This window comes from Alteromonas hispanica (assembly GCF_010500915.1).
Classification (GTDB): domain Bacteria; phylum Pseudomonadota; class Gammaproteobacteria; order Enterobacterales; family Alteromonadaceae; genus Alteromonas; species Alteromonas hispanica.
Genome location: NZ_JAAAWP010000012.1, coordinates 1 through 56,232, shown reverse-complemented (window position 1 = coordinate 56,232; position 56,232 = coordinate 1). Strand labels below are relative to the sequence as shown.

Genomic DNA, 56,232 nt, shown 5'->3' with positions numbered 1-56,232 from the left:
CGCCTATCTTAGAAGAAGTTGCGATCGAGTTTGATGGCAAGTTAACAGTTGGCAAGTTGAATGTCGATGAAAATAACGAAACTCCGCCTAAATACGGTATTCGCGGCATTCCAACACTGTTACTTTTCAAAAATGGTAATGTTGCTGCTACGAAAGTAGGTGCGTTATCAAAAACTCAACTAACAGAGTTTCTTAACGAAAACCTGTAATTGAACAAGAAAAGCCGGTGTAGCTAACCTCTACATCGGTTTTTTGATCACGCCCTGTTGCATTACACTTTAGGATAGTAAGCCCAATTTAATTAACATTTAGTGAGCAAATCGCTGGACGTTGATTAAATATAGTGCTAACTTTTCTCTCAGCGCTCATCCGAGCAGCATTCTGCACATGTCCAAATCCGGGCGATACCAAATCTAAACGAGAACAGAGTGACCAAAAGTCCTGTAAGCGAAGTTCAAGCACAAAGACCCACCAGTATGAATTTAACCGAATTAAAGAATAAACCAATTAGCGAGTTGGTTAACATGGCCGAAAAAATGGGCCTTGAAAATATGGCTCGCGCCAGAAAACAAGACATCATATTCTCCATTTTGAAGACGCATGCGAAAAGCGGCGAAGATATCTTCGGAGATGGAGTTTTAGAGATTTTACAGGACGGTTTCGGCTTCTTACGTTCAGCTGACTCTTCTTATCTTGCAGGTCCGGATGATATTTATGTATCGCCAAGCCAGATACGTCGCTTCAATCTGCGAACTGGTGACACCATTGCAGGAAAAATTCGTCCACCAAAAGACAGTGAACGTTACTTTGCGCTGTTAAAAATACGCGAAGTAAACTTCGACAAGCCTGAAAACTCACGAAACAAAATCTTGTTCGAAAACCTTACTCCTTTGCATGCAGCAGACCGTTTGCGCATGGAACGTGGTAATGGCTCAACAGAAGATATTACAGCGCGAGTACTTGATTTAGCATCGCCTATTGGTCGCGGTCAGCGCGGTCTTATTGTAGCACCGCCTAAAGCAGGTAAAACTCTTCTACTTCAAAATATCGCTCAATCTATTGCTGCCAACCACCCTGAGTGTGAGCTAATGGTATTGCTTATCGATGAGCGTCCAGAAGAAGTAACAGAAATGCATCGTCTTGTACAAGGTGAGGTAGTCGCATCGACGTTCGATGAACCAGCAAGTCGCCACGTTCAAGTTGCAGAGATGGTAATTGAAAAAGCGAAGCGGTTGGTAGAGCACAAGAAAGATGTGGTTATCCTTCTCGACTCAATTACTCGTCTTGCTCGTGCCTATAACACGGTTATTCCATCATCAGGTAAAGTACTCACCGGTGGTGTAGATGCCAATGCGTTGCACAAGCCAAAGCGTTTCTTTGGTGCTGCCCGTAACGTTGAAGAAGGTGGTAGTTTAACTATTATCGCTACAGCGCTTATCGATACCGGCTCTAAAATGGATGAAGTTATCTACGAAGAGTTTAAAGGTACTGGTAACATGGAACTTCACCTTAACCGCAAAATTGCGGAAAAACGTGTATTCCCAGCTATCGACTTTAATCGTTCTGGTACTCGTCGTGAAGAACTTCTTACGAAGCAAGATGAACTTCAGAAAATGTGGATCCTTCGTAAAATCGTTCACGAGATGTCAGAAATTGATGCCATGGAGTTCTTAATCAGTAAGCTTTCTATGACGAAGACCAACAATGAGTTCTTCGATGCAATGCGAAGACAAAAAAGCTAATAAATAGCTATTGTTTTAAAAAAGCGCCGGATACTAGGCGCTTTTTTTGTTTCTAAGCCCCCTTATACCTTCTTTAACTGGCGGCGCTAACTAAGGCATTAGACTTCCGTACAATACTTTTCTTTTTCACTATGCGTTATTTTGATTATCAGCAATAAGGTTAGTGATGTGTTCTGTAATCAGATGCTTTATTCTGATGAAAACAACAAAGGAAAATCATCATGTTTAGGAAAAATTTAGTTGCGTTAACCTTAGCTAGTCTTTTTACGTTTAGCACGGCCATCGGAGTCTCTGCTAGCGCAGCCTCTGTCGATGTAGATACCCTTGCTACGAATGTCGAACCTGATGTCATTAAATGGCGCCATCACTTCCACCAATATCCTGAGCTATCAAACCGAGAATTTAAAACTGCCGAATATATCGAATCTTATTTGACGTCCCTTGGCCTTGAAGTACAAACAGGTATTGCAAAAACTGGGGTAGTAGCCATTCTTGATTCGGGAAAACCAGGTCCTGTCGTTGCACTTCGAGCAGACATGGACGGCTTGCCTGTTAAAGAGCAAAACGACTTGCCATATCGGTCTGAGCAAATGGGTGAATACAACGGCAATGAAGTTCCTGTGATGCATGCCTGTGGCCACGACACTCATATGGCCATGTTGATGGGGGCCGCCAAAATCCTTACCGACATTAAGGGCCAACTTAAGGGTAAAGTGAAATTTATATTCCAGCCTGCAGAAGAGGGCGCGCCTGCCGGAGAAACCGGTGGAGCAGAGGTTATGGTTAAGGAAGGCGTACTTAAAAATCCCGATGTAGATGTGATTTTTGGGCTTCACATCAATGCCAATACCGACGTAGGCAAAGTGCGCTACAAGCCAGGTGGCACTATGGCAGCGGTAGATCCGTTTAAAATAGTGATTCACGGTAAACAAGCTCACGGTGCTTATCCTTGGAAAAGTGTTGACCCTGTAGTCACCGCGGCGCAGATGATCATGTCAATTCAAACTATTGTTAGCCGTGAAATAAAGTTAATAGATGATGCTGCCGTTGTTTCGGTGGGCTCTATTCATGGCGGCAATAGGTCAAATATTATTCCTAACGAAGTTGAATTAGTGGGCACTATCAGAACCCTCAACAAAGCGGCACGTGAGCATATCTATGAAGCGCTGCCTCGCAAAGTGAAAGGTATTGCAGAAAGTATGGGAGCGAAGGCTGAGCTTACTTTGCCTCTTGATTATTCTTATCCAATAACGTTTAACGACCCTGAGTTAACGCAAGCGATGCTACCTACCATGCAGCGAACTGCTGGAGCAGAGAACACCTTGTTGTCTAACCCGGTAACCGGTGCAGAAGATTTCTCTTTCTTTCAAGAAAAAGTGCCTGGACTTTATGTTTGGGTTGGTGGAAAGCCACTTGATGTATCAGAGAAAGATAGCCCTGCTCACCACACTCCAGAGTTTTATGTTGATGACTCTGGAATGAAACTAGGCGTTAAGCTATTAACGAACTTTACTCTCGACTATATGGAGCAGCATTAATATGACGATGGAGACGTTTCTTGCGAAAACCTGATTTTCATTTGAGTTGGTCTTTAGCGCTAAACGTTTTTCTTGTTTGCTTATTAGGTGCAGGTCTTAATTCAATACCTGCACCTTTTGATAGTGCAGGTATTGCCGTATTTGGCTGCGGTGCTGCTGTTTATGCAGCGCTGCGCTTCCCACCCCTGCTTTCTATTCCCATGGCATTGGTCATTAGTGCGCCTATTTGGTTCAGCGACGGAAGTATCGTCGGAAAAGAAAGCCTTACACTGTTACCCATTGTTTTAAGCTTCTTTGGGTATCAAAAGTCGCTAAGACAGATAATTAAAATCGGCGGTGGATTTTGGTCCATTGTTTTTGTGCCAATATTATTTTTAGAACACGCTCTATACGATACTGAAAACCTCAATTTGCTTTTATCGGGTGTTTTAGTGACTTGGATAAGCGGCGTTTTGGGGCTTGTGTCAGGCCACTTTGCTTATCTCACCACTCACGGGTTACGGCGAAAGCTATCTTATGAACCTGAAAAGGTTAAGCTAAATTTTTTATTAAGCTATTTTTTTGCTGGCTGTTTCTTTGTGGCTTCTACGGCCGTTATTTACCTATCGGTAAGCCTGTTTCAGCAGCAACAAGAGCGACAAATCAAAGGATATATGGCACAACGTGTTGCCGTACTACAGCAACAGTTATCAGACTTTATTAGTCAGCATCAGCGGGTTATATCATCTACAGCACAAACTCTGTCGGGTGATAAGCGAGCCGAGCAGCTAGATGCTCGGGCGACGAAGCAATTATCAATAGCAGCATCACTTTACCCAAATTTTATTACATTTCTGGTTACCGATGACAGTGGCAACATTACCCATACCTACCCACCTAATCTAATTGAAAACGTCAGAGCTGGTGTTTTACCAAACGTTGCTTATAGACCTTACTTTTTCAAAGCCATGCAAAGTGGGAAGCCTTATCTATCGAATGTTTTCCAGGGAAGAGGTTTCGGCAACGACCAGATTGTTGCCATGTCTGCGCCTATCAAATCTGAAGATGGTAAGCCAATAGGTATCATTGAAGGCTCACTTTCGTTGAAAAGTTTTTCAATTTTCGATGAACTCAGTTTAAACGGTTTCTCTTTGCTCATAGAAGATCAAAAAGGTGAGGTTGTCTATGCTTCAGAGACACTAAATTTACGACCGCTCAGTAAGGCACCAACCTATCCGTGCGAACCAGAATGCGGTAATGAGATTCAGGATGGGCCTGAGGGCAAAACCTGGTTGCGTTATAAAGGAGATATAGCTCAGGCCAACTGGACCGTAAATTATTACTTCAAGCATGAGTACCTTCTTAGCTCTATGAGCAGCTATCTGCTTAAAGATCTTTTATTGCTGCTGTTGCTATCTCTTCTTGGAACAATAACCGGCTTTTTGGTTGCCAGAATGATAAGCATGCCGTTAAGGCGACTCATTCGCTACATTGCTAATTTTGATCCCTCTACTAACAGGGAAAGCAAAATTCCTCATCAAGCGCTTCATATTCAAGAGCTTACCTCGGTTAATGCCGAGTTTGTAAAGTTAGAGCAAAGGTTATTAAAAGCCTTCGACGATTTAGACAAGACCAGAGCAAAAGAACAGCAACTCAATGTTGAACTTGGCGAACTGAATCAGTCTCTTGAAGCGCGAATTGAGGAAAAAACACATCATTTAGAAAGCGCGCTTAAATCGGCGGAAGCGGCGAACACGGCGAAAACGCAATTTCTGGCCAATATGAGTCACGAAATACGAACGCCAATGAACGGTATTATTGGCTCTTGTGAACTTATGTTTGAACACAATCTGCCCGAGCATATCGCATCAAGAGCAAAAACGATTTCTCGCTCAGCGACTAACCTCTTGCTTATTCTCGACAGTATCCTCGACTGGTCAAAAATAGAATCGGGAAAAATGGGGATCGATAATCGAGACACACAGATACATGAGCTACTTCACTCTGCCCGTGAGTTGTATCTGTATTCTGCCGATATAAAAGATATTGCAGTGGATGTTAATATTGACTCTTCGGTGCCAAGTGCGTTGATTACCGATGCTGGCAAGGTGAGCCAAGTGGTTAATAATTTACTTAGCAATGCCATAAAATTTACCGATGAGGGGACCATTACCATTGGTGCCGAATATCGTGATAACCACCTAATTATTGCTATAAGCGATACGGGAATCGGCATTTCAGAAGACAAACTGAATACTATTTTTGAAAAGTTTGAACAGGCCGACGCTTCTACAACACGCTATTACGGCGGAACCGGGCTTGGCTTGGCAATCAGCAAAGGGCTTGTCGAGCTTATGGGCGGAGAAATACAAGTAAAGAGTGCGCTTAGTGAAGGCTCTACTTTTACATTCTTCATACCTTGTAAAGAGGGAGAAAGTAGTGCGGTTAAAACCATGTCAGAGGTTGCTACGCTGCCGGAAAATATTCATGTGCTGCTAGCTGAAGACAATGATATCAATGCTGAAATAGTCATGGATATGCTGAAAGGTGCAAACGTTCGCTGTATTAGAACCAGAAATGGACTGGACGCTCTTGAAGCGGCAAAAAAATATGCATTTGATGTGATTATTATGGATTGCCAAATGCCGGTGATGGATGGGGTAACCGCCACATCTCTTATTCGAAAACAGGGCAAAAATAAGGATGAAGTTCGCATTATCGCGCTAACGGCTAACGCGTTTGAAGAAGATAGACAGGCGTGCCTCAACGCAGGAATGGATGCCTATTTAAGTAAGCCTATACGCAAGCGAATGCTCTTCAATACAGTGGCTAACCAACTAGCTAAAAGTTGATTTTTTCTATTGCTACGGTGCTTTTATGACGTCGACCTCGGGCAGCGTCTGTGAGCCGCAAAAATGTACAGCAAAGATCAACATGCCCCAGGGAATTGAAGTGGGAATTTATTGCAAGTTGCGCTACAATCGCGGGCTTTCAAATCATGTCTCTTTTACCTAACCCGAGGATCACTAGATGGCGAAAGTCGCGATTGTAATGGGTTCTACTTCAGACTGGCCTACCATGCAGCAGGCCGCAAAAATGCTGAAGTCTTTCAACGTTGAGTTTGACGCCAAAGTTGTGTCGGCCCACAGAACACCCAACCTACTAGTAGAGTTCGCAGAAAGTGCCGCAGACGAAGGCTTTAGTGCCATTATTGCAGGTGCAGGTGGTGCTGCTCATTTACCCGGTATGATAGCGGCACATACGCATCTGCCCGTGTTCGGATGCCCAGTAAAGTCTAAAGCCTTAAGCGGTTTAGATTCGTTATTGTCTATTGTTCAAATGCCTAAAGGCGTGGCTGTAGGTACACTTGCTATAGGTGAAGCGGGCGCTGCTAATGCGGGGCTGCTAGCGGCTCAGGTTGTTGCACTTCAAGATGAGAGTGTTCGCGATGCTATTATTGCATTTAGACAAGCGCAGAGCGATACAGTGCTAGCGTCAAGTAATACGTTGGAGTTAGATGAATGAGAGTAGTTGTTTACGGTGCAGGTCAACTAGCACAAATGATGTACCTAGCGGGTAGCCCTTTAGGTATTGATGTTCAGGCTGTAGACGTAAACAGCGATACAGTAGTTCATCCGGTAAGTAAAACCCCGTTAGATATTCCTCTTGATGAAGCCATAGAGGGTGCCGATGCGTTAACGGTTGAGTTCGAGCATGTGCCCGAGCGTTTACTAGAAGTAGCGGCACAAACAAATAAACTGATGCCGAACATTCAAAGCATTTTAGTTGGCGCTGACAGAGTGCGTGAAAAGCAGTTGCTGCAGTCCATGGACGTAGCTAATTGTGAACATCAAGTGGTTACACACTTAGACCAGCTAGATGCTTGCGTGGATGCACTAGGTAACAAGCTTATCTTAAAGGCAAGTCGCGATGGCTATGATGGCTACGGTCAATGGCGCCTCAGCGATGAATCAGAGTTACCCGACCTGAAAAAATCACTGCAAGGTTTAGACTTAGAAGCGGTGCCTTTAGTGGTTGAAAAAATGGTGAATTTCGACAGAGAGCTTTCGCTTATTGGGGTACGCAATGCGAAAGGAGATATTCGCACCTATCCGCTAGCGGAGAATCTGCACCACCAAGGCCAACTTCATGTATCTGTGGCTCCTGCTACTAATGTAGATTCTGAGCTTCAAGAGCAAGCTCATACAATTTTTACCAAACTGGCAGAGGGTATGGATTATGTAGGCGTGTTAGCCGTTGAGTTGTTTCAGGTTAGCAATACCCTGCTAGTAAACGAATTAGCTCCTCGAGTTCATAACTCAGGTCACTGGAGTCAATCAGGGGCCGTCACCAGCCAGTTCGAAAACCACCTCAGAGCAGTATGTGGGCTTCCTTTAGGTGACACGTCTCCACTAGGTCCTAGCGCCATGGTCAACATTATTGGATGCAGCAGCTTTTCTCGCGAATTGCTCAGTATTGATGGCAGTCATCTGCATTGGTATGGCAAGTCGGTACGAGAAAAGCGCAAGATGGGGCACATTAATGTGACAACACAAAGCTACCAGCAACTTGGTGAAAAGCTTATGGCACTTGGTCAATATCTGCCGTTGGAATATTTTCCTAAATTAGTTGCCGAAGCGACGCGATTAAAAGGTTGACAGTCAACTTTTTATCGCTAGAATACGCATCCGCTGTCTAGGCAGCAGTTTTAAAAAGTGTGCCGACTTAGCTCAGTTGGTAGAGCAACTGACTTGTAATCAGTAGGTCGCCAGTTCGATTCCGGCAGTCGGCACCATTTTTCTTTTGTATTACGTAATTCTTACGTAAACTAGTTCCGTTAACCTTAACGGAGCAATATCTCAATGTCCCCTATTTCTTTTTCGCTGTGTTTTCTACAACGCTCAACCTTGTTGATTTGCATGATGTCGTTCGTCTCCATGACAGCTTTTGCACACGGTGGCAATAGCCATGATGAAACAGTTGAAGACAACGCTCAGATTGTATTAAAAGACGGCTATGCCCGAGCTACATTTCCAATGGCGAAAACTGCCGCAATGTATTTTACTCTTCACAATATGTCTGAAAATGAAGTTCGCTTTGTCAGCGTAAGTGTCGATGAAGAAGTAGCAGATGAGGCGCAAATTCACACCACAGAGATGCAGGGCGACGTTATGCGTATGCGCCACGTAGACAAAGGAGTCAGTGTGGCGGCAAACGGGCATATAGCTTTCGCGCCTGGTGGGTATCACATTATGTTAATGGGTCTTAAAAACGGTTTGCAAGCAGGTAGTGAAGTGAAGCTTACGTTGAGCTTCGATTCTCTCAAAGACCTGCATGTGGTGTTACCAGTAAAAGAAGAGAATAAAGGTATGCAGCATCACGGTCACCATTAGCGATGACACATTATCATTGAAAAAGGTTTTAGGTCATCTATAAATTAGATGATCACAATCAACTTAATACGCGTTATTTATACTAAGCTTTAGCGTATTCTTTACTCATACGGTCAGCGAAATAGCTAACGACTTTTTCAAAAGTGTTAAGGAGCGAAACATGAGCAAGATAGACATTGGAATTTCAGAAAGTGATCGTAGCGAAGTAGCACACGGCCTTAAAAAGCTGTTAGCCGACTCTTATACCCTATATCTTCAAACGCATAACTTTCATTGGAACGTAGAAGGACCCCAGTTTCGGGAATTGCATTTAATGTTTGAAGAGCACTACACCGAACTTGCAGAAGCGGTTGATGAAATTGCAGAGCGAATTCGTACATTAGGCGTTGCTGCTCCAGGAACCTATAAAGCGTTTGCAGAGCTTAGCGCTATTGAGGAAGTTGATGGTGTACCTGAAGCTACAGAAATGGTGCGTTTACTAACCCACGGTCACGAGCAAGTGGTAAAAACTTGTCGAGAGTCGTTAAAGCTTGCCCAAGGTGCCGACGATGAGTCTTCTGCTGCACTCATTGGTGACCGAATGCGTGTGCATGAAAAAACAGCGTGGATGCTTCGCGCAACGCTTCCAAAATAAAGCGATTAGTAGAAGTTTGTTAGCCTTTTAATGAGACTATATATCGGGTTTGCTTGTAGCGAAATATACATAAACTAGTTAAAAGCGAGTATTTCCAGATAAACTGCGACGAATAAAACTAAGGGTACAGCTATGCTGTACCCTTTTTTGTATACTCTGTTCCAACAAACTTTCAAAACCTGACTTTTAAAGCGCCTGCCATAGAGACGAACTTGGTGGACGTGAGAAGTTAGGTTTATGGCTCGTGAACGAGCCCCAACAAGCATTGAGGTACACATGAGAAAGTCTGCAATTGGGTTACTAAGCCTATGTAGTATAAGTTTAGCGGTAAGCCAAAGCGTAAACGCCAATAGCCACAACGACTCACCAACAACAGACGCTATAACAGTAACCACTCTCGCGGAGGGCCTTGAGCATCCTTGGGGAATGGTTTTTCTACCAAGTGGAGACATGTTAGTGACCGAACGCGCTGGCGGTATTCGTCGTTTGACAAAAGACGGCGTGCTATCGGAACGTTTAGAAAATGTGCCTGAGGTGGTTGCGAATAATCAGGGCGGAATGCTTGATATCACTGTTGATCCGGACTTTAGCGAAAATAATACTGTGTACTTCTGCTACAGCAAACCCTCAGACGATGGCCAAGCTGGTAGTAGCAGTAGTGTGGCAAAAGCAACGCTAGCTAATAATAAACTTGAAAACGTTGAGGTTATTTTTAGTGCCTCACCTGTTATAGATAATGGGTTTCACTTTGGCTGTCGACTTGTGTTCGATGCTGATAAGTCGCTTTACATTACTCTTGGCGATCGCTACAAATACATGAAAGAGGCACAAAATACGAACAATCACTTTGGGAGTATTGTGCGCATAAATCGTGACGGAAGCGTGCCTGGAGATAATCCCTTCATCGATGGCGACGCTCCTGAAGTATTTAGTTATGGCCATCGAAATGTTCAAGGGGTAACGGTACATCCGCAAACCGGTGCTGTTTGGGCAATGGAGCACGGGCCGAAAGGTGGCGATGAAATCAATGTTATCAAGAAAGCCGCTAATTACGGTTGGCCAAAAATTACCTACGGCATTGACTACAGCGGTGAAATTATCAGTGATAAAACCCATATGGAGGGCATGGAGCAACCTTGGCTTTATTGGGACCCTTCTATCGCACCAAGCGGGCTGACTTTTTACATTGGTGATATGTTTAAAGAATGGCAAGGCGACATTTTAGTAGGCTCGCTTAAATTCACCCATCTTCGCAGAGTGGAAATAGAAAACGGAAAGCCTGCTAAGCAACACGAATACTTGCGCGAGAATGGCGCGCGTATTAGAGACGTTGATGTTGATAGTAAAGGTGCAATTTACCTTTTAACCGATGCGCCGAACGGTAAAGTACTCAAACTAACTAAGTAACACTAACTAAGTAAGTAACTAAGTAGCTAAGTAACTAAGTAACTAAGAAACCAATGAGTAGCTAACTCCGCCAGCTTATTGAAGCAATAAAAAAGCCGAGACAACTCGCAATGTTATCTCGGCTTTTGTCTTTTTATGAAACGGCGGTTTAAGCTTGAAGCGTTAAATTCGCGTTTCGCGTTACTATTTATCCTCGTGCTGTGCGTCGCTTTTATAGCGCTCGAACCACGCAAGAATATTCCCGACTTTTTGTATTAGCCTAGACGGCCGACTGGCTATGCCATGAGATGCGCCGGGTATTCTTACCATGGCGGCATCGACGCCTTGAAGTTTTAATGCTTGATAATATTGTTCAGACTCGCTGATGGGAGTGCGATAATCCGATTCTCCGGTTAACAACATAGTAGGCGTAGTCACATTGCCCACCAAGGAAAGAGGGCTGCGCTTCCACAATTTATCTGCAATATTCCAGGGCATATCAGCCATCCAATATTGGCTAAAGAACGGGTATGCGTCGGCGGTTAAAGCAAAGCTCATCCAGTTAATTACAGGCTTTGCAACCACTGCAGCGGCGAAACGATCTGTTTTGCCAATAGACCAAGCGGTAAGCACACCGCCGCCTGAACCACCAGTAATAAATAGGTTGTCTGTGTCTACGTAACCCTTATCAATAACGGCATCTACCACATCCATAAGGTCGTTGTAGTCTTCAGAAGGGTAGTTGTGATGTATTAAATTGCCAAAGTCTTCGCCATAAGAGCTACTTCCACGTGGATTAGACCATACCACCACGTACCCCTGAGCAGCCATCAATTGAATTTCCATGGCGAAATGCGGGCCATAAGCCGCATGAGGGCCGCCGTGGATCTCTAAGATTAGTGGGTACTTTTTGGTCTTATCAAAGCCAGGAGGTAGTGCAACCCAGGCGTCAATTTCTCTTTCATCAACACTCGAAACCACGCTTAAATCAATCACTTCAGCGAGATCTTTGTGACCAAGCGCGTCCTCATTAAGATTGGTCAATGCCTTATCATCACCGCGTTTGCGATATAAGGTAAGGTCGCCAGGCATACTCCTTGCGGCGCTTGTGTAAACAATGGTCCCTTCATCACTAACTGCAAATGCGCCTGAGGTGTAAGGTCTGCCAAGAGACTGACCACCCATAGACACATCTAGCGGACTAACATCACCTTTAAGATTTACCGCAGCTAACTTGTTGTGGCCTTCGTCGAGATAAGAAAAAATAAGGCCGCGACTATCTTTTCGCCATTCGAAGTCTCCAACAGCGCGATCCAAAGACTCAGTCAGTCGCGTGATATCGCCACTTTTAAGTTCCATAATCATTAAGTCGCTATTTTGATATGACAACTTGCGATCATTGACATGACTAAAGGCGAGATACTTACCGTCTGGGCTTAAGGAAGGAGAGCCTTCAGGTCCTTCCATACTGGTTACTTGCTCAGTTTCACCTGTGGTTACCTTAACTCTATAGATGTCGCTAAAAAGTGGATGCAACGCGTAATCTTCTCGATTAGGTGTTGCGAAATAAATCCAATCGCCGTCTTTTGAGAACGACAGTGAGCCGCCACTGGGGAATTTACCTGTAGTTAATTGTCGTGGCGTACCACCTTCAACAGGCAGCACGTATATTTGATTATATCCTTCACGCAGGTAGCCTCTGCCATCGCCGCGGTATTGCGTAGTATCAATGTACGTTGCTTGTTCAGCCCACTTAGCCCCTTCAGGCTTTGATGGCATAGCGGTGAATATTGGCGTGTTTTTCTCTTCAGTAAACAGGCTAAAGGCCAGCGTTTCACCGTCAGGCGACCACGTTAAATTCCCGGGGGCCTCGTCGGTATTAGTAAGGCGAACAGACTGCTGAGTATCGAGATAATACAAATGCAGCTGTGTTCTGCCATCGACAGCTTTCGTGTACGCAAGAATGTTGCGATTAGGGGAAAGCGTTGCTTGAGAAACGCTTTCATCTTGAGCAATAAATGGCCGATGTTTTCCTGACTTTATGTCCACTTGCCATAATCTGGCTTGCCTGCCGTCAGTCATAATGTCTAAACTTTGGCGGCTGTAGATAACCGTATTATCGTTGATAAATTGCGGGTTTGAGACAAACTCTAAATTAAAAGTGTCATTGTAGGTTAATGTGTTATGACTCGCATCGGCGCCATCAACAGATGGGTTATCGGCTGCGAATGTGGGCATTATGCTAACGCATAAGGCGGTCATTACAGCGCATGCTGCTGTTGAACGTTTGCGAGCCTCAGAAGGGTGAGCAGACATAGATTATCCTTTTTTGTTATTACTGCATTTTAAGGCGTAAATATCGTATTAGTGAGGCAGTTACACCACACCAATTTGCCAAAATACGTCATTGAGCAAAGTATCATTATCTTCTACACATAACATAGCCTGTTGTTTTCACTCGTGTCATCTGTGTGCGGCAAAGTTACATTGAGATGTGATAAACAACGCAGCTCATCTGTTTTTAAGGCTTATCTTTCCTACTAAAATGTCTTTAAACATCACCCAGTCGCCTATAAAACTGTAAAGGGGATATTGGAAGGTTGCGGGTTTGTTTTTCTCAAAGAAAAAATGTCCTACCCAAGCAAATCCATAGCCTACAAGCGGAATTAACCAAAGATAAATAAATGCATTACTAAATACGGCTATCGCAATAATGGCAAGCACCAACCAAGAACCAATAAAGTGGAGGGTTCTGCACGTTGCATCTCTATGTTCCGCAAGATAAAACGGATAAAATTCATCAAACGATTTAAAACGCTGCTCGGTGGGTATTTCATTGCTCATGGTGTTACGCTCTATCGTGATTAAGTTAAAACGGCATCTCAATTTACACTAAATTAACATGTTGCCATAGTGAACAATGTCGTTTGCACGACAAATGCTCACAGAGGCAAGAGCAGTGCTAACGCTATAAAGTGCAGACAGCCTTGTATTTTGAGAATAACTACCCCATATTCCTCGTCATGAATTTGATAAGAAAAAGGCGCGCATGATGGAAAATATAATTGCTAACACACAGGCAACTATTGTTGATATTACAGTAGAAAATTTTCAGCAAATTATAGTTGAGGCATCACAAGAGAAGCTGGTGCTTATCGATTTTTGGGCCCCGTGGTGCGAGCCGTGTAAGGACCTTCTACCCATATTAGAAAAGCTTGCTGGTGAATACAGTCAGCATATGATACTCGCAAAGGTAGACTGCGAGGCGCAGCAAGAAGTTGCCGCTCAGTTTGGTATTCGTAACTTACCTACCGTTATGGTGGTTCAAAACGGTCAACCTGTAGATGGCTTTGCTGGCGTGCAGGGCGAGCCACAAATTCGTGAAATGTTGCAGAAGTATTTACCTAATCCAGAAGATGAGCTTCTTGCAACAGCAGGTAAAGCTATTCAACAAGGCGATTATGCAGCGGCATTACCAGCGGCTAAAGAGGCTGTTGATCTAAACGCTGATAACGTGAATGCGAAGTACATGCTGATTGATTGTTTTATAGAAACCGGCTCTATCGATGTTGCCAAGCAGTTGCTGTCCGAAATAAAACTAGTGGATCAGGACTCTCGCTTTAAAACCTTAAATGGAAAGGTTGAGCTTGCAGAACAGGCAGCTGATACGCCGGAGATACGTCAGCTGCAGGCGACGGTTGAAGCTAATCCAGATGATTTACAAGCAAAGGTAGATTTAGCTGTTCAGCTTCATCAGGCTAATAAATCACAAGATGCTCTTGCGCTGCTATACACGGTATTGAAAAAAGAGTTGAGTTTTGGCAACGCAAGACAACTCATGATGGATATGATGAACGCGCTTCCAGATGGCGATCCGTTAAAATCTGAGTATCGTCGTAAAGTCTATAGCTTGCTTTACTAACCTACGTCTTCTATAGCTATAGCTTGGTGCTGTAGATTGGCTCTGTACGCAGTGTTCTAATTTTAGCCGGCGCTGCGTGTTTTGCTTTCATTTGCAGGTAACATGCGGGTGGTTTTCTCTATTTTAAAGGGCTGTTTATTGGGGAAAAGCCCTCTTGGTGAAGCCAATTAAGAGCCTGAAAATACCGCTCAAAATATTGTCTTTCGTATGTAGGAAACTCAAGGTCTCGTTGTTTAGACGGATGAGTGCGCTCAAGGTGCGCTTTTTTCACCATTCCGCTGTCTAATACATAGGCAGAGCGGCATAATCCCATAGTAATGTTAGTTTTTATGGCTTCCGATAGGCATGTCTGACAATCTGGTGTTGCCAACACCCAGCGCCTACCGTCCATTAGTGCGGCCCAAGGTTTTCCCTCAAAACGCTTTATAAGCGAGTGCATTTCCTCTACAAAAATCTGAGTTGTTTTCAAATTCCAAGCGCCCACAGCAAATACTTCTAACACGTTGCCAGAGATATCGACAGAGTAATTGCCATAAGGGGGAAATTGCATTGTTACTTCACTACCGCTCTGTGCTAAAAATGTATTGTTTCGTATACCTATCTTTAATTTTATAGCACATTTTTTGCGGTTGGAAATCCGATTAGGTATAAAATTTTATACTGTGGATTAAACATTTTACACCTTCAACGCTTTTAGTTTCGTGTTTGTATGCTAGCGACGATGGGTTTTGCTAAGGTAAGTGTGACTAAATAAAGAGAAATTTGTTATGGCGTATCAGCAATTTTATACCGGTTTTCTTGAGGCGAATGAAGGCAAGCAACAGTATACGTGCCACAGTCATTATTTTTGGCCAGACTGCACCAAAGACGCCATGATTGAATACTGGGACGACAGTGCGCGCTATGTCGACGCGAAGTGGGGGTATTTTTTCGAAACATTAGTACCCGAACTACAACGTAAAATAAGCCGCATTATCGACACCAGCTTGCCCGAGCAGATTGTATTTGCATCGAACACACATGAATTACTGTATCGCATTATGAGTTGTTTAGACCTTTCTGACGCTATTACGGTTGTTTCTACCGACAGTGAGTTTCATAGTTTTCAACGTCAAATTACGCGCCTAGCCGAGCACGATAATATCAATATTGTGAGCGTACCTACGCAGCCTTTCGACTCGTTCAATGAACGATTTAAAGCCGCTATATCGGCGCATCAGCCTAATTTAGTGTTTTTTAGTCACGTGTTTTTTAATTCAGGTTACGTGGTAGAAGATCTAGATGGCATTGTAGAGAGCGTAGAAAACGAAGATACCCTTATAGTGATAGATGGTTACCATGGATTTATGGCAAAGACTACCAGCCTTCGAAATATTGAGCAGCGCGCTTTTTACTTATCTGGTAGTTACAAGTATGCACAAGCTGGCGAAGGAGCGTGTTTTGCCCACATTCCAAACGGGTGCACCTTACGCCCGAGATATACAGGCTGGTTTGCTGAATTCGGCACGCTAGATAAGCCTCGTTCAGGAGAAGTTCAATATAGCACCGACGGCATGCGTTTCGCTGGTGCCACCATGGACTTTACCGCATTGTATAGGTTGAGAGCAGTTTTACGATTATTTGATAAGAATAACTTGAGTGTGGAGGCCATAGATAAGCATGTTATGGCTATTCAGCGTCACTTTTTGTCAAAGCTTGATAATTGTGACCATCAGCAGCTCACCAGAAAAGCGCTGGTGGTGAGCGATGAAACGCGGCGCGGCCACTTCCTCACATTTGAACTAGGCAGTGCAGAAGAAACAGCGCAACTAGCTAACGCACTCAAGGCGCATAATATTCTTACCGACTACCGAGGAAGTCGCTTGCGCTTTGGCTTTGGTTTATATCATACCCCTGAATATATTGATTTAAGCGCGCTGGCTAAGCACTCAAGCAAGATTTAACAATTAACTGATACGCAGTTACAAACACGCACTAACAAAAAGGAGAGGCCCTATGTCATGGTTCTTACCCGCGCTGGCCATGGTATTGATTATTGAGGGGCTTGGGCCGCTCTTATTCCCTAACAAATGGCGTAACTATCTCCAGAAATTAAGCCAACAGCCCAGTAATGAGTTGCGTCGAATAGGTGGGGTATTGGTGATAATGGGGGCGTTGCTTTTATTATTTTTTGCATAGGATATTTTTGACGCAGAAAAAGCGGTTTTTTCAAAGGCTGACCGTTTGTTCAGGTTAATCCTTCAAGATAGTGGTTAGCTACATACTAACTCTTTATAAAAGAGAGGGTTAGTTAGTGTAAAACGCGACAAGCACGATTTTGACTATGGTTCCTTAAAGACACTTTGTTCTCTGTGACGTATTTTTGTTCGAAAAACAGATGATCCTTTGCGTAGAATTTTGTAGAATCCCCGCCTAATTTTCTTACACATATGATTCATGGCAAAGAACGTTGTGGTACTCGGCACTCAATGGGGTGACGAGGGTAAAGGCAAGGTCGTAGACCTACTCACAGATCGCGCAAAGTATGTTGTTCGCTACCAAGGCGGGCACAATGCGGGTCACACTCTAGTAATCGACGGTGAAAAAACCGTACTTCACTTAATTCCATCAGGCATCCTACGCGATAATGTTACCTGCATAATTGGTAACGGTGTTGTGCTTAGCCCAGACGCACTTATGAAAGAAATGACCATGCTTGAAGAGCGTGGCGTTCCAGTGCGCGAACGATTGAAGATCAGTGAAGCTTGTCCGCTTATTCTTCCTTATCATATTGCACTAGACGTAGCGCGCGAAAAAGCACGCGGTGCGAAAGCAATTGGTACAACAGGTCGTGGTATCGGCCCTGCGTATGAAGATAAAGTAGCCCGTCGCGGTTTACGTGTTGGCGACTTATTTAATGCGGAAGATTTCGCAGCCAAGCTGAAAGAAGTGCTAGACGTGCATAACTTCACGCTAACTCAGTACTATGGTGAAGAAGCGGTTGATTTCGACGAAACCTTAAAAGCTGCGATGGAAGTTGCAGATATTCTTAAGGCCATGGTAGTTGATGTTACTGACGAGCTGGATAAAGCCGATAAGAACGGTTTGCCCATTATGTTTGAAGGTGCGCAAGGTACGCTGTTAGATATCGATCACGGTACTTATCCTTACGTCACATCATCTAACACTACGGTTGGTGGTGTAGCAACTGGCGCAGGCTTTGGTCCGCTTAAATTAGACTACGTGTTGGGTATTGTTAAAGCGTACACCACTCGTGTTGGCTCGGGTCCTTTCCCGACAGAGCTTGATTGCGAAGTAGGGCAGCACCTAGGCGTTAAAGGTCACGAGTTTGGCGCTACTACCGGTCGCAAGCGTCGCACAGGTTGGTTTGATGCCGTTGCAATGAAACGCGCTGTACAAATTAACTCAATTACTGGTTTCTGCTTAACCAAACTTGATGTACTTGATGGTTTAGAATCACTTCAAATTTGTGTGGGTTATCGCGATGCCGAAGGTACTGTAAAAGACGTGCCGCCTATGGCAGCCGACGGCTACGACAAAATCACACCGGTTTATGAAGAGATGCCCGGTTGGTCAGATACTACGTTTGGTGTCACTGAGTTTGATAGCTTACCTCAAGCAGCGAAGAACTACATTAAGCGCCTTGAAGAGCTAACTGGCGTGCCAATTGATATTGTTTCTACAGGCCCGGACAGGAAAGAGACTATGGTTCTGCGTCACCCATACGACGCATAATCACTCGTTCTGCTTACAAAGTTCTTAAAAAGCCTAGCAATTGCTAGGTTTTTTTTAATCTACAGTTTTTTAGATTTACGCGGATTGGTTTAAATTCGCACCTCAAATATCAGCCGACCTCAACATTAATTAACAATTAAGTTGCGTTCACGCAGAACATGCCTATTAATGTATTATCAGTTATCACTATTTTTCCAAGCTGACAAAGCCAGTGGAGCCTTCATATGCCAAATAGACCAACTCTTCATGCCATCGAACCTGGTATCTGTTACATCGACAATGTTAAGAAGCTAAACGCCGCTTACCGCTCTGGAAAAACGCAATCACTCGACTGGCGCAAAACGCAATTGTTGGCATTAAAGCGTATGCTGGAAGACAATCAAGCGGCGTTACTAGACGCGCTCAAGCAGGACTTAGGAAAATGTGAAACCGAAGCTATGGTGGCAGAGCAGGGCTTTTTATTGTCAGATATAGACCATACGCTTAAGCATCTCGACCAGTGGGTAAAACCTCGTAAGGTGTCTACACCTATGGTGGCCTGGCCAGGGAAAAGCTATAAGCAACCGGAGTCACTGGGTACGGTATTAATTATTGGGGCGTGGAATTACCCATTACAGCTATTACTAGCGCCTTACATTGCAGCGCTAGCCGCGGGCAATTGCGCGGTATTAAAGCCTTCGGAGCTATCTGCTGAAACCTCAGCATTAATAGCAAAGCTTATCCCTCAATATATGGATGTGTCTTGTGTCGAGGTTATCGAGGGTGGAAAAGAAGAGTCTACTGCGCTACTGGCCTGTAAATGGGACCACATTTTTTATACTGGCGGTGAAGCGGTAGGTAAGGTGGTAATGAGTGCTGCCGCTCGTCATTTAACTCCAGTTACCTTAGAGCTTGGCGGTAAAAGTCCATGTTTCGTTGACAAAAATACCAATTTGAAAGTAACTGCCAGACGAATTGTTTGGGGAAAATGGATGAACGCTGGGCAAACCTGCGTTGCGCCCGATTATATTATTGTTGAAAAGGGTTTTGAGCAGCCGCTTATAGAAGCCTTGAGAAAAGAACTTAAAAAACAATACGGCAAATCGGCATTGGCTTCACCGGATTATGGAAACATAATTAACCAAAGACACTTAAGTCGCTTACGCAGTTATTTAGATAACGCGAACGTTGTGTACGGCGGCGATTTTAATGAAGAGCGCCCAGCGATGGAGCCCACTTTGGTGCTAGAACCATCCCTTGATAGCGCCATTATGCAGGAAGAGATTTTTGGCCCTATTTTGCCCGTAATTACCGTGCCTTCACTCGATGACGGTATTAACTTAGTCAACGAAAGGGCAAAGCCACTTGCTCTGTATGCATTCAGTGATAACGACGAGGTACTCGACCGGATTATTAGTTTAACCAGTTCAGGAAGCGTTTGTACCAACGACACTATGCTGTTTATGACAAACCCAGAGCTTCCGTTTGGCGGAGTAGGCAATAGCGGAATGGGCAGTTATCATGGGCGCGCAGGCTTCGATACATTCAGTCATTTAAAAACGGTGATGAAGCGCTCATTTGCACTTGATGTGCCCTTTAGATATGCGCCGTTTTCCAAATTCAAACTCAAACTGCTTAAGAAATTTTTATAATAAGGACTCGCTATGCCACAACCTTTTCACCTAGCTATACCGGTCACGAACCTAAACGATGCTAATGCATTTTATGGCGAGCTTCTCGGCTGTGAAAAGGGGCGTAGCGATACTCAATGGATAGACTGGAATTTCTTCGGACATCAGTTGGTAACTCACTGCGTTAATGAAATGCCTTCACCGCCGGCATACAACGGCGTTGATGATCACGCAGTCCCCGTTCCTCATTTTGGTGTGGTGCTAAAAATGGAAGATTGGAACGCACTAGCCGAAAAAGCTAAAGCAGCGAACATCGACTTTATTATCTCGCCTTATGTTCGTTTCAAAGGTCAGCCAGGTGAGCAGGCCACTATGTTCTTCAAAGACCCATTTGGTAATGCATTAGAATTCAAAGCATTTGCAGATATAAACCAGCTGTTTGCTTCTTAATGATTGTGAGCAAAGTCACTATCTATTTCACTGCCTTAATTAGAGCATGAAGGTAGGCAGTTACCTGTTACACTGGGCAATCCGGTTTATTTTTTGAGTGTATTTTGAAAAAAGTTCTTATTTTAGTCGATGTCCAAAATGTGTATTACACCTGTCGTCAGGCTTACAAGCGTAACTTTAACTACAATCGCTTTTGGCAGCGAATTAACGCCAACGGTGAAATTGTAAAAGCATTTGCCTATGCCATAGACAGAGGTGATATCAAGCAGCGCGAATTTCAAAATATACTGAAAGCCATTGGTTTTGACATAAAGCTCAAACCTTTTATACAGCGAGCGGACGGCTCGGCCAAAGGTGATTGGGATGTGGGTATTACGGTAGATGCGCTGCAGCACGCCGACAGCGTAGACGAGGTGGTTTTAGTGTCTGGCGACGGAGACTTTGACATACTCGTTGAGGCGCTGAAAGCCAAGGGCAAAGCCGTACAGGTATACGGCGTACCGGCACTTACTGCACAAAGTTTGCAAAAGGCGGCATCGGAATATATTTCCATCGATACCGCACTGCTGCTCTAAAACCTTACATTTGCCAGTGTTTGGGGCTTGCTGGCAAAGCGCTTCGCCTGGCTTTTACTCGGCGGGTAACACTATGCTTTTACCACGACCACTTGCTTCTGAGGCCGCATCAATCCCTTTAGCAGTGCGCTTTATAAGATGAACATCGCCAAATCTTCTGTTATCAATCACATACCCCATGCCTTTAAGTTTTTGCACTGTGTTAGCGTTAAATCCATCATGCATTCGTATTGTGTCTTTAGGGAATAACTGATGATGAAAGCGCGGGGTGTTAACTGCATCGTCAGCACTCATGTCGTAAAGCAGAGCATTTAAAAGCGACTGTGCTACCGACGATATAATGGTAGTTCCGCCTGGTGAACCCGTTGCAAGTACCACACTATTGTCTTTTGTTACTAGGGTGGGTGTCATAGACGACAACATGCGCTTATACGGCTCAATGGCGTTGGCTTCGCCACCCACGGCACCGAAGAAGTTTGGTACACCTGGCTTGGCACTAAAGTCGTCCATTTCATCGTTTAACAAAAAGCCTGCGCCTGTAACTACCACTCCACTGCCGAACGTAAGGTTAATGGTTGTAGTATTGGCAATTGCATTCCCCCACTTATCAATTATCGAAAAGTGCGTCGTGTCTTCACTTTCAGGTAAGCCAGGTTTTACATTTGGCGTAGGTGAAATCCTGTTTGGTTGAATCTCTTTTGCTCTGTTGGCGATATATTGCGGCTGAGTGAGCGCTGTTACCGGCACGCTCACAAAATCAGGGTCGCCAAGATATTCCGCTCTATCGGCAAACACCCGTTTACCAATCTCTGACATAATATGGATGTATTCACTGCTGTTTTGCTCTGGGAGTTCGCGATTGGCTGTAAATGCTTCTAGCATACCTATCCACTGTGCTACAGCTACACCGCCTGAGCTAGGAGGGGGCGCAGTAACTAACTCGTAACCTTGCCAGCTAATTTGAAGAGGATCGCGCCACACTGCTTTATAGGCTGCCAAGTCATCGTGACTAATCAAGCCGCCATTCTGCGCCATAAAATCTACAATGAGGTTAGCTACACCACCTTCATAAAACCCACGCTCTCCTTCTTTTTGTATTGTTTGAAGCGTGTTCGCTAATTCAGGTTGTTTAAACAGGCTTCCCGCCTTTGCTTGCTGAAAATACTGCGCAAAGTTGCTGTTTATATTGTTTTCTTGAGTGCGGCTAATATAGTTTGAAATATTGTTGGCAAGCTTACTATGAACAATAAAACCGTCTTTTGCCAAGCGTACCGCCGGAGCAAGTAAGCGTTGCCAGCTTAGCGAGCCATATTTCTTATGGGCCGCCCACATTCCTGCCACTGTGCCAGGAATACCAGACGCTTTAGCACCAAATAGCGATTCATAAGGTTTTACATTGCCATTAGCATCCAGGTACATATCACGATGAGCGCGTTCAGGAGCCATTTCTCTATAGTCGAGAAAATTTGTGGTGTCTTCAAACTTAATGGTCATGAAGCCACCGCCACCAATATTGCCCGCCTCGGGTAACGTTACTGCAAGTACAAATTGTGCTGCAATGGCGGCGTCAATTGCGTTTCCACCTTCTTGCAATACTGCCATCGCCGCGTCGGCACTATAGCTGTCTGGCATGGCTACAGCATGCTGCTTATTTGCGTTTTGGATTTGCTCGGCATTATTAGTTGCGGTATTAGTTGCGGTATAGGTGCAGCTCGCAGTGAGAAAAATGGCTGCTACTAGTATTATCCTTTGTATCATTTGGAGCTCCTGTATCCTAATTGAAGATCAACGCGCGTTAGTTAACCCAGCATAATAACGCTGGCAATAAAGTACGCAATAAGTGTCAGTACACCGGCAAAAAGTGCATAAGGTATTTGTGTTTTTACGTGAGTTAACACATCACACCCCGCAGCTAATGAGGAAACTGCGGTCGTGTCTGAAATAGGAGAGCAATGATCGCCAAAAATACCACCACCAAGTATAGCTGCTACAACCAGTGAAGGCGGTAACCCTAAGCTTTGAATTAAAGGAACGCCTATGGGGATCAGTATGGCAAAGGTGCCCCACGATGTTCCTGTGGTGAAGGACATAACCGCCCCTGCAATAAACAACATAGGAACAATGAAAACAAGGGGTAGGTATTCGCCTACAATACCGGCAACAAACACACCGGTTCCCAGATCTTTAAGACTATTGCCAAGGGTAAGCGAGAGCAACACTATGGTAACCAGTGGAAGAAGTTCTCCCATTCCTTTAAAACCAATATCTACCGCTTCCTTATGGGTAAATCGTTTGTGAACAAGTAATAAACCATAAGCAACGGCGGTTGCTAACGCAGTAGCATAAAGCACAGATTTACTGCCACTGCCTTGAGAAAGTACACCATCACCAGTCCAAAACATGAAACCAACCATACTGAGCACCATCACCAACAGTGGCAGTATCATAAAGCGCGCTTTTGTTGCAGGTGCCGATTGTTGCGTTACATCGGTTTGTGAGAGAGCCTTTTCCTCTTCAAGCATGGGACCGTGCACCTTGTCGGCCGATATGGTGTAAGCCACAATGAGCAAGGTGAAAATAGCATAGAAATTAAATACTACGCTGCCCCACAAAATAGAAGCAGAAGAGGCGGGCAGTTCGTAGGCGTCGAGCAGGCTTAAAATGAATGCCCCCCAGCCATTGAGTAAAATTAAAATACAGACAGGGGCACTTGTTGAATCGATAATATAGGCTAACCGCGCTCGGCTCATGCCAAATCTATCGTATAAACCTCGGGCGAAAATACCGGCGGTTAATACGCTTAAATTAGACTCTATAAAGACTGCAATGCCGGTAAACATAGTAAGTCCGCCAACTTGCTTGCGTGTTTTTGCCACGCCTTTCCCTACCAAAAAATTTACCGTGGCGGTTACTCCACCCGAATCGCGTATAAAAGCTAACAGCGCGCCAACTAATACTGAGAAAAGTAATACTCTGGTATTACCCGGACTCGAGGCGGTGCCTACTACTCTTTCAATAGCATTAATGGGAGCAAGGTAGCTCTCTGTAATACTGGTATTAACGAGTATTAGCGCTTCAGCGCACAGCACAGCAAGTGCCAATGCAAGAATGACTTCTTTTTTCCAAAAAACAACGGCAATAGCCACAATAGGGGGGATGACTGACATCCAATCCATACTACTTTCCAAATCTTAACGTACTTATAAATTGCGTGGGTGGCGCTTACTAACGTGACTAACTCGCAGAGGAACTGCGTATTTAGCGGCGATCAGAATAGCTTACACTGTGCTAGCTTACTGATTTATAGTAGCCTACCGTATTGTGTGCGTTGTTACCAAGGATTAGATAAACATTGTCATTTTTTACGTTCAAAAAAGTTACTCTCCGCACTAGCAAAACAACGTGCTCATTGTTTTTCACCTACACGCTTTTCATTGCAAGTACGCTTTTCACTTGCGCGTCATTTCCAAGCTACGCGCAAACAAGTCATAGCGCTGCGTTAGGCATTCCGTCAGGTAATGCTATTAGCTTAAACGCTGTGAAACACATGATTGGGCAAAAGTTAATTCTCGACATTCGCTATTTTTGTGAAGACAACACGCCAAGTAAACAGTGCCGTAAGCCTGTAACTGCAATGCCCCAGTCATTGTTAACGTTACTAAGTAATCAAAACATTGGTGGCATTATTTTGTTCAGCGAGAACATAGAAAATGCATCACAGCTGATTAGTTTGAATTATTCACTGCAAGCACACATGCAAAAAGCGGGTCAAAGCCCTTTGTTCATTGCCATTGATCAAGAAGGGGGAAGAGTCGCACGCTTACCCCATTCTATACTGCCAGCTTTTGCTGGAAACCTCGCTATTGGTGCATCCGCGCATCAACATGGCAACATTTTCGCCAAAAATGTGGGCGAGCACATAGGTAAAACCTTATTGCCTTTGGGGATAAATACGAATTTTGCACCGTCTATCGATATCAACAGCGAACCGAAAAACCCAGTTATTAACGTGAGAAGTTTTGGTGAAAACCCCGTACAAACTGCAGAGCTTGGCGAAGCGTTTGTGTCGGCAATGCAAAAAGCTGGTGTGTTAAGTGCGGTGAAGCACTTTCCCGGCCACGGAGACACCCATGTGGACAGTCACTCAGGTTTACCTCGAGTAGACCACACGCTAAAAGAAGCACAATCTGGTGACTTACTGCCTTTTGCAAATATCATCAATAGTGCAATGCCACCTGCAATGGTGATGACAGCGCATATTCAATATCCCGCTTTAGACGACACAACCATTAGAAATAAAAAAGGTGAGCTGCAAGTGGTACCGGCTACCTTGTCGAAGCGTATTTTGACCGATACTTTACGCAACAGCTTACGGTTTAACGGCCTTATTATTACCGATGCTCTTGATATGGCCGGTATCTCTCAATTCTTCACAGAAGAGGACGCTGTTTTACGAGCATTTGACGCCGGTGCTGACATTGCGCTTATGCCCTACACCATTCGCAATGGTAAAGACATAGAAGCGTTCAGCGCGATGATAGAACGCATTGCTATACAAACAATGGAGAGCGGTGAGAAAGTAAAAGACTTAAAGGCTTCCTATCAGCGCATATTAAGAATGAAGCAACACAATCAACTAGCGCGCTTTGTAAGCAAGCCTAAGTCGTGGTGGCTGCAAGAGGTTGGGGCAAACCGTGAAGGTTTGTCTGAAATGGGGCCAGATTCTCACAAACCTACCCAAGTGGCTAAGAGCAATAGCACCTTGTTTATAAAGGGAAAACAAATCGAGAAAGCGCTTTCTGAGGCGTCTGTCACGGTACTTTTTGGAAAAGACAAACTTCCAGTGAATAAAAGTAAGTGGTTAGCACTTATGCCTGATGCGGCACGCTGCTTAGCTTTCGAAAAGGCGCTATATGACAGCCGTCCAGATGCAGAATATGCTTGCTTACCGCTCACCGTATTGCCGAATAAGGCGTTAACTAAGCGACTTATAGCGCAAACCGATTTAATGGTGATAGGCGACATCACACCATTACACGCTAACTATGAACTTGGCGGTGCAGATCAACCGTCTTTACTTAAGCAAAGGGCCAATGAGTCTGATATTAAAGCCTTCTCAATACAGGCTATGCAAACAGCAAAGTCTCTCAGTAAGCCAGTAGTTTTTGCTGCACTGAGAATGCCCTACAGTGCAAAAGCTGCAATGGAATTTGCAGATATAGGTATCGCCACTTACGACTACGCTATTACTATTTCTGAAGATGCCGATAGAAAAGACAGACCTTCAAATAAAGAAAAAAATAAAGAGACAGACACTCGAATTTCCAGTCAAAGCTTACGCACTCTGATAAAAGTTTTGGTTGGAAAATTAGAAGCGAAAGGTCAGTCGCCGGTAACATGGAAGTAGCAAAATTAAAAATAAAACCGAATGAAGTAAGTACTTGCAAACCAGATTTTTATCTCGCTTAAAACCCCTTCTTTTGTGATGCTTTTTCTGAAATGAAATCCTTAAAAGGCGATTTATTTGACGAAGCAAAGTAACGGTTTATATCGAAAAAACTTGAGGTATTTTTTAACACAGTAGTGCTAAAAAGTAGAGCAGACTAGCCTGAATAAAACACCGATTTTTTTCTCAAAGTGTTACCTAAATTCAACTGTTGATATATCAAAGTTTAATGACAAATTGTCTCCCTCGCGCTCTTTTTTGCTCGCTCTTCTGAACGAAAAATTTCCAAAAGCTTAGTTGGTTGTGAGTGCTTACTATCGATTAAAGTTAACTTTTTATATGTTTTTGTTTTTTATTTTTTGTAAGTGTGCGCTCACTTACATATGACCTTAGTGACTTATCTCCTGTATTAATTTGCCCTTTTGTAATACCCATGGTCACAAAATATTAATCGCTCGCAGCGTTGTCAGGATAAATAAGATACGGGGCGCGCTGTTTTTCAAATTGCGACAATTCGGCGTGCCAAGACGCTTTAATTTCGCTGGCAGTGGTGCCCATTATTATGGCCTTTCTAAGTGAAGAATTTCCGGCAAGTTTGTCAAAGAAATCTGGCCGCGTGAAAAACGTTTTTTGCGCCTCATTCATCTTGCGATAAACGTCTATCAAAGGCTGTAATTTCAAGCCGGAAATGCGAGCTGATGCGACATCGTTTTCGTTCAAGATATTGGCATAAATGGTCTTGCCGTTATGCTTCGGTTTGTTTGCTCCCGCATTGGGTGTAACCTCAACTTTATGCTCGCCTAATTTAACTTCTGGGTGACCGATGAGCTGAAAGGGCATATCAGTACCTCGACCTATACTTACAGCGGTGCCTTCAAAAAAGCATAGGGTCGGGTACAAGCGTATGGCATTGTCATTAGGCAGATTAGGGCTAGGTGCAATAGGAAGAGAGTAGGAAGTGCTTCTGGTATAATTTGCCACGGGGATAACGGAAAGTTCAGCGCGGGAATGTGTATCCAGCCAATTTTCACCCACTATCATTCTCGCAAGCTCTCCTAACGTCATGCCGTGTAAAACAGGAATAGGATGCATGCCAATGAAAGAGCTAAACTTCGGTTCTAAAATTGGCCCATCTATATGGGCAATGTTGGGGTTAGGCCTGTCGAGTACAATAACATCGATATTATGTTCGAAGGCTGCTTCAATAACGTAATGCAGCGTACTCAGATAAGTATAAAAACGTACGCCTACATCTTGAATATCAAAAACCAATATATCGACATTTTTAAGCATGTCTGGCGAAGGTTTTTTCAAAGCTCCGTAAAGAGAGTGAATGGGCAGGCCGGTTTTAGCATCTACTTCACTACTTACCTTTTCACCTGCGCTTTTGTTTCCTCGAAACCCGTGTTCGGGCGACATAATGCTTACAACATTGATGCTGCGAGCAAGTAAGGCGTCTAACAAATGTTGAGTTTCATGTGAGCGATAATTAACCACTGAGCTTTGGTTTACCACTAGGCTCACGCGTTTACCCGTTAATAGCGAAAGGTATTTATCGAACTGCTCTGCACCTACACGTAGGTCATGGTTGTTATAACTGAAATAGTCATAGTTGAAATGAGCATTCTCTTGGTAAGTACTCTTGGCATTGGCAGTACTCGCATCAGTATTGAGACTTTCAGCGTGGGAAGCATTAGAGACAGAAAGCCAGGTCGCTACGATCCAGAATACGAAACCCCAGAATGCTAAACCCCAAGAAGCCAAATTAGCGCTTCGCTTCATTTTCACTGCTTACAGCCTCCCTTAAGTAACCTTGGTGGTTGGTTAAAATTTTAGTTGCCTGTTCGGCATCATTGCCGGTAAGCACCATTAGAATGGCCACTTTTGCTTTGTTATCACAGGCGTTAAGTGCCTGTATGGCGGTATTCTCATCACACTCGGTAGCCTGCATAACAATACGGCAAGCCCGCGCTTTGAGCTTTTCGTTGGTTGCGTTCACATCCACCATTAGGTTTTCGTATGTTTTACCCAGCTTCACCATGGTAGTGGTACTAATCATATTCAAAATCATTTTTTGTGCAGTACCCGATTTCATTCGCGTACTGCCACTTAGTGCTTCAGGCCCCACCACCGGGCAGATAGAAATTGCCGCAGGTTCAGATATTGCAGCATCTGGGCTGCATGCAATGGCTGCTGTTGAACAGCCAATGCTGGCTGCATAACTTAAAGCACCGCTTACATAGGGCGTACGGCCACTGGCGGAAATACCTATTACTGTATCGTTTGCTGTTAGTGAAATTGCCAATAGGTCGGTTTTGCCCGCCGCACGATCATCCTCTGCGCCCTCAACGGCATGCACGATCGCCTTATCTCCGCCAGCAATAATGCCCAATACCAATGAGTCTGGCACACTAAAAGTGGGGCGACATTCAACGGCATCTAGAATTCCCAGTCTGCCGCTGGTTCCAGCGCCGATATAAATGAGCCGGCCGCCAGCCTTAATGCTTTTTGTAGCAGCATCTACCGCTTGTGCAATAGCAGGAATTTGAGTTGCCACGCTTGCCGCAACTTTTGCATCTTCCGCGTTAATTTTTGATAGCACGTCAACGGTGGAGAGGGTATCGAGTTCGAGTGTGTCGGGGTTTCGCCCTTCAGACACAATGCGTTCCAAGTCGTTAAGTAGTGAGTGAGAAGATACAGGCGGTCGCGGTGTCATGCAGAAAACTCTTTTAAACAGTTGATTACGTCGTGTTAAGCATAACGGCAATCGCATTTGGACGAAACGTTTGTTCGCTATTCTTAGCGCCAATCAATACGTGTGCTTTTCCTAGGCACAAAGACAAATACGGTGACGTTGATCTCATGATACAATTATGTGGTTTGTTTTATAAAAGGATTACTCTTGCTGTGAGTGTTTTATTGTGAGTCGTCAAACTCAAGCCATTATTCATGCAGATGCACTACTGCAAAACTTTAAAACCTTGGCTTATACGGCAAAGCAAAGTCAGTCAATGGCTGTGATAAAAGCCGATGCGTATGGTCATGGAGCCGTGAATGTGGCGCGCATACTTCAGCACGTATCTTCTCGGTTTGCCGTTGCCATTATGGAGGAAGCGGTAGCACTTCGTGAAGCCGGAATAACAGCACCAATTGTCGTTCTTGAAGGTGCTCACCAAGCCAAAGAATGTGAAATGGCATGGCAGTATAACTGCATTTTGGTAATGCATTGCACTGAGCAACTGCAATGGATGCAAAAATGTGAAGCGCACAAACGTCCTCACATTTGGCTTAAGGTAGACAGCGGTATGCATCGATTAGGGTTTCCGCTAGAACACATTGCTCAGATAGTTGAGCAACACCAAGTATTAATTACGAAAGAAACCACATTGGTGACTCACTTTGCCAGTGCTGATGACCCCGACAATGACTTTACTCAAACTCAAATGTCTGCGTTTAAAAAAAGTGTTGCGTCGTTATCTATGCCAGTGAGTCTCGCCAACTCTCCCGCTAGTGTGAACTGGCCATCCACGCAGGCTCAATGGAACCGACTTGGAATAGGAATTTACGGTGGTAAAGTCACTACTGCTGAACCTAGCGAATCTCCAGATAGCGCGCATCTGCCGCACTTACTTCCGGCAATGACACTGCGTTCTAGCATAATTGCTCTGCGCGATATACCTGCTAATGAAAGTGTAGGTTATGGTCAAACATGGCGCGCAACAAAGCCATCAAAAATAGCTACCGTGGCAATAGGTTATGCCGACGGCTACCCAAGACATTGCCCCAATGGCACACCAGTTTTAATAAGAGGTCAGCGCGCTTCGCTAGTGGGGCGGGTATCTATGGATATGATAACCATAGACGTAACCCATATTAACAACGTTAGCGTTGGCGATGTGGTGGAGCTATGGGGAGAAAATATTTCCATAAGTGAAGTGGCACAGCATGCAGGCACCATCGACTATGAACTTATGACTCGCATATCTAGCCGTGTCCCCCGCATTGTCCGATATCAATAACAGTTAATTTGGTGACATTGAAGTCGCTCTCTGAACTCTGACTTCATAAATTGTTATTAACATCTATTCGACAAAAGAATGAGGCGTTTTAGCCCAAGTTGAGCCTATACTGTTTAATGGCAGCAACGTGTGAGGTGAATGTTTCATTTTCAGCAGCGCTGCACTTACACTAAGTGAGGTTTGTATGCGTACGTCGTTTTCAAGACCAAGAGTAAATCGTGGCGTGGTAAGCCGGCCGTCTAAACCTGTGCAGAAAAAGCAATAGCAGGTGGTATCGCTTTACGCGGTAAGAAAGGATACAAATAAGTAACTCACAAAAGCCCAGATGCATAATGATCTGGGCTTTTTATTGCTCACATTGTTCAACCGCTATGTGCGATAGCGACTTTAAAGTTAGCTGTTTTGCGGGTGAAGGTTTGCGTCAATGCTATCGTCGCTATTGTCATCAAACGTATCACTGCTTTCGTTCTCGCTATCGTTTGCTTGGTTTTTGTTCTGCGACGCTGGTAAATAGCGTTCTGGGCGATGATTAAGCGATATCACCATATTCAAGCAGAATGCAGCTAAGATGGAAATCAATACAAGATGCCATTCGATAAACTGCAGCGCACATAAAAGAATCATGCTATCTACAGTTAATTGAAAGAATCCGGCTCTTATATTAAAACGCTGCTGTAAAAAGAACGCCATAATGCCAATGCCGCCCAAACTAGAACTGTGTCTGAACATCATCAGCATGCCTACACCAATTAAAATGCCGCCAAATACCGCTGCAAAAATGGGGTTTACATGGCTTATGTCCACAAATGCAGGAATTTGTTCTGTTAACACCGATACGGTAGTAACAGAAATAAACGTATTGATTGTGAATCGCTTGCTAATTTGTGTCCAAGCAAGTGCGTAAAAGGGGATATTGATTAAGAAAAAGAGTACGCCAAAATCAATATCTATCGCATACGTACCTAACAGGGCTAACCCTGCAGCGCCGCCCACCATAAGATCTTGAGATTGAAACAAGAATACGCCAAACGCAACAAACAAACCCGCGCTAACTAAGGCAAATACATCTTCGATGACACTGTGATCTGGTTTTTGCATGATAAGGTACTTGCGTTAAGAATACACAACGTAATTGTACGTTTACAGCACAGTGGAATATAGAGGGAAGGAGTTATCTAGAACGTGCTAAAAAGGCAGATGGTATGCATGCCTTTACGACTCTTATCTATTGGGTAAACAGCGTGTTGCGCGGGTGTAAACGTTGCACCATTTTGTAACATGAAAGTATTAATCAACCACTGCACTCAACACAATATCTTGTTTGTTAAAGCTTATTCGGCATTGCATTATGCCAAGGTGTAGCGGACTGTAGGCCTCAATTTTGCTGCCATTAGCCACAAATTCTGTGCGGTAAGAAAGTAACTCTGCGGTATTTAAATACCTCTCAACGCTTGCTTTCGATATACCAGGAGAAAACTTATCACAAAAAATAATGACTTCTCTGCGCGCTTCAATCCAATAAAAGGTGATTGCTATTAATAGTGCAATAGCAGCTATAGCAGCAATATCAGCAAGTATTGAACGTTTCATCGCATGCATATGTTACCTCTTTCATTATGCGTAAGCAGGTTACGTTGAGAAGTGTGAGACACCATAACCTAATAAAAGTGCGTAAAAATATTGATAAAAAATAAATGCCTAACTCGCGTTTAAACATAACACGGCTAAAGAGATGTAAGGAAGTGCTTGAACGTTGGGTATTTATAACCGCATCTAGCAGCCAAACCAATTGGCAAAATATTGAATACAACCCAGCGCAATAGCCAGTAAGCATAAGGAATGTTTATGTTGTTAGGTTATAATTTTGTAAGGTTACTGATACCATAGCCTTATCCTTTAGTCGTAGAACCATTTTTTTGAAAGCTAGGTAATAAAATACCAGTCGTAAGCCTTCTTCTTTACTGTTTCGCCAACACTAAGTGTAGGAACTTCAATGAAAAAACTTTCCCTATCGCTATTGCTTATTATTAGTAGCGTGGCCACTAGCAGTGGGCTTGTATTGGCCGACGAGTTGCCTTTTACTTTATCCGGTCATGCGCGAGTTAACTACGGACACCAAGATTGGCTTATTCCAGATTTTAGAGATGGCTTTGAGTTTGAATCTTTCAAGCTAGGTGTGGCTGGAGAATCTGATCAATTTAGCTATAAAGCCGAATATCGTTGGTATGAAAATGTCGATTTTAATACGGTTCGCTTTGCCGATTTAACCTACCACTTTAACGAAAGAACCGAAATTACCGGCGGGATCACGCAAACGCCTTTTGGCCTGCAGCCATTTGCCAGTAATAGTTTTTGGTTTTCAGTAAACTATTACCTCGGTTTTGAGGACGACTACGACGCCGGCGTTAAAATTAATCATCAGCGAGGCAATTGGGATTTCCAAGCTGCCTACTTTATGAATGATGAGTACAACGATGCCGCAAAATTTGCCCGTTACTCTTTTGATGTGGCCGACGACGGCGAGTTCAGAAACTCCGAGGATGGCCAGTACAACGTTCGCGCTAATTACACCGGGCGTTTTATTAGGGGGGGAACAACGGAAATTGGTGCCTCTTATCAGTATGGCAATATTCTCAACTTAGATACATCGCGAAGCGGTGATATGAATGCATTTGCTTTGCATATGCGCCATACGCAAAACGACATTAAGGTTGAGCTTCAGTATATCGATTACGAATACAATCTTGAGGCTCCAGAAGGGCAGGCCGACGATCGTCTCGCGCTTTCTTCGTTTACCTTTCCGTTTCTTGCTGCAGCCAACGGACAAACTTATTCTGCTAACCTTATTTACTCGGTGCCGTACGACTTTGACCACATTGAATCGCTTACCTGTTATTCAGAATTCAGCCTTGCGAAAGGTGAGGATGCGTCGGGTAAAAACTCATCTCAATGGGTGAACGGCTGCAGCTTAGGCTGGGACAAGCTGTTTATGTATGTCGATAGTATTCGCGGTAAGAACATGTGGTTTTCAGGTGGTCCGGGCATTGGCCTCGACATAGGCGGCCTTCAAGACACTACGCACAGACTCAATATAAATCTTGGAATTTATTTCTAAGGTCGAAGAGGAATTATCATGAGAATAGTTAGCACCATTATCTTTTTATTGGCCTTAGTGCCATCGTTAAGCCATGGTCATGCGTGGCTGAAACTAAGAATTGCAACAACAGAGTATGCACCCTATACCTCTACCGATTTACAACATGACGGTTATATAAACCACATCATCACCGATGCGCTGTTAGAAACCGGCGTTGAAGTGGAATATGTGGCCATGCCGTGGGAAAAAGCCTTAGAAGCCACGCTCGCAGGTGAGTTTGACGCGCTATCATACGGCAATTTTATCCGCTCTAGAGAGGATGAGTTTTTCCATAGCAAACCAATAAGTGCCGAAAGTTTAATATTTTATGTAAATAGTAAATACGAAAACCGACAGTGGTCTGAGCTAAGCGATATTGCAGATTTGAAAATGGGCATTACCGAGGGATATCTCTACAACGATGAGCTAGCCACTTTCGTTAAAAACAACAAAAATGTTGTGAAACGAGCCACAGATAAAGAAAACCTAGAAGCATTAGTTAACGGAGATATTGATATATTTCCCATAGATGAGCTGACAGGCTGGTATTTACTTGAGCGCGAGTTCACAGATGCGGAACGGGATGAAGTGGCGCGCATTACGCCGTTTATATCAACTGTAACCACTCATCTTTTAGTGCCTAAAGGAAAGCCCGATAGTCAGTTAATTCTGTCGCTTTTCAATAAAGGCATAGAAGAGCTGACGTTAGAAGGCAAGTTGACAAGATTTAAGCGCCTATTAAAAGAAGGTTACTATCAACACCCTCAAAAGAAGGTGAATTACGATAGACGTTAAAACCAGGCTTGCCCTCGCTTTTTAACTTATACGATGTAGTTGGCGGTGTTGGATAGACGATAGAAACACCGCCGCTTATATCAAAAACATATAATGACTGTTTCATCATTATAGTTTTGCAGCACACAAATAGTGCGCTGAAACGCGCATTGCGTATAATTGCCGTCTATCATTTCTGCTAAAGCTATTCGGACAGTTAATGCTCGCACAACATTGCTTTTTACCTTATTTTTCTACTCGAGCTGTATTGTCATCGCAGACTTTCATTTCACAGCCACTATTAACGCTGCTATTAGCATCACTTTTTGCGTTCTTCACCTTCACTTTGACTGCAAATGCCTCTGAAACAGATAAGTATCAATCAAATAACAGTTTGAACGGAAACGCTAAGAAAAGTGGTGGCAACCAATTACATGTTGATGTTTCCGGCTCATTTCGGGTGCGTTATGAATCTTTGCACAACCCTATTTTCCCCACAACACGGGAACAGCGAGAGCAAAATAACGAGCGTATTTCTACGCGGGTCATTTTGAATACTCAGGTGAGTTATAACAATGTTAGCGCGACTTTAGATCTGAGAGATTCTCGCGCTTTTCTTGATGATAACGACCCTACCTTAAAAGCGAACCAAGTAAACACACTTGAGCCAGTTCAGCTATTTGTATCTTATACGCCTACTTCTTCATCTTATATTAACGCGGTAAAGATTGGGCGTATGGAGTTAGACTATGGCAGTCGACGTCTGTTAGCAAAAACCATCTATCGCAATGCAACAAATAGTTACGATGGCATAGTGGTAGATGCCACGTTTTCAAACTGGAATATTAGCGGGCTTTATATTCAGCCGGTATCGCGATTTCCAAACGACGCGGAAAGTATCGACAGTAACGAAAGAGCCTTCGATAAAAGCTTTAGTGAAAGACGTATGTTTGGGGCATATATTACTTCTCCCGATAATAACTTGAAGCTGCAGAGCTATTGGCTAAAAGAGGACGACGGACAAGAGTTAGCGACGACAAATAGAGACCTTTACACCCTTTCTATCGACTACACCAAAGCGTTTGAAAATGGCTGGAAAGGAAATGTTGAACTAGTAGGGCAAACTGGAACAGCAAGAGAAACCAACGCCGTAAATGACTCATTAGACAAAGATGTGCGAGCTTATATGTTGTTTGGTTACTTAGGTAAAAAGGTTGGCGCTAATACCTTTGTACGTGCAGAATTCGACTACATCAGTGGAGACAATAATGCGTCGGATGACACCATTGAGAACTTCGACAGTCTGTTCGGGGTAAGACGCTTCGACTTTGGCCCAACCGATGTTTATCAGGCCATGCCAAGACGAAACCTTAAAACAGTAGGATTAAGAAGCATAAGCAAACCGAGTTCGGCTCATCATGTGCTACTAGGTTATAAAGCTCTGTGGTATCAAAAAGCGCCAGTGAATGTAGATGACTTCATTGGTCACCAACTAGAAGCGCGCTGGCGTTATAATGTGCAGCCCAATTTACGCTTAGCAATTGGCGGTGCCTACTTATTTAAAGGGCAAGGGTTTGAGCGCGGTGACTATAGCGATAACAGTGCTTTTTTATTCACGGGCGCTATGTATAGCTTTTAATTTACCTGTTATCTTTGCCCATTAATTTTAATTTAATGCTTAGAGTATTCCGTTTTATATGTTGTTAATGTCTCGCATTCGCGCACTGCTATCGCTTTTAGGGCCTGGAGTATTGATGGCAACAGCGGCCGTAGGCGGAAGTCACCTAGTGGCTTCAACGCAAGCTGGGGCAAAATTTGGTTGGCAGCTGGCTATTCTTATCCTAGTAGTGAACATTCTCAAATACCCCTTTTTCAGAGCGGGGGTTAGTTACACCATTAGTACCCAAAATACTCTACAGCAAGGCTATTTGAGTATGGGTAAGCGGTATCTAGCGTCAGCATTGTGTTTAAATATGATTGCTTGTGTGGTTAATGCCGCCGCGCTTTTACTCTTTGCAGCAAGTTTGCTCTCGTACTTTATGCCCTTCGACATCTCCATTACGACATCGTCTTCTATAGTACTTAGTCTTATTTTAGTTATTTTACTAGCGGGGCATTTTGAGGGGTTAGACAATATCGCTAAAGCCATCATGGGCTTGCTGGTGGTAGCTACTATTGCAGTTTTTATCGTCGCCTTACTGCGCTATACCAATACCGATTTAGGAAAGCCCGCTGAACCTTCACCTTCGCCGTGGACTCTAGCGACACTAGGTTTTTTAGTGGTTACTATGGGGTGGATGCCCGCTCCCATTGAAATATCATCAATAACGTCGTTATGGCTTAAGCGACAATGCAAAGATAAAACAGTTACTCCTAAAAACGCGCTGTTCGATTTTAACCTTGGATACTCAGTAACAGTGCTTCTTGCCATCTTGTTTCTCGGTTTAGGGGCGTTGGTACTACATTCTAGTGGGGAAACCTTAGCAACAAGCGGTATAGGTTTTTCTCATCAGCTAATTAGCATGTATTCCACCACTATAGGCGAGTGGGCGCATTGGCTTATCGCACTGGTGGCTTTTTTGTGTATTTTTGGTTCAGCACTGACTGTTTACGACGGCTATGCGCGAGTTGTTGCTGAAGGTATTTCGTTGCTATCAGGCAAAAATGATTTGTCTCAAACCAATGCGCCTACTAAGACTGCCGTGAGCAACAGGTTAGTTACTGGAGTGCTACTTGTTATGGCTGCCGTCAGCTTTGTTATTGTATTGTTTTTTAAATCTGCATTACTCGCCATGCTTGGCTTTGCCATGACGCTGGCCTTTACTACAACCCCTGTATTTGCATGGCTTAATCACAGGTTGGTTGCCCGCAGTCAACTGCATCCCGATGCAGCGCCGAGTGTGTGGGTTACCGCCGTTAGCTATTTAGGCTTACTGTACTTGTTTGGTTTTCTTCTCGTGTTTGTATGGTGGAAATGGCTGGCTTAAAAGCCATGGCGTCACTGGTTAAACGAAATGCCGATAATGGCAACAGGTCCTAGTCCTTAAGATTAATAATATCTCCAACCGAGCAAATAAATTTCACCAATTTATCGTGCTCATATAGCTCTCGCATCAGAGTTATTGGTTTGGCTCGCAATGAATCGCTGGCGATTATCTTTTGCCAATCTAGCGATTTAACATTCTCCTCGGGGCGGGCTTCTTTAACTGCTTTTAGAAACTCTTCAGCAATAATGCCCTGGCCAATGGCAGTAGGGTGTACACCATCTAAACTGAAAATGCCCCCCGACGCGATATCTCCCTCAGGCGACGTATCGTAATATTTGGTATCTATGGGCGGATAAATAAACTGTAACGCTTCAGGGAGCGGGTATGAAGGCTCGCCAAAGTTTCGCTTCCAAGCCATATCGGTGAGATCTCTACCGATATCGACAATGTGAAAATGCTCACGCCCTAAATCCTTATTCTTCTTTGCAACAAGCGTAGTAATAATGCGGTTAAATTCAACAATGGTTTTGTCAATAAACAGTGCATCTCTAAAGGGGAGATATTTACCACAGTCTTTTGCAGCTGAATCGGATAGAGGAAAGTAAGAGTAGAACTCGTAATAAAGTGCTTTTTTTCCAGGCCGAGAAGGGTCGGTAATCACTCTTTTTTCGCCCATGCCTTTAGCAATAGGGGCTATGGTTACCAAGGGGACTGTCCCCACAAAAACTTTCCAATCAGCTTCCTTGTTTTCTTGCATTGCATCTACCACCTTGTCTAACAATGCGGTGTATTCTGCTTTAAAGTCGTTGGGATGCCACAGGTTCCATTTACTGCGCTCTTCACGAGACGCTTTTAACACTCGATCAGGATCGTTAGGAGTTTGCTGAATACTTAGGCTTAATACAGTACCAAGGGCATTATTTGCGCCTAGCCATAAAAAGAGGTTTTCTACGCCTTCTTCTTTAGCGCAGCGCTTCAACCAATCAACGGCGGTAAAGTTGCCAAACTCAGCCATTCCCTTATCGCCAAGTGGGTTGAGAATACGATAAGCGTTTCTGGAAAACGGATTGCCCACAGCGTGAAGGTAGCCATCGCCAGATGCATCTCCCTTTGCTATTGCATCAAGGCAAGATTGCGGCGTTACCATAAATGCATCACCTACATCCATGCCCTCTACAGCAACGTTATGAAACCCGATACTGTCAAAAGGGCTACCCACCGGAAGACCAGGCATACCTTCGCCGCGTTCATAATAATCTTCGGCTTGATCTAAAACGCCATTAATAACTGAAAAAGCATTGAGCCATTCCAGTCCTCGAATATTCGAACCAAACTTTCTTTCCAATGCACGAAAAATGCGCTCTAAATCAATTTTTGTTTTATAGCGTTCATCCCAACGGTAGTAGCGATAGTTGGTTTCACCCAAGGCTTCGGCAAGGAGTGTACTGTAACTCAGTCTAGTGTTGGCGGCGCTTCCCGACATAAAACCTTGAGAGATACTATCGCCAATCGTAAAAATCTTGGTCATTGCAAAACGTCCATGTGAGTAGTTAGGCAAGGCGATAACATTAAACAACAGCTCTAGCGAGTTCGCCCGTTTTAAAGAGAATAAAACGGGCTGGTTATTTTTTCAACAGTTTGGCGGTGTGAATCAATCCGATTGTTTTGTTTTGGTTCGCTTAATAGGAAAGAGTCCGAACCAAAAACCGGCCTCTAACAAAAAGCCCAGTAGAATAAAAATAAATAGCCCGCTATCAAAGCCTGCGCTATATGACGCTAGCGCAGCAAATAGCAGCAAAAACGATAAAGTAATACGGAGAAGTTTTGGCATTAATACCCTCCAAGGATTATTCAAGAGATTGAGTATAATAAAAGCTTAGTGTGGGTTTAATACAGTGCTCTTTGCAAGAACTACGGCTTCAAAAACGTAACCGAGTATTTCAGCCCTTTCCGTAAAATGACCTGAAAGTTAGCTTTCAAACATGGTTACGCCCCAATATGCACTAGATTTGCTTGTCTGTTTAAGCCCGTAGGCCCGAAAATGCTTTCGCATGTGCAAATTAAGATAGCCATGAGCAAAAACAATAACGTTGCTTTCTTTTTTTGCAATATCAATGAGTGTGACAGCGGCGCTTTCTGCTCGACTTTTTGCCTTGGTATAAGATTCAAAAGGGCCAGACTTTCCTATGGTCCACAGCGCACGATTTAAATAAACCCACGTCCATGCGTTTAACGTGAATGGCAGTTTAAAGCGTGGAATATCCATTTCACGAAACAAAGCGGAGGTGACTGCGGGTGGCCTATTAAATGCAATTTTGCAGCTATGTATGGCGCGAGGCAAGTCGCTCGATACAATATAGTAGTTGGTAAACATATCATTAAATGAAAACGCAGGCCGACTATCGGAGGCGACCAACGAATGATTGTAATTTTTAACCCAGTTGGCGAAGCCGGCACTGTTTAAACGAAGGTTTTGAGAGTTTGCTGGCCTTCCGTGTCGCACTAAAACTATCTTCATGGCGATGTTGTTATGTCTGTATAAGCGCCGATAACTACATTCCATTGCCTTACCGCCCACCTTGTCACTACGCCATTGATAACGTAGGGATCGTTGAGTGCGAATTTGTCGGCTACGTCTTTTGAACTCCCTTTAAACACTAATATTGCCGAGTCTGCAGGGGCAGCAACAGCACCGCCCAAACACAGCTCGCCAGCATCAGCAGCGGCCTTCGCCAGTGCTAAATGTTGTTCACGATAGGGGGCTCGTGCTTGTTCGTAGTTAGAAGTTACTTCGTAGGTTAATAAAAAATACATGGTGTTAACTCGCAGCAATTTGCTTTTAGGTGGAATAGCTCTCTAGGTTTCGGTGCGTTTGGCATTATTGATAAGCATTTGGTGCTCGGCTTTTATGGGAAGCGTTTTAAATGGGCTAATGTTCGACCCACCTGTATTACCATGAGGAATCAGCCCAATGGCCGTTTTGCTAAAAGCACCAATAATACGAAGAACTTGGCCTAAACACTCTTTAGTATTCCTTTGCCGAATAGCCCATAGCAGCATTAAAAAATGCACTTTTACATGCCACTTTGTAGACTCTTGACCCAGCACATGAGCATTTTCTAAATGACGAAAAGAGTGAGAAATAAGCCCATCTTTTTCTCTTTCTTTAGAAAGCCGTAACTCTGCACTTACGCTACCAGCAATATTCTTAGAAAATGTGCCAAACATATCGAAAACCCTAAAATTGGAAGTAAGCTATAACGCGAGCTTACTTTGATTGTTACCGCGTTTCTTCATTCTTACCATCATTAGCGCCACAAACAATTTTTTCTTCACCTAGGTGGTACACATTGTTTATCGCCAAACTTAACTCTCGGCTCTAAGAGTCGGAAGATGTGATTCTACAAGGGCTTCACGTTCAGCTTGTTTTCCGTCCTTTGGCTTGCATACAGCTACTATTCTGACTGACAAAATTCGTCTGCGATGCTGGTGAGTATGTGACGTTATACTCGCTCGAAAAGGGCGAGCGCCAATGAGCGATTTTTGGTGCAGCAACTTTTTCAACGCCAAATATTATAGCATTCCAATGTAATGCTGATTTTTTTGTATTCTGTTAATCCATGCTAAGACTGACGGATACTCTTTTAGATCAAAGCCACCTTCGTGTGCAACATGAGTGTATCCATATAAACTGATATCTGCTGTAGTTAGTAACTCACCTGCTAGATATGGCGTAGTTGAAAGTTGTTGCTCCATCACTGCCAGTGCTTTATGCCCTCCAGCCTGTTTAGCGTCATATTCTTCTTTACGCTCTTTGGGCAAGCCAAGGTACCTGGCGATAAAGCGCGCAACCGCTATATATGGTTCGTGACTGTATTGCTCGAAAAACTGCCACTGCTGTACTTTTGCAAGCTCAAAAGTATCTGTTGGAAGCAGCTCACTGCCCGCTGCCAGATAATTTAATATAGCATTGGATTCTGACAGGTATTTGCCAATGCCTAACTCAAGGAGAGGAATTTTTCCATTAGGGTTCTTCTCTAAAAACTCCGTATTCGATGTATCACCGGCTATTATGTCGATATGAACCCATTCGTGCTCGATTTCCAGTAATGAGCATAGCAATTTGATTTTGTAGCAGTTTCCAGATTGAATATCTCCGTAAATTTTCACAGTTTTTCCTTGTTATGTAACGTCTCATTCGAGCGGCGCGTTACTGTTCCAGTGAACGAAGTGAGTGCCAACAGCGTTTTGCTAAGCATTGAGCTTATTAGCCCAACGATTTGTAACTACCAAGTACACGCAGAAAAGCAGAAAGAATACATTTACAGCCACCAATAAGTAGTAAACATTAGGACTTTGTTGAGCATAGTAGTTTGTTTTGCCTCTCCAAGATATATAACTGTCTGTAAATGCAATAAAGAGCTTATGTGTAAAAAATATGCTCAAAAGCGAAAAAATTACTTTTACAAATACTAAGTTAGAGAAGTTATTTCGACTGTTAAGCCTTTGTATTTCTTTGGGCTGAATAACTCTAGCGTCGATTTCTTGGCAGATTTTAAAGTACCGGTGGATGTGAGCATTACGATCAATTGATTCTCGTGCTTCTACGAGCTCCGTGAGATCATAGTTTGAGTAGTCCGGGTCCATCTGAATATACTCCTTAATGCCTACACTCACCTGAGGGGCAGTAACAGGTGGGCTAAAATCCGAGCGAGGTGACGCGGTCCATGTGTTAGCGTCCTAGCGAGCGAAGCGAGAGGCTCTAGTGGTTTGTTAGCCGCGGTTTTCCCAACTAATGCTTTTTACCGTACCAGACTCTATCTCTGCGCTGCGAGCTTCTGCAAGTTTTACCTACTCAGACCAAACTGCGTACTCATTTCCATTTGGGTCGCTAAAGTGGAACCTTCTACCACCAGGAAATGAGAATGTAGGTTTAATTATTTTACCGCCTGCTTTCTCAATTTTATTTTGAGTCGTTTCAAGTTCATTGCTATATAAAACAATTAACGGACTTCCGGTCTTAGTAGAAACAACTAAATCAGATATAAAGAAACCTCCATCAACGCCTTGAGCAGCAAAACTACAATAATCTGGTCCATAGTCGACAAATGACCAGTCAAACACTTCACCAAAGAAAGCCTTAGTAGCTACAATATTTTGTGCTGGAATTTCAATATAGTTAATTTTGTTATTTCTAGCCATTTCAGTGTTTTCATCCTTTATTTCACCTAAGTTATTTGCACTAGTGCTAGCAATAAATAAGGATAGCGCCAATGTGAGAATATATTTCATAAACCTTCCTGATTACATAACGCGCAGTGAGCGCCAGCGAACGACTACAGTTTTTTGTTAGGTGCTACGGTTCAAAAACAACAAATGCAGCCCGAAGTAAAACAATAAAAACACCATAGCAGAGAAGTGTTATTGAGCGTCTACGACGTTTGGGAAGTAGTTCTTTTACAACCACTGAGTTGTCTTTTTTTAAAGACGCGCCCCATATTAAAAACCAGTATATGCTGAGAGTATATGAACTAGAACCGATTTGGACAGTTGCTTTATGCTTAGGCCAGAACAACAAGTACTTTGAATAAGCAATGGTGTCTCCCACCTTGACTTCAAATTTAGTATTAAAACGGTCGTAGGAAAAGCAAACGGAATTACCACCTACGTTATGTCGATGTTGATTAAATCTTTCGAAGCTCATATCCCTTTAGCACCTAACTTTAAGCTAAGGGGCGCTAGCGCGTGGGCTAAAATTCGAACGAAGTGAGTCAGCCCACGTGTTTCTGTCCCGACGAGCCTGCGAGCGGCTTAATGTGATTGTTAGCTGCCACCTATTATTAGTAGTGGTAACGACATGAGATAACGGTAATTGCGTTATCATCCACGGTATATACCAAACGGTTAGTGTCATCTATTCTTCGGGACCAGAAACCTGAAAGATTTTCTTTAAGAGGTTCCGGCTTTCCAATTCCATCAAATGGAGAGCGCTTAACATCGGAAATTAACTTATTTATTCGTTTAAAGGTTTTCTTGTCTTGAGTTTGCCAAAAGACATAACTATTCCAAGCTTCATCAGTCCATGATAATAACCTGTTACTCATCAATAAGTTCTCGCTGGGTCGTTTTTGCCGCTTTAAACTGTGCAATTGAACGATTTAAGTGTTCAGCGTTCGCTGGGGAACGAAGTAGATGAACAGTTTCCATAAGGCTGTTGTAGTAATCCAATGACATTACAACAGCATCTTCAGAGTCACGACGAGTGATTACTGTAGTATCTGCATCGTTGATGACGTTGTCCAAAACGGCTTTTAGACCATTTCGTGCTTCGGTAAAGGAGACTATTCTCATTTTGCACCTCACTTGTACATTATATGGAACAAGTTTAGATCGAAAATGAGCACCTGTACAGTATGTTGTGCATTAGTGCGCTGTGGCAGCTAACTTTCCAACAAGGGGCGCATACATGTGGGGCATAATGGCGAAGCCGCACCGCGTATATGCGTCCCAACGAACGCAGTGAGTGTATTGATTGGGTTGTTAGCCGCGTTTCACTTACGAAGTACTTTTTTGAAATTTGCGCATAGCTCTGACGACATTAACAATGGGCAATGTCGAGAAGAAAACATAAATAGCTACGAACATCAAAAGGTTTAAATAAGCTAAGTAAGCCAACAGCCCAACTAAGATTTGTACTACACCAGATAATAAAAAGCTATTGCCTACGTATTTGCAGAAAGCAGTTAGGTCGGTAATTTTAGAAAAGTCGATACCGTTAAGTACATTCGCTTTTTGCTTAAAGGAAAGCAGATAGCCAATGATCAAATATATAAAGCCGCTTAAGCAGGATATTAAAAGAATTAGAAAACCTGTATCCATGGAAAATCCTTTTTAGTGGCTAACGCTGAACTTTGCGGCGCAGACACGTGTGCAATAATGGCGAAGCCGCGCACGTGTATGCGTCCCAACGAGCTGTAGCGAGTGCCATAATTTGTTTGTTATACATGTGACGAGAAAGCCTTGCTTTACTCGTTATCTTCATCGGAGCTAAATATGCCTCGGAAAAGTGCGGTAAGTGCACCAGACATTGTGTCTTCTATGAAGTCGTTTTTATGGTCAGGTTTGTTAGGATACTTTTTATTTAATTCTTCCATGTGTCTCGATTCAGCGCTGGAGCTTGCGCCATCAAGAAAATCCTTTGCTGCTTTGTCTGAAGTTGACGCACAGCCATTTAAAAAGGTACACAACAGTAGAGCGGCTACTAATTTAATCTTCATAATATCCTTTTCCTGAAAAGTGTATAACACCTGCATAATGGGCAAAAATATATAGACTACGATACCAAGCGAAGCGCTGGGAGCCTACGTGTTTTTGTCCCTAGCGAGCGCAGCGAGTGTTAATGCGTTTGTTATATTCCAACCATGCTTTGCAATGCGCATTTGTATGCGTATACTTAATGGTGAAATTAGTTGGAGTGATAAAATGCAAGATTTATATGACGTCCATGCCCCCAAGAAAGCGACAAATCTAAGCTTAAATAGCGACTTATTGCAAAAAGCTCGAAGTTTAAAAGTTAACCTTTCTGCGACATTAGAGCAAGCACTCAGAGACAAGCTAAAAAGTATTGAAGCAGAGAAATGGAAAAAAGAAAACAAAGCTGCCATAGCTGCATACAACGAGTTTGTTGCTGAGAACGGTTGTATAGGTGATGAGTACAGGAACTTCTAATGGCGCAATTTGATGTTTACAGAAACCCAAGCAAGAAAACTAGCAAAGCTTACCCTTTTCTTGTTGATGTTCAAAATTCTGTAATCGACCAATTGGCAACAAGGCTGGTTGTACCGTTAACAACTAGTAATACTAAAAACAGTTTCTACATGAAGAAGCTGACGCCGGAAATAGAATTCGAGGACACAACATATTTATTTCTAGCACAACAACTTAGTTCTATACCCGAAGACGTGCTCCACGATCGTATTGGTTCGTTGGAGCAATCCAGAGCACTGCTGATAGATGCAATAGACTTCGCTATCACTGGAATATAACGCCCTAATTTGGCGGCACATACGCGTGGGCTATACTGCGAAGCAGAGCCCACGTGTGTGTCCCCAACATTTGATTGTTATCTTCTGCTGCGATTGCCGATAAGTAGACCGGTTACACTTAGATCCTCATCAAGCTGCGGCCAGTGAATACCTTCACCATCACCTAACAATTCCCAATCCTGCAATTGAGATGAGCTAGCTTGAGAAAGGCTAGGAAACCAGGATAAAGGAACAGAAATAGTTCTGCCGTCGATTAGCTCGACAATTAAAGAACTTTCGTCGAAAGACACCGACACAGCTTGTGGGTGATGTTCAACTGCTAAAGTAGCCATTCCAAGCCTCCAAAAAAGCATCTCTATTTTCGACAACAAGCTTTTCCAAAGTTCTAAGTTCTTTTGGAGCAAAGCGAGTTGAACTTGCTAACGCGACAGGACGAAGCCAGAATTTAGCTAGCATTCTTTCGCGTTGAATATGAATGTGGGCCGGTTCACCATTTTCGTTACTGTAAAAGAAAAAGCGATATGGCCCAATTTTTAATACTGTTGGCATGCTGAAAGGTTATATGAAAAGTGCGGGAATGCCAACGAGAAGATAACTTTAAGCTAAGGGGCGCAGATGCGTGTGCAATAATGGCGAAGCCGCGCACGTTTTTGAGTCCCAGCGAGCGACAGCGAGTGCCATAATTTGTTTGTTATGTGAACGCTATTCGCACGCCATAGCTGCCTGTTGCTTACACTTTAAAATAGATTCTTCCTCTGTACTACCCCCCATACAGAAATCTAGCCTCAATAGCTTTTCTTCGCGGATTGGGGATTTGCCGTCAGCCAACGTCCAACTCCAATCTTTAATAACTTTCGTTACTGGCTTAGAAATAACCTTTTTAGGAACTGAGCTAATAAGATCGATACTTTCGGTTGAACCACTTTCGTCGACTATTACTTTAAATATTCCACAGCCAGCAATTCCCTTCATTGCCAACTCAACGGGATAGCGTGGCATGAATTGCTTCTCTCTGAGCTAAGTGCTTTTGGCATTTGTTGGATTCAAATGCGTTAATTCTACAGAGGCATAATTACCAGCGGCGAGTACACCAGTAGACAGAAAATAGGTGACGAAAAGTAAATTCTTGTAGTTCATAAAACCTTCCTTAGTGAGTTCACATAACACCCGCATAACGGGCAAAAACACGTAGGCTACAACACCAAGCGAAGCGCAGGGAGCCTACGTGTTTTTGTCCCTAGCGAGCGCAGCGAGTGTTAATGCTTTTGTTATACGCAATTTGCTACATCTGTAGCGCATTGCTACAATGTAACGGCTAACTATTGGGAGACATATCATGGCAACCGCGAGCGTAAGACTAGACCAAGATCTAGTTGAGAAAGCTACCATTATGGGCAGAGCACTGAACCGAACTATGCCAAAACAGATTGAGCACTGGGCAAAAATAGGTGAAATGATGGAAGATAATCCCGATTTGCCATACGAATTTGTGAAACAGGCAATTATTTCTAAAGCTGAAAAAGAGGCTGGAAAATTGGAGCCTTACGATTTTGGCTAAGATTACGAGTGTCTTACAGACAGCTAATTTTAGGAGAGCAGTAAAGAAGTTACATAAGAATCAGAAAAAAGACTTAGATAAAGCTGTAAAGGAACTGATGGACTATCCTCTTCTAGGTGAACAGAAAAAAGGCGACCTTGCTTTTCTTCGCGTGCACAAGTTCAAGATGGTTAAGCAGTTAACCTTATTAGGTTACAGTTACGAGGACGGCACTGTAATACTTGAATTGATAGCTCTTGGTTCTCATGAAAATTTTTACCGTGATGTTAAAAAGTTGTTCTGACCAATTGCGTATAACGGCCCGCATAACAGGCAAAAATACGTAAGCTACAATACCAAGCGAAGCGCAGGGAGCCTACGTGTTTTTGTCCCTAGCGAGGGCAGCGAGTGTTAATGCGTTTGTTATGCGCTATTGACTTACAGTGCGCAAATACCATAATTAGGTATATATTGGTACTTGGAGAAAGTAAATGGCTAAAAATACCAGCATTACCCTTGGTGACCATTTTGATGGCTTTATTGCTAGCCAAATTCAAACTGGTCGATATGGTTCAGCGAGCGAAGTAATTCGAGCAGCTCTTCGCATGTTAGAAACACAGGAGACCAAATTAAACACTTTGCATCAATTACTTGTAGCAGGTGAAGAAAGCGGCGAGGCTGAATACGACCTTGAGAACTTGATATCAGAACTAGATGGTGAATTAAAAGAGTGAAACCATTTAAGTTAACTGTACTCGCAAAATCCGATCTAAAAGATATCGCGTTATTTACGCAACGGAAATGGGGGCGGGAACAGCGTAATGTGTACCTAAAACAGTTCGACGATTCATTTTGGATGTTGTCTGAAAATCCTGATATCGGTAAAAGCTGCGACGAAATAAGAGACGGATACAGAAAGTTTCCGCAAGGTAGTCACGTTATTTTCTACAAGCAAACTGGTAGCCAGGAAATTCTGATTACAAGAATTCTACATAAAAGTATGGATGTAAATCAATTACGCTTTGGCGCCTAACTACCCACATAAGGGGCAGTAATACGTGGGCTAAAATCCGAGCGAAGCGACAGAGCCCACGTGTTACTGTCCTAGCGCGCCTGCGAGCGGCTTAATATGATTGTTAGGCGGCATGCAGATCTATTGGCTGGACGTTATCCAAGTTGATGTTTTGCTTTGCCTGCCAAAGTTCATAGTTGTCTTGCATACTAAGCCAACTCTCAGGGCTGCGCCCTAATACCTTTGATAACCTTAATGCCATTTCTGGCGTTACTGCACTTTTTCCCTTAACGACACGATTTAGTGTAGAAGCGGCTACACCAAGATGGGTTGCAAGTGTCCTGCAACTTATGCCGTGTGGCTCCATGTAAATGGACTCAATAAATTCACCGGGGTGTGGTGGGTTATGCATATTCATTAGTGATAATCCTCGTAATTTAAGATGTAAGCATTACCATCCGTGAACTCGAAAGTTACTCTCCAGTTACCGTTGACAGATATCGACCAAATGTTTGACCTTTCCCCTTTAAGTTGATTTAGAGAGAAGCCAGGCAAATTAATGTCATCAATATCTTGCGCGGTGTGAATAGCAGCTAACTGCATACGAAGTTTTTTCGCGTGCTTAGTCTGTATGCCTGAAGTTTTCCCTTTTTCGAAAAACAGCTTCAGGCCCTTATGTTTAAATGACTTAATCATGGAAAGAGTGTAGCGTATTGCGCAACGCGGTGCAACTTGACGCCTAACTTTTCAATAACGGGCGCAGACATGCGGGGCATAATGGCGCAGCCGCCCCACGTGTATGCGTCCCAGCGAACGAAGTGAGTGTGTTAATTGGGTTGTTAGCTGCAATTGTCAAATTGAAAAATGATAGCATATACGCTAGCATGTAAACCATGAATAAAGTAGTTATTGACACCAGTGTACTTATTAGCGCTCTGATTGGTAAAACAGGCCCCGCCCGAGAAGTGATAAGGCAATGCTTGTTGGGGGATTTAAAGCCGCTGATTAGCACGACCTTATTCTTGGAGTACGAAGCAGTAAGCAAGCGAGACAAAATTAAAGAATTGTGCCCGCTTACCGAGGACGAAGTGAGCGAGTTGCTAGCAGCATTTTTTAGTGTTTGCGAATGGGTTCAGATACATTATTTGTGGCGGCCAAATTTAAAAGATGAAGGCGATAACTTTCTTATAGAGCTTGCAGTGGCAGGGAATGCCGAGAGCATTATTACGAATAACCTAAAAGACCTGAAAAATGCGGAATTACAATTTGATGGTTTGAAAGTGTTAGCGCCTGAAGATTATTTGAGAGGAGTTTGATATGTCTACTTTAACCGTACGTTTACCAGACGATAAGCATAATCGATTGAAGGCTTTGGCAGCGCATAAAAAGTTGAGCTTAAATAAATTGATAGAAGAATTGTCTACGCAAGCGATAGCTGAATTTGATACTGAGGTAAGATTTAAGGCGATTGCTGCTACTGGAGACAAAAAGAAAGGTTTGGAACTTCTAGATAAGCTTGATTCACACTTTGGCAGCTAACTTTCCAATAACGGGCGCAGACATGTGGGGCATAATGGCGAAGCCGCCCCGCGTGTATGCGTCCCAGCGAACGAAGTGAGTGCGTTTATTGGCTTGTTAGGTGCGCTCACGCCAAGACCCCATTTAGCAGCATACTAGGCATAAAAAAGTAAAAAGCCAATAAGCCCGAACTTGTAAATAGAAGTGCGGCTGCACAAAAAGAAGCTTGTACGAAGAAAACGGAAGGTTTAGCAGATGCACTATGCCTAAAAGCCACTATTGAGGTTTGTAAACATTCTTTAATTGCTTGGTATTTTGTTGAGAACCAAGAAATGATGGGAGCTAGGCTAGCAAAAACGAGAGCAAATGCGACTTCCATACCACCTAATTGAACTAAGAAGGCTATCTCTGGCAAAACTGCCGCCGCAACAACCATTGCGATACCGATAACTGCGCGTTGTAGATTAGTTAATTCATTCCATGATTTCATAATTTTTCCTTTTAGCACCTAACACCCGCATAACGGGCAAAAATACGTAGGCTACAATACCAAGCGAAGCGCAGGGAGCCTACGTGTTTTTGTCCCAAGGAGCGCCAGCGACTGAGTTAATGCGCTTGTTAGTTGCCGTAAATTTAACAGGTGTGCTAACATTTGTACGTACATTTCATAAGGAGTTTATCATGGATACCCGTATTCAGTTTAGAGTAGATGAAGAAACTAAACGGCTAGCTCAGATAATGGCCGAAAGCCAAGGACGCACTTTAAGTGACGCTTGTAGAGAGCTTACGGAAGAACTCGCTGAACAGCAACGAAAAATAATTACTCATGATCAGTGGCTTACTGAAGAGGTTAATGCTGCGTTCAGTAAATTAGAGAGTGGGCAAAGCAAGTTTGTCAGTCATGAAGAAGCGAACTTGGACATGGAAGCTCGAAAAATGAAAATTAGGAATAAAGCCAAAAAATGATCTTATGGGAAAAAAGTTCGTTGGACGATCGTGAGGCTATTTTCGAGTTTTTATACGAATTTAATCCATTAGCAGCAGAAAAAACTGATGCAATAATTGAGAAGAAAGTTGAAAACTTGAACCAGCAACCTTTTATGGGAGTGGAGAGAGAGGGTATACCGGGAAGACTGTTAATAATTCCAGAGGTTTCAATGATCGTTTCATATTTCATAAAAGACGACATTATTCACATTCTTCGAGTTTTACACCAAAAGCAAAAATTTCCTGTAGGCAACTAAAGCCCAAATAATGGGCAAATATCAGTTGGTTAAAATAAGCGACGCAGGAGAAAAAACCAACTGTTATTTGTCCTGATTAATTTGCTTGTTATGTTTTGACTAAACAGACGCTTCGTACGCTTTTGATAGCCATTCAATAACTTCTTTGTCAACGTCAGATATATCCTTTAGTTGAATTCTATGGGTGCACATAGCACCAAATGGCCCAGAATTTTCTAACCGTCCTTGTACTTCGACACCTTTGAGTTTTAAACCCAAATCTATTCTTGTTTTAGTTGCAGGCTTAATTAAAGCAAACTGTTTTTTTCTAATTAAACTGACACTTCCTTTTTTTGGTGTAATTACAATATCTTCACCGAAGTTTTTTATTGAGGAAAGAAGCATTTCATAAACGGGCTTGAGTAATTCTTTACCACTATATTGATTTTCAACTAAATCTTCAGAGGAGTTAGGTTTTTCTTTAGATAAAGTCACAATTGTATTTGCAAACCCATGTGTTACTCCATGTTCGGTTTTCAAAAACTTTACAGCCATTGAATGTTTCTCAAAATTCTCTTTATCCAATATTTGGAGCCATTCTTCCAATTTCTTACCTGTTTTCTCAGGCATATTTTCAATCATTGTTTGTAGCGCTTTATCCATATACTCCACCTTTTGATTCAAAACATAACGCTAAGCTTTGGGGCGCTAGCACGTGGGCTAAAATCCGAGCGAAGCGAGCCAGCCCACGTGTTAGCGTCCCAGCGACCGGAGGGAGTGCCAACAGCGTTTTGTTAGGCGTACAAAGGAACGTACGCAGCTTTGCTGCCACCACTAGCCAAATAGACCGCGTGTTTAAATAATTGAATTTAAGATAAAACAACCCCGTGCGAAATGCCAGATGTTAACGGTAATGCTGGATAAAAGAGCGAGTTTAGAAAGCTGGTGATGCAGAATGTTGGCGTTGTGATGTTGATTAAAAGCGCGTTGCTAAAGCCGTTGAAACTACCGAAAAAACAAGCTGTAAAGGCTACCTAGCGAAACAACCTTGATGCTGGAATGTCACATCCGAATCCACATTTTAATGCTGTAAGTAAATGACGCCTAACACCCAAATAAGGGGCGGAAACACGTGGGCTAAAATCCCGAGCGAAGCGAGTCAGCCCACGTGTTTGCGTCCCAGCGAGCGGAGCGAGTGACTTAATTTGTTTGTTATGTGCCGATGCTAACATCAATGCCATTTTCACGACACCATTCCAAAGCCGCACTTCTTAAGGCGGCTTGCTCATATTCATACCAGTTGTCTAATTGATCCAGAGAAGCCAATAGATTTTTAAACTTTGAAAAAGCGCCCTTGCGACTGAATATGTCGTATGTCACATCTATTTTTTCTGGAATATTGTTGGTCACAAAATCTAAAGCAACTGATTTACCCAAATCGAGATCCACTTTTCTTGGGAAACAAATGTACTTCTTGTCTTCGAAGATATCGATCGGTGCATGTTCGTCAACGAGGTCACCGACATAATGGATTTCGCCGGTATCGACGTTTATATAAGCTTCGCTATCGAACATGCTGGAGGATGCAAATTCAATAGCCATTTCAATGTCGTCTATTTTTACCTGCATAAACATCCTTTAGGCACATAACACTTTTGATAAGCGGTTTGGCACCGCTCTTGTGACAAATCCGTCTTCATCATTTTGTTATTTGCCCTTCCACAAATGTACAATTTTTCCTTCAATGAATTCTCCCGAAATTCCTTCAGATTCGCCCTTTCCACCAAAAAAGCTATGGGTTAGCTGCTTACTATAAGTAATCTCAAAACTCCGATGTGCGAAAACTAATAAATAGCCATTGTCACTTATTTCGCAATATCCTTCAGATTCGACCGTGTAGTCAGTTCTAGTATCTTTAACTCCAGAAACATAATCCGTGTATTTAAGAAAGGCGCTATCTGCTGTAATTCTTAATTCAAAATTCCAATGCGTTTCACTTACACTTTTATAAGTTCCGATAAGCCTTTCGCATGACCATCCACTGAATGAGACAAATAGAAGTAAAAAAAGCACAAATTTCATCATGGCATATAACTTTAAGCTAAGGGGCGCTAGCATGTGGGCTAAAATCCGAACGAAGTGAGTCAGCCCACATGTTAGCGTCCCAGCGACCGAAGGGAGTGGTTTGAGCGTTTTGTTAGGCGTACAACTGAAAGTACGCAGCTTTGCTGCCACCACTAGCCAAATGGACCGCGTGTTTAAATTATTGAATTTAAGATAAAACAACCCTGTGCGAAAAGCCAGATGTTAACGACATTGCTGGATAAAAGAACGAGTTTAGAAAACTGGTGATGTTGAATGTTGGCGTTGCGATGTTGATGAAAAGGGCGTTGCTAAAGCCGATGAAACTACCGAAAAAGCAAGCCGTAAAGACAACCTAGCGAAACAACCTTGGCGCTGGAATATCACGGTTGAACCCACTTTTTAATGCTGTAAGTAAATGACGCCTAACGCCCCAAGAAGGGGCAATAACACGTGGGCTATAATACGGAACGAAGTGACGGGAGCCCTCGTGTTATTGTCCCGCTTACTTGGTTTGTTAGGCCTATAGCAGACTCATTATTTGATCTGGTTTGTATACATCGATACCGCATTTCTTAGACCGTTTTATCATGTCTCGGTCTCTGGTCACTAGCGGAATGCCCAGTTTTTTGGCCATGATGAGAAAAATGTAGTCGCCTGCTTTTGCGTAAGGAACATTTACATCTGAATAATCAAGGATGAATTTTTCGTCGATTGGCTGGGTATGAAATGGTAAATCACCAGCATTAGTATACGGTGTTGAAATAGTTTTACCTTCACACTCTGTTAGCCTTTGGATTGCGCATTTAACTTCAAAATAACCATGCATTGGCATGATCATTTTATAAGCTTTATTCTTGATGCTTTCAATGAGTTCAATAGCAGCTGAGTGATACTCAGAATCACTATCGAAGGCCTCAATGATTACGCAGCTATCTACAATTAATAGTTTGTATTCGTTCAAAACATCCTTCCTTGGCCTAACGCCGTTTTAAGCGGCAAATTGCTGTTGGCTAAAATAAGTGAGGCACGAACAAAGGCCAACTGTAATTTGTCCGACTTGAAAACCCTTGTTAGGCTTTACTTAATCCAGCACTCTCAGAGTTAAACATATAGTTCCTTATATTTAAATTGAAACTAGTAAATATTGTGAGTAATCCTATGCTAAAAGAGCAAAGCCCAAAAATTAACTGAGTGTTATTGTTAGTTAATGTACCTAAAACACCACCAATTAATAATCCTAATGGTAATAACCCACTAGATATAGTCATTAATAAACTCATAACTCGCCCACGTAACTCTGTTGGTGTGTTGTTTTGAAATAATGTCATCGCCTGTAAATTGAACCCCCCTAGACTTAACCCTGCAATGAATAAACCAAATAATGCAATTTTGGGTGATGCAGTCTGACTTAGTAACATTAAACTGCATGAAAATAAAAACATTGAAGCAAACATTATAAAAGTTCTGCGGTTACCTTGTACATTAATAGTCGCAGACAGCCAATACCCCAAAATACTACCAAGTGCCATTGCGGCTAGTAAAAAACCATACCATTGAGCCTCTTCTAATAATTGCCCAGTTACATAAAAGGGTAAAAGAAGCATAATTGGAGCGATAAAAAAATTGACCGATGATGCAAAAATCATCGTTTGAAGCATCCCTTTACAGCTTTTGACATAACGTAACCCTTCAATTAAATCTGCTTTATGCTGTTTATATTTGTTGCTAATACCAATTCTCTTTTTATGCTCTTCAAAAGAGTGTTTGATAAAAGATTCACTAAAAGCAGATATAAAATATGAGATAGAATCAAGTAAAAGTAAAATTGGCGCACCTAAGGCACGATAAAGAATCCCTCCCATTGCTTGACCTACTATTGTTGTGCATTGGGTCGAGGACTGGAAGAATGCAACTGTTTTAGAAAGCTTTTCAGTTGTAACAAGATCTGGAATGAAAGCATCTACAGCTGGTTGAAAAAAAGCTCTTGATATTCCGTTTATTAAAGAGACCATAGCAAACAGCATAATGATAAAAAACTGGCTACCATATTCACCTAAAATAGTTAGAGATAGAACAAGAACGGCAGTCCCCCGAATAAGATCAGTGACTACCATGATGTTTTTACGTGAATATTGATCGGCTATCACACCAGCGATCGGCCCAAACAAAACACTGGGTAATATAGATAATATTAATATAATACTCATCAAGGCTGATGAGTTGGTATTCTCCATAAACCAAAACATCATCGCAATAGAATAGGCTTGCATTCCTAACTGGCTTATTAGTTGTCCTTGCCACAAAAGAAAAATATTTTTATTCAAGAGAGACCCATTGAGGTGCGATGCATGCTGAAAGCCTAACACTAAGCTTTGGGGCGCAGACGCGGGGCTATAATCGCGAAGCGGCCCCGTGTTTGCGTCCCAGCGAACGAAGTGAGTGACAATAGCGTTTTGTTATACATCTGGTTACTTAAGACCACAAAACCCTTTAAACCGCGCAACCGGGGCGATTGTGGGCTGAGTACCTAAAAAGTCTACCCCAGTAAACGCCTTGTCTTGTAAAGAATCTGATTGCGGAAAAACAATGGTAACTTTATCTCCACTGTTGTCTGTGTAGATACTGGACCAATATTTTGCGTTTTTAGACATTGCCAATTCAGTATAGACGCACATCATCCAACGGGACGCTTGCGCTGAGCGTTCTTGAAACTTGGGAATATCCAAAACTGAAATTCCTTCTCTCTGTTCTACTTCCGTTACAACATAATCAAATGCTGTAATTCCCCTGTCCCTAGATGACACTGAAAAAGCTTCCTCTGCAAATGCTGAGGTTGTAGAAATTGAAAATAAGATTAGCGTGGTTAATAAAACCTTTTTCATTTTTTAGTTCCTTCTAGATGTATAACACCCCACTAAGGGGCGATAACACATGGGCTAAAATTAGGAACGAAGTGACGCAGCCCATGTGTTAGCGTCCCAGCGAGCAGCGCGAGCGCCTTTAGTGTTTTGTTAGGTTGTTAATTGCACATCTCATAGTATTTTTCGATAGCGCTGTCTTTAGATAGCATGTAATCCTCAACCCACACTTTAGTTTCAGAGTCGGCAGATACGTTGTAAATTTCCTTCCTTCCGTAGCTTTCAAAATCGCCGGCTAGCGTATCCCCCTCACTTGGATCATTACCCCCGTACCACTCGAGAACTACATACCCCATATTTGCATCAACTATGTAGTAATTGCAGCCAGATTTGTAATAAACAACAACCCCTTTTGCTGCACTTGCCGATGATGGCAATAAAAGAGATGCGGTAAAAAATAGTATAGCAAGACTTCCATTCTTCATATATTTCTCCTGAAACCTAACTTCCAAATATGGGGCGCAAACACGTGTGCAAAAATGGCGAAGCCGCGCACGTGTTTGCGTCCCAGCGAGCGGCAGCGAGTGCCATGATTTGTTTGTTATGTCTCATTGGTAAAAAACTTCCT

At 43.1% G+C, this 56,232-nt stretch carries 65 protein-coding genes and 1 tRNA gene (1 of these 66 only partly in view); 33 read left to right on the top strand and 33 right to left on the bottom strand.

Features of this window, described 5'->3' with window-relative positions:
• The 10 genes from trxA (GTW09_RS15670) to GTW09_RS15625 form a co-directional block, all read left to right on the top strand.
• A protein-coding gene (trxA, locus tag GTW09_RS15670; RefSeq protein WP_163112631.1) for a thioredoxin TrxA crosses the window boundary here: on the top strand, positions 1–209 show its 3' portion. It extends 118 nt beyond the left edge of the window; 209 of the gene's 327 nt are visible here — the last part of the coding sequence; its start codon lies beyond the left edge, outside the window; the stop codon is at positions 207–209.
• A gap of 267 nt (positions 210–476) precedes the next feature.
• Complete coding sequence (gene rho, locus GTW09_RS15665; protein ID WP_083595354.1) at positions 477–1,742, top strand: transcription termination factor Rho; 1,266 nt, start codon at positions 477–479, stop codon at positions 1,740–1,742.
• 221 nt (positions 1,743–1,963) lie between these two features.
• On the top strand, positions 1,964–3,280 hold the full coding sequence (locus GTW09_RS15660) for an amidohydrolase (RefSeq protein WP_163112630.1): 1,317 nt from the start codon (positions 1,964–1,966) through the stop codon (positions 3,278–3,280).
• A gap of 20 nt (positions 3,281–3,300) precedes the next feature.
• Complete coding sequence (locus GTW09_RS15655) at positions 3,301–6,111, top strand: ATP-binding protein (RefSeq protein WP_163112629.1); 2,811 nt, start codon at positions 3,301–3,303, stop codon at positions 6,109–6,111.
• Between the two features lie 178 nt (positions 6,112–6,289).
• Positions 6,290–6,784 (top strand): 5-(carboxyamino)imidazole ribonucleotide mutase, encoded by a 495-nt coding sequence (purE, locus tag GTW09_RS15650; protein ID WP_163112628.1) that lies wholly within the window; start codon positions 6,290–6,292, stop codon positions 6,782–6,784.
• Positions 6,781–7,917, top strand: coding sequence for a 5-(carboxyamino)imidazole ribonucleotide synthase (locus GTW09_RS15645; RefSeq protein ID WP_163112627.1), 1,137 nt, complete (start codon positions 6,781–6,783; stop codon positions 7,915–7,917). The genes purE and GTW09_RS15645 overlap by 4 nt, the downstream gene beginning before the upstream one ends.
• Before the next feature lie 61 nt (positions 7,918–7,978).
• A tRNA-Thr gene (locus GTW09_RS15640) sits at positions 7,979–8,054 on the top strand.
• A 67-nt stretch (positions 8,055–8,121) separates the two neighbouring features.
• A complete protein-coding gene (locus GTW09_RS15635) occupies positions 8,122–8,652 on the top strand; it encodes a copper chaperone PCu(A)C (RefSeq protein ID WP_163112626.1) in 531 nt (176 codons plus the stop codon).
• Positions 8,653–8,812: 160 nt separating this feature from the next.
• Positions 8,813–9,286 carry a Dps family protein gene (locus GTW09_RS15630; RefSeq protein ID WP_071978522.1) on the top strand — a complete coding sequence of 158 codons (474 nt, stop codon included), beginning with the start codon at positions 8,813–8,815 and terminating at the stop codon, positions 9,284–9,286.
• 276 nt (positions 9,287–9,562) lie between these two features.
• Complete coding sequence (locus GTW09_RS15625; protein WP_163112625.1) at positions 9,563–10,693, top strand: PQQ-dependent sugar dehydrogenase; 1,131 nt, start codon at positions 9,563–9,565, stop codon at positions 10,691–10,693.
• A gap of 183 nt (positions 10,694–10,876) precedes the next feature.
• On the opposite strand, the gene GTW09_RS15620 is transcribed toward GTW09_RS15625, so the two are convergent.
• Positions 10,877–12,910 (bottom strand): S9 family peptidase, encoded by a 2,034-nt coding sequence (locus GTW09_RS15620; RefSeq protein WP_239059431.1) that lies wholly within the window; start codon positions 12,908–12,910, stop codon positions 10,877–10,879.
• A 273-nt stretch (positions 12,911–13,183) separates the two neighbouring features.
• On the bottom strand, positions 13,184–13,516 hold the full coding sequence (locus GTW09_RS15615; RefSeq protein ID WP_163112623.1) for an Mpo1-like protein: 333 nt from the start codon (positions 13,514–13,516) through the stop codon (positions 13,184–13,186).
• Between the two features lie 208 nt (positions 13,517–13,724).
• Between GTW09_RS15615 and trxA (GTW09_RS15610) the strand changes: the two genes are divergently transcribed.
• Positions 13,725–14,594 carry a thioredoxin gene (gene trxA, locus GTW09_RS15610; RefSeq protein ID WP_071978524.1) on the top strand — a complete coding sequence of 290 codons (870 nt, stop codon included), beginning with the start codon at positions 13,725–13,727 and terminating at the stop codon, positions 14,592–14,594.
• Positions 14,595–14,712: 118 nt separating this feature from the next.
• Here trxA (GTW09_RS15610) and GTW09_RS15605 read toward each other — a convergent pair whose 3' ends face one another.
• Positions 14,713–15,144 carry a hypothetical protein gene (locus GTW09_RS15605; protein ID WP_100970849.1) on the bottom strand — a complete coding sequence of 144 codons (432 nt, stop codon included), beginning with the start codon at positions 15,142–15,144 and terminating at the stop codon, positions 14,713–14,715.
• A 217-nt stretch (positions 15,145–15,361) separates the two neighbouring features.
• On the opposite strand from GTW09_RS15605, the gene GTW09_RS15600 reads away from it, so the two are divergent.
• The 6 genes from GTW09_RS15600 to GTW09_RS15575 all read left to right on the top strand — a co-directional run bounded on the left by GTW09_RS15600 (position 15,362) and on the right by GTW09_RS15575 (position 20,964).
• Positions 15,362–16,537 (top strand): aminotransferase class V-fold PLP-dependent enzyme, encoded by a 1,176-nt coding sequence (locus tag GTW09_RS15600; protein WP_163112622.1) that lies wholly within the window; start codon positions 15,362–15,364, stop codon positions 16,535–16,537.
• Positions 16,538–16,589: 52 nt separating this feature from the next.
• Entirely contained in the window at positions 16,590–16,772 is a 183-nt protein-coding gene (locus tag GTW09_RS15595) for a DUF2065 domain-containing protein (protein ID WP_071978527.1), read from the top strand.
• Between the two features lie 258 nt (positions 16,773–17,030).
• Positions 17,031–18,329, top strand: coding sequence for an adenylosuccinate synthase (locus GTW09_RS15590; RefSeq protein WP_071978528.1), 1,299 nt, complete (start codon positions 17,031–17,033; stop codon positions 18,327–18,329).
• A 224-nt stretch (positions 18,330–18,553) separates the two neighbouring features.
• On the top strand, positions 18,554–19,960 hold the full coding sequence (locus GTW09_RS15585) for an aldehyde dehydrogenase family protein (protein WP_163112621.1): 1,407 nt from the start codon (positions 18,554–18,556) through the stop codon (positions 19,958–19,960).
• A gap of 12 nt (positions 19,961–19,972) precedes the next feature.
• Positions 19,973–20,389, top strand: coding sequence for a VOC family protein (locus tag GTW09_RS15580; protein ID WP_100970851.1), 417 nt, complete (start codon positions 19,973–19,975; stop codon positions 20,387–20,389).
• Between the two features lie 104 nt (positions 20,390–20,493).
• Positions 20,494–20,964 carry a LabA-like NYN domain-containing protein gene (locus GTW09_RS15575; protein ID WP_163112620.1) on the top strand — a complete coding sequence of 157 codons (471 nt, stop codon included), beginning with the start codon at positions 20,494–20,496 and terminating at the stop codon, positions 20,962–20,964.
• A gap of 54 nt (positions 20,965–21,018) precedes the next feature.
• Here the strand turns inward: GTW09_RS15575 and ggt are convergent, their stop codons facing one another.
• Complete coding sequence (gene ggt, locus GTW09_RS15570) at positions 21,019–22,722, bottom strand: gamma-glutamyltransferase (protein ID WP_163112619.1); 1,704 nt, start codon at positions 22,720–22,722, stop codon at positions 21,019–21,021.
• A gap of 41 nt (positions 22,723–22,763) precedes the next feature.
• On the bottom strand, positions 22,764–24,140 hold the full coding sequence (locus GTW09_RS15565; RefSeq protein WP_163112618.1) for a Na+/H+ antiporter NhaC family protein: 1,377 nt from the start codon (positions 24,138–24,140) through the stop codon (positions 22,764–22,766).
• A 176-nt stretch (positions 24,141–24,316) separates the two neighbouring features.
• Here GTW09_RS15565 and GTW09_RS15560 point away from each other — a divergent pair, with 176 nt between their 5' ends.
• Entirely contained in the window at positions 24,317–26,371 is a 2,055-nt protein-coding gene (locus tag GTW09_RS15560; protein WP_239059426.1) for a glycoside hydrolase family 3 N-terminal domain-containing protein, read from the top strand.
• Positions 26,372–26,857: 486 nt separating this feature from the next.
• Here the strand turns inward: GTW09_RS15560 and GTW09_RS15555 are convergent, their stop codons facing one another.
• Together GTW09_RS15555 and murQ are read right to left on the bottom strand one after the other, a co-directional pair.
• Positions 26,858–28,192 (bottom strand): exo-beta-N-acetylmuramidase NamZ family protein, encoded by a 1,335-nt coding sequence (locus GTW09_RS15555; protein ID WP_163112648.1) that lies wholly within the window; start codon positions 28,190–28,192, stop codon positions 26,858–26,860.
• Positions 28,176–29,126, bottom strand: coding sequence for an N-acetylmuramic acid 6-phosphate etherase (gene murQ, locus GTW09_RS15550; RefSeq protein ID WP_203565795.1), 951 nt, complete (start codon positions 29,124–29,126; stop codon positions 28,176–28,178). Before murQ ends, GTW09_RS15555 begins: the two co-directional genes overlap by 17 nt.
• A gap of 205 nt (positions 29,127–29,331) precedes the next feature.
• Here murQ and alr point away from each other — a divergent pair, with 205 nt between their 5' ends.
• Positions 29,332–30,429, top strand: coding sequence for an alanine racemase (gene alr / locus GTW09_RS15545; RefSeq protein WP_163112616.1), 1,098 nt, complete (start codon positions 29,332–29,334; stop codon positions 30,427–30,429).
• Positions 30,430–30,822: 393 nt separating this feature from the next.
• Here alr and GTW09_RS15540 read toward each other — a convergent pair whose 3' ends face one another.
• Both GTW09_RS15540 and GTW09_RS15535 read right to left on the bottom strand, forming a co-directional pair.
• Complete coding sequence (locus GTW09_RS15540; RefSeq protein WP_163112615.1) at positions 30,823–31,527, bottom strand: YitT family protein; 705 nt, start codon at positions 31,525–31,527, stop codon at positions 30,823–30,825.
• A 189-nt stretch (positions 31,528–31,716) separates the two neighbouring features.
• Positions 31,717–32,028 (bottom strand): hypothetical protein, encoded by a 312-nt coding sequence (locus GTW09_RS15535; RefSeq protein ID WP_071978538.1) that lies wholly within the window; start codon positions 32,026–32,028, stop codon positions 31,717–31,719.
• Positions 32,029–32,422: 394 nt separating this feature from the next.
• Here GTW09_RS15535 and GTW09_RS15530 point away from each other — a divergent pair, with 394 nt between their 5' ends.
• From GTW09_RS15530 to GTW09_RS15515, 4 genes are all read left to right on the top strand, one after another.
• Positions 32,423–33,544: a porin family protein gene (locus GTW09_RS15530; RefSeq protein ID WP_163112614.1), complete on the top strand. Its 1,122-nt coding sequence runs from the start codon at positions 32,423–32,425 to the stop codon at positions 33,542–33,544.
• Between the two features lie 18 nt (positions 33,545–33,562).
• Positions 33,563–34,360: a substrate-binding periplasmic protein gene (locus GTW09_RS15525; protein WP_163112613.1), complete on the top strand. Its 798-nt coding sequence runs from the start codon at positions 33,563–33,565 to the stop codon at positions 34,358–34,360.
• 199 nt (positions 34,361–34,559) lie between these two features.
• Positions 34,560–35,978 carry an alginate export family protein gene (locus tag GTW09_RS15520; protein WP_163112612.1) on the top strand — a complete coding sequence of 473 codons (1,419 nt, stop codon included), beginning with the start codon at positions 34,560–34,562 and terminating at the stop codon, positions 35,976–35,978.
• A gap of 58 nt (positions 35,979–36,036) precedes the next feature.
• The gene (locus GTW09_RS15515) at positions 36,037–37,326 is read left to right on the top strand and encodes an NRAMP family divalent metal transporter (RefSeq protein WP_163112611.1); all 1,290 of its coding nucleotides are present in this window, start codon (positions 36,037–36,039) and stop codon (positions 37,324–37,326) included.
• 49 nt (positions 37,327–37,375) lie between these two features.
• On the opposite strand, the gene GTW09_RS15510 is transcribed toward GTW09_RS15515, so the two are convergent.
• From GTW09_RS15510 to GTW09_RS15460, 11 genes are all read right to left on the bottom strand, one after another.
• A complete protein-coding gene (locus tag GTW09_RS15510) occupies positions 37,376–38,854 on the bottom strand; it encodes a hypothetical protein (RefSeq protein WP_163112610.1) in 1,479 nt (492 codons plus the stop codon).
• Between the two features lie 123 nt (positions 38,855–38,977).
• Positions 38,978–39,157: a hypothetical protein gene (locus GTW09_RS15505; protein WP_163112609.1), complete on the bottom strand. Its 180-nt coding sequence runs from the start codon at positions 39,155–39,157 to the stop codon at positions 38,978–38,980.
• Positions 39,158–39,295: 138 nt separating this feature from the next.
• The gene (locus tag GTW09_RS15500) at positions 39,296–39,844 is read right to left on the bottom strand and encodes a histidine phosphatase family protein (protein WP_071978544.1); all 549 of its coding nucleotides are present in this window, start codon (positions 39,842–39,844) and stop codon (positions 39,296–39,298) included.
• Positions 39,841–40,140: a YciI-like protein gene (locus tag GTW09_RS15495; RefSeq protein ID WP_163112608.1), complete on the bottom strand. Its 300-nt coding sequence runs from the start codon at positions 40,138–40,140 to the stop codon at positions 39,841–39,843. Before GTW09_RS15495 ends, GTW09_RS15500 begins: the two co-directional genes overlap by 4 nt.
• Before the next feature lie 42 nt (positions 40,141–40,182).
• Positions 40,183–40,554, bottom strand: coding sequence for a DUF3703 domain-containing protein (locus tag GTW09_RS15490; protein WP_163112607.1), 372 nt, complete (start codon positions 40,552–40,554; stop codon positions 40,183–40,185).
• 345 nt (positions 40,555–40,899) lie between these two features.
• Positions 40,900–41,496, bottom strand: coding sequence for a glutathione S-transferase N-terminal domain-containing protein (locus GTW09_RS15485; protein ID WP_163112606.1), 597 nt, complete (start codon positions 41,494–41,496; stop codon positions 40,900–40,902).
• 681 nt (positions 41,497–42,177) lie between these two features.
• On the bottom strand, positions 42,178–42,528 hold the full coding sequence (locus GTW09_RS15480) for a VOC family protein (protein WP_163112647.1): 351 nt from the start codon (positions 42,526–42,528) through the stop codon (positions 42,178–42,180).
• 638 nt (positions 42,529–43,166) lie between these two features.
• Positions 43,167–43,430 (bottom strand): Txe/YoeB family addiction module toxin, encoded by a 264-nt coding sequence (locus tag GTW09_RS15475; RefSeq protein WP_163112605.1) that lies wholly within the window; start codon positions 43,428–43,430, stop codon positions 43,167–43,169.
• Positions 43,423–43,677, bottom strand: coding sequence for a type II toxin-antitoxin system Phd/YefM family antitoxin (locus tag GTW09_RS15470; RefSeq protein ID WP_018982647.1), 255 nt, complete (start codon positions 43,675–43,677; stop codon positions 43,423–43,425). The genes GTW09_RS15475 and GTW09_RS15470 overlap by 8 nt, the downstream gene beginning before the upstream one ends.
• A gap of 204 nt (positions 43,678–43,881) precedes the next feature.
• Positions 43,882–44,205 (bottom strand): hypothetical protein, encoded by a 324-nt coding sequence (locus GTW09_RS15465; RefSeq protein WP_163112604.1) that lies wholly within the window; start codon positions 44,203–44,205, stop codon positions 43,882–43,884.
• Between the two features lie 146 nt (positions 44,206–44,351).
• A complete protein-coding gene (locus GTW09_RS15460) occupies positions 44,352–44,603 on the bottom strand; it encodes a hypothetical protein (RefSeq protein ID WP_163112603.1) in 252 nt (83 codons plus the stop codon).
• Positions 44,604–44,808: 205 nt separating this feature from the next.
• Here GTW09_RS15460 and GTW09_RS15455 point away from each other — a divergent pair, with 205 nt between their 5' ends.
• Together GTW09_RS15455 and GTW09_RS15450 are read left to right on the top strand one after the other, a co-directional pair.
• Positions 44,809–45,054, top strand: coding sequence for a type II toxin-antitoxin system CcdA family antitoxin (locus tag GTW09_RS15455; RefSeq protein ID WP_071817742.1), 246 nt, complete (start codon positions 44,809–44,811; stop codon positions 45,052–45,054).
• The gene (locus tag GTW09_RS15450) at positions 45,054–45,371 is read left to right on the top strand and encodes a CcdB family protein (RefSeq protein WP_071978549.1); all 318 of its coding nucleotides are present in this window, start codon (positions 45,054–45,056) and stop codon (positions 45,369–45,371) included. The genes GTW09_RS15455 and GTW09_RS15450 overlap by 1 nt, the downstream gene beginning before the upstream one ends.
• Before the next feature lie 77 nt (positions 45,372–45,448).
• On the opposite strand, the gene GTW09_RS15445 is transcribed toward GTW09_RS15450, so the two are convergent.
• From GTW09_RS15445 to GTW09_RS15435, 3 genes are all read right to left on the bottom strand, one after another.
• The gene (locus GTW09_RS15445; RefSeq protein ID WP_163112602.1) at positions 45,449–45,703 is read right to left on the bottom strand and encodes a DUF2442 domain-containing protein; all 255 of its coding nucleotides are present in this window, start codon (positions 45,701–45,703) and stop codon (positions 45,449–45,451) included.
• Positions 45,684–45,920 (bottom strand): DUF4160 domain-containing protein, encoded by a 237-nt coding sequence (locus GTW09_RS15440; RefSeq protein ID WP_163112601.1) that lies wholly within the window; start codon positions 45,918–45,920, stop codon positions 45,684–45,686. Before GTW09_RS15440 ends, GTW09_RS15445 begins: the two co-directional genes overlap by 20 nt.
• A gap of 153 nt (positions 45,921–46,073) precedes the next feature.
• Positions 46,074–46,370, bottom strand: coding sequence for an energy transducer TonB (locus tag GTW09_RS15435; RefSeq protein ID WP_239059425.1), 297 nt, complete (start codon positions 46,368–46,370; stop codon positions 46,074–46,076).
• A gap of 337 nt (positions 46,371–46,707) precedes the next feature.
• Here GTW09_RS15435 and GTW09_RS15430 point away from each other — a divergent pair, with 337 nt between their 5' ends.
• The 4 genes from GTW09_RS15430 (at position 46,708) to GTW09_RS15415 (ending at position 47,941) form a co-directional block, all read left to right on the top strand.
• Positions 46,708–46,929, top strand: coding sequence for a TA system antitoxin ParD family protein (locus GTW09_RS15430; protein WP_163112600.1), 222 nt, complete (start codon positions 46,708–46,710; stop codon positions 46,927–46,929).
• Complete coding sequence (locus GTW09_RS15425; RefSeq protein WP_163112599.1) at positions 46,922–47,212, top strand: type II toxin-antitoxin system RelE/ParE family toxin; 291 nt, start codon at positions 46,922–46,924, stop codon at positions 47,210–47,212. The genes GTW09_RS15430 and GTW09_RS15425 overlap by 8 nt, the downstream gene beginning before the upstream one ends.
• Positions 47,213–47,399: 187 nt before the next feature.
• The gene (locus GTW09_RS15420; protein ID WP_163112598.1) at positions 47,400–47,642 is read left to right on the top strand and encodes a type II toxin-antitoxin system ParD family antitoxin; all 243 of its coding nucleotides are present in this window, start codon (positions 47,400–47,402) and stop codon (positions 47,640–47,642) included.
• Positions 47,639–47,941 carry a type II toxin-antitoxin system RelE/ParE family toxin gene (locus GTW09_RS15415; RefSeq protein WP_163112597.1) on the top strand — a complete coding sequence of 101 codons (303 nt, stop codon included), beginning with the start codon at positions 47,639–47,641 and terminating at the stop codon, positions 47,939–47,941. Before GTW09_RS15420 ends, GTW09_RS15415 begins: the two co-directional genes overlap by 4 nt.
• 103 nt (positions 47,942–48,044) lie before the next feature.
• Here the strand turns inward: GTW09_RS15415 and GTW09_RS15410 are convergent, their stop codons facing one another.
• Both GTW09_RS15410 and GTW09_RS15405 read right to left on the bottom strand, forming a co-directional pair.
• Entirely contained in the window at positions 48,045–48,338 is a 294-nt protein-coding gene (locus GTW09_RS15410; protein ID WP_032095616.1) for a HigA family addiction module antitoxin, read from the bottom strand.
• Complete coding sequence (locus GTW09_RS15405; RefSeq protein ID WP_163112596.1) at positions 48,338–48,616, bottom strand: type II toxin-antitoxin system RelE/ParE family toxin; 279 nt, start codon at positions 48,614–48,616, stop codon at positions 48,338–48,340. Before GTW09_RS15405 ends, GTW09_RS15410 begins: the two co-directional genes overlap by 1 nt.
• Before the next feature lie 197 nt (positions 48,617–48,813).
• Between GTW09_RS15405 and GTW09_RS15400 the strand changes: the two genes are divergently transcribed.
• Positions 48,814–49,236 carry a putative toxin-antitoxin system toxin component, PIN family gene (locus tag GTW09_RS15400; RefSeq protein ID WP_141151539.1) on the top strand — a complete coding sequence of 141 codons (423 nt, stop codon included), beginning with the start codon at positions 48,814–48,816 and terminating at the stop codon, positions 49,234–49,236.
• 1 nt (position 49,237) lies between these two features.
• On the top strand, positions 49,238–49,459 hold the full coding sequence (locus GTW09_RS15395; protein WP_012517112.1) for a toxin-antitoxin system HicB family antitoxin: 222 nt from the start codon (positions 49,238–49,240) through the stop codon (positions 49,457–49,459).
• Positions 49,460–49,565: 106 nt separating this feature from the next.
• On the opposite strand, the gene GTW09_RS15390 is transcribed toward GTW09_RS15395, so the two are convergent.
• Positions 49,566–49,928: a hypothetical protein gene (locus tag GTW09_RS15390; protein ID WP_071968914.1), complete on the bottom strand. Its 363-nt coding sequence runs from the start codon at positions 49,926–49,928 to the stop codon at positions 49,566–49,568.
• Between the two features lie 83 nt (positions 49,929–50,011).
• On the opposite strand from GTW09_RS15390, the gene GTW09_RS15385 reads away from it, so the two are divergent.
• Together GTW09_RS15385 and GTW09_RS15380 are read left to right on the top strand one after the other, a co-directional pair.
• Entirely contained in the window at positions 50,012–50,404 is a 393-nt protein-coding gene (locus tag GTW09_RS15385; protein ID WP_420809558.1) for a type II toxin-antitoxin system TacA family antitoxin, read from the top strand.
• Complete coding sequence (locus GTW09_RS15380; RefSeq protein ID WP_163112595.1) at positions 50,401–50,682, top strand: type II toxin-antitoxin system RelE/ParE family toxin; 282 nt, start codon at positions 50,401–50,403, stop codon at positions 50,680–50,682. The genes GTW09_RS15385 and GTW09_RS15380 overlap by 4 nt, the downstream gene beginning before the upstream one ends.
• Positions 50,683–50,781: 99 nt before the next feature.
• Here GTW09_RS15380 and GTW09_RS15375 read toward each other — a convergent pair whose 3' ends face one another.
• The 7 genes from GTW09_RS15375 to GTW09_RS15345 form a co-directional block, all read right to left on the bottom strand.
• Positions 50,782–51,324: a DUF4287 domain-containing protein gene (locus GTW09_RS15375; RefSeq protein WP_163112594.1), complete on the bottom strand. Its 543-nt coding sequence runs from the start codon at positions 51,322–51,324 to the stop codon at positions 50,782–50,784.
• Between the two features lie 549 nt (positions 51,325–51,873).
• A complete protein-coding gene (locus GTW09_RS15370; RefSeq protein ID WP_163112593.1) occupies positions 51,874–52,290 on the bottom strand; it encodes a UPF0158 family protein in 417 nt (138 codons plus the stop codon).
• Between the two features lie 78 nt (positions 52,291–52,368).
• The gene (locus tag GTW09_RS15365) at positions 52,369–52,746 is read right to left on the bottom strand and encodes a hypothetical protein (RefSeq protein WP_163112592.1); all 378 of its coding nucleotides are present in this window, start codon (positions 52,744–52,746) and stop codon (positions 52,369–52,371) included.
• A gap of 520 nt (positions 52,747–53,266) precedes the next feature.
• A complete protein-coding gene (locus GTW09_RS15360) occupies positions 53,267–53,707 on the bottom strand; it encodes a type II toxin-antitoxin system VapC family toxin (protein WP_163112591.1) in 441 nt (146 codons plus the stop codon).
• A 109-nt stretch (positions 53,708–53,816) separates the two neighbouring features.
• Positions 53,817–55,070, bottom strand: a complete 1,254-nt coding sequence (locus tag GTW09_RS15355; RefSeq protein ID WP_163112590.1) for an MFS transporter — start codon at positions 55,068–55,070, stop codon at positions 53,817–53,819.
• A gap of 144 nt (positions 55,071–55,214) precedes the next feature.
• Complete coding sequence (locus tag GTW09_RS15350; protein ID WP_163112589.1) at positions 55,215–55,628, bottom strand: hypothetical protein; 414 nt, start codon at positions 55,626–55,628, stop codon at positions 55,215–55,217.
• A gap of 137 nt (positions 55,629–55,765) precedes the next feature.
• On the bottom strand, positions 55,766–56,089 hold the full coding sequence (locus GTW09_RS15345) for a hypothetical protein (protein WP_163112588.1): 324 nt from the start codon (positions 56,087–56,089) through the stop codon (positions 55,766–55,768).
• Positions 56,090–56,232 lie beyond the last annotated feature (143 nt).

Coding starts and splice junctions, on each gene's coding strand:
- GTW09_RS15490 (WP_163112607.1), bottom strand. CDS start 40,554: ATGTTTGGCACATTTTCTAAGAATATTGCTGGTAGCGTAAGTGCAGAG.
- murQ (WP_203565795.1), bottom strand. CDS start 29,126: ATGACACCGCGACCGCCTGTATCTTCTCACTCACTACTTAACGACTTG.
- GTW09_RS15445 (WP_163112602.1), bottom strand. CDS start 45,703: ATGGCTACTTTAGCAGTTGAACATCACCCACAAGCTGTGTCGGTGTCT.
- GTW09_RS15370 (WP_163112593.1), bottom strand. CDS start 52,290: ATGCAGGTAAAAATAGACGACATTGAAATGGCTATTGAATTTGCATCC.
- GTW09_RS15580 (WP_100970851.1), top strand. CDS start 19,973: ATGCCACAACCTTTTCACCTAGCTATACCGGTCACGAACCTAAACGAT.
- GTW09_RS15645 (WP_163112627.1), top strand. CDS start 6,781: ATGAGAGTAGTTGTTTACGGTGCAGGTCAACTAGCACAAATGATGTAC.
- GTW09_RS15410 (WP_032095616.1), bottom strand. CDS start 48,338: ATGAATATGCATAACCCACCACACCCCGGTGAATTTATTGAGTCCATT.
- GTW09_RS15595 (WP_071978527.1), top strand. CDS start 16,590: ATGTCATGGTTCTTACCCGCGCTGGCCATGGTATTGATTATTGAGGGG.
- GTW09_RS15465 (WP_163112604.1), bottom strand. CDS start 44,205: ATGGATACAGGTTTTCTAATTCTTTTAATATCCTGCTTAAGCGGCTTT.
- GTW09_RS15635 (WP_163112626.1), top strand. CDS start 8,122: ATGTCCCCTATTTCTTTTTCGCTGTGTTTTCTACAACGCTCAACCTTG.
- GTW09_RS15565 (WP_163112618.1), bottom strand. CDS start 24,140: ATGGATTGGATGTCAGTCATCCCCCCTATTGTGGCTATTGCCGTTGTT.
- GTW09_RS15515 (WP_163112611.1), top strand. CDS start 36,037: ATGTTGTTAATGTCTCGCATTCGCGCACTGCTATCGCTTTTAGGGCCT.
- GTW09_RS15470 (WP_018982647.1), bottom strand. CDS start 43,677: ATGAGAATAGTCTCCTTTACCGAAGCACGAAATGGTCTAAAAGCCGTT.
- GTW09_RS15345 (WP_163112588.1), bottom strand. CDS start 56,089: ATGAAGAATGGAAGTCTTGCTATACTATTTTTTACCGCATCTCTTTTA.
- GTW09_RS15535 (WP_071978538.1), bottom strand. CDS start 32,028: ATGCATGCGATGAAACGTTCAATACTTGCTGATATTGCTGCTATAGCT.
- GTW09_RS15625 (WP_163112625.1), top strand. CDS start 9,563: ATGAGAAAGTCTGCAATTGGGTTACTAAGCCTATGTAGTATAAGTTTA.
- GTW09_RS15520 (WP_163112612.1), top strand. CDS start 34,560: ATGCTCGCACAACATTGCTTTTTACCTTATTTTTCTACTCGAGCTGTA.
- GTW09_RS15510 (WP_163112610.1), bottom strand. CDS start 38,854: ATGACCAAGATTTTTACGATTGGCGATAGTATCTCTCAAGGTTTTATG.
- GTW09_RS15530 (WP_163112614.1), top strand. CDS start 32,423: ATGAAAAAACTTTCCCTATCGCTATTGCTTATTATTAGTAGCGTGGCC.
- GTW09_RS15630 (WP_071978522.1), top strand. CDS start 8,813: ATGAGCAAGATAGACATTGGAATTTCAGAAAGTGATCGTAGCGAAGTA.
- GTW09_RS15450 (WP_071978549.1), top strand. CDS start 45,054: ATGGCGCAATTTGATGTTTACAGAAACCCAAGCAAGAAAACTAGCAAA.
- GTW09_RS15475 (WP_163112605.1), bottom strand. CDS start 43,430: ATGAGTAACAGGTTATTATCATGGACTGATGAAGCTTGGAATAGTTAT.
- GTW09_RS15455 (WP_071817742.1), top strand. CDS start 44,809: ATGCAAGATTTATATGACGTCCATGCCCCCAAGAAAGCGACAAATCTA.
- ggt (WP_163112619.1), bottom strand. CDS start 22,722: ATGATACAAAGGATAATACTAGTAGCAGCCATTTTTCTCACTGCGAGC.
- trxA (WP_071978524.1), top strand. CDS start 13,725: ATGGAAAATATAATTGCTAACACACAGGCAACTATTGTTGATATTACA.
- GTW09_RS15585 (WP_163112621.1), top strand. CDS start 18,554: ATGCCAAATAGACCAACTCTTCATGCCATCGAACCTGGTATCTGTTAC.
- GTW09_RS15480 (WP_163112647.1), bottom strand. CDS start 42,528: ATGGCTAGAAATAACAAAATTAACTATATTGAAATTCCAGCACAAAAT.
- GTW09_RS15460 (WP_163112603.1), bottom strand. CDS start 44,603: ATGAAGATTAAATTAGTAGCCGCTCTACTGTTGTGTACCTTTTTAAAT.
- GTW09_RS15525 (WP_163112613.1), top strand. CDS start 33,563: ATGAGAATAGTTAGCACCATTATCTTTTTATTGGCCTTAGTGCCATCG.
- rho (WP_083595354.1), top strand. CDS start 477: ATGAATTTAACCGAATTAAAGAATAAACCAATTAGCGAGTTGGTTAAC.
- GTW09_RS15600 (WP_163112622.1), top strand. CDS start 15,362: ATGGCGTATCAGCAATTTTATACCGGTTTTCTTGAGGCGAATGAAGGC.
- GTW09_RS15615 (WP_163112623.1), bottom strand. CDS start 13,516: ATGAGCAATGAAATACCCACCGAGCAGCGTTTTAAATCGTTTGATGAA.
- GTW09_RS15555 (WP_163112648.1), bottom strand. CDS start 28,192: ATGAAGCGAAGCGCTAATTTGGCTTCTTGGGGTTTAGCATTCTGGGGT.
- GTW09_RS15590 (WP_071978528.1), top strand. CDS start 17,031: ATGGCAAAGAACGTTGTGGTACTCGGCACTCAATGGGGTGACGAGGGT.
- GTW09_RS15390 (WP_071968914.1), bottom strand. CDS start 49,928: ATGAAATCATGGAATGAATTAACTAATCTACAACGCGCAGTTATCGGT.
- GTW09_RS15375 (WP_163112594.1), bottom strand. CDS start 51,324: ATGGATAAAGCGCTACAAACAATGATTGAAAATATGCCTGAGAAAACA.
- GTW09_RS15420 (WP_163112598.1), top strand. CDS start 47,400: ATGGCTAAAAATACCAGCATTACCCTTGGTGACCATTTTGATGGCTTT.
- GTW09_RS15435 (WP_239059425.1), bottom strand. CDS start 46,370: ATGCCACGCTATCCCGTTGAGTTGGCAATGAAGGGAATTGCTGGCTGT.
- GTW09_RS15405 (WP_163112596.1), bottom strand. CDS start 48,616: ATGATTAAGTCATTTAAACATAAGGGCCTGAAGCTGTTTTTCGAAAAA.
- GTW09_RS15495 (WP_163112608.1), bottom strand. CDS start 40,140: ATGTATTTTTTATTAACCTACGAAGTAACTTCTAACTACGAACAAGCA.
- GTW09_RS15505 (WP_163112609.1), bottom strand. CDS start 39,157: ATGCCAAAACTTCTCCGTATTACTTTATCGTTTTTGCTGCTATTTGCT.
- GTW09_RS15605 (WP_100970849.1), bottom strand. CDS start 15,144: ATGCAATTTCCCCCTTATGGCAATTACTCTGTCGATATCTCTGGCAAC.
- GTW09_RS15660 (WP_163112630.1), top strand. CDS start 1,964: ATGTTTAGGAAAAATTTAGTTGCGTTAACCTTAGCTAGTCTTTTTACG.
- GTW09_RS15620 (WP_239059431.1), bottom strand. CDS start 12,910: ATGCCCACATTCGCAGCCGATAACCCATCTGTTGATGGCGCCGATGCG.
- purE (WP_163112628.1), top strand. CDS start 6,290: ATGGCGAAAGTCGCGATTGTAATGGGTTCTACTTCAGACTGGCCTACC.
- GTW09_RS15365 (WP_163112592.1), bottom strand. CDS start 52,746: ATGATGAAATTTGTGCTTTTTTTACTTCTATTTGTCTCATTCAGTGGA.
- GTW09_RS15440 (WP_163112601.1), bottom strand. CDS start 45,920: ATGCCAACAGTATTAAAAATTGGGCCATATCGCTTTTTCTTTTACAGT.
- GTW09_RS15350 (WP_163112589.1), bottom strand. CDS start 55,628: ATGAAAAAGGTTTTATTAACCACGCTAATCTTATTTTCAATTTCTACA.
- GTW09_RS15380 (WP_163112595.1), top strand. CDS start 50,401: ATGATCTTATGGGAAAAAAGTTCGTTGGACGATCGTGAGGCTATTTTC.
- GTW09_RS15395 (WP_012517112.1), top strand. CDS start 49,238: ATGTCTACTTTAACCGTACGTTTACCAGACGATAAGCATAATCGATTG.
- GTW09_RS15500 (WP_071978544.1), bottom strand. CDS start 39,844: ATGAAGATAGTTTTAGTGCGACACGGAAGGCCAGCAAACTCTCAAAAC.
- GTW09_RS15540 (WP_163112615.1), bottom strand. CDS start 31,527: ATGCAAAAACCAGATCACAGTGTCATCGAAGATGTATTTGCCTTAGTT.
- GTW09_RS15400 (WP_141151539.1), top strand. CDS start 48,814: ATGAATAAAGTAGTTATTGACACCAGTGTACTTATTAGCGCTCTGATT.
- GTW09_RS15430 (WP_163112600.1), top strand. CDS start 46,708: ATGGCAACCGCGAGCGTAAGACTAGACCAAGATCTAGTTGAGAAAGCT.